Genomic DNA, 57,671 nt, shown 5'->3' on the forward strand with positions numbered 1-57,671 from the left:
TAAAGATATAGATCAGCATTAGCTGTCACGAAAAAAAGAATAGCTAAAATTAAAAATAGTATTCTTTCAATGCTAGCAATACTCATGGGATTAAAAATGCAAGATCATTATAAAGTGCTAGGCCTTACACCAGATGTCGAAGATGCAGTAATAAAAGCAGCATATAGAGCATTATGTAAAAAATATCATCCAGATAAATATTCTGGTGATAAAATGCATGCAACAGAGTTAATGAAGAAAATCAATGTTGCATATGAAACACTTTCACACCCAAAGAAGAGAGAAGAATATGATAACAGCTGGGGGAAAAGTAGTGATTATGAAACAAATACCTTTAAAGATGAATATAATGCAGATGAAGAGATAGAAAATGAATGGAATTTTGCAACAGAGTATTACCCAAAATTACTAGAATTACATAATCATCTATGTAAAATATCTTTGCCATTGGGGTATGCCTTTAAACTGTTAATAATTGATTCAAAAGAGTTTGGAAATCCAAATATTATAGCTGCAAAACTCGAACATCAGTTCCTAGAAAAGTACTTTGGTACAAAAAAGGTTATACAAAATACTGCTCTTAAATACATACTAAACGATAACAGAATAGCAGCAAGAGAGCTGAATAAGGCTGTTAAAGTTTTTGGTGAGAGTTTGGATGAACATGTGGTCTTAAATAAAATAAAGAAAAAGTTCCCATTCAAAAACAGAAATAACAAAGCCGATAATAAATATCAAGAAGCACAAAGTTCACCCAACGGAATGGATAAAGGGCTAAATGCATTTATTATTTCTCTGGGTATCCTTTTTTTCATTGTTGCTGTATTACCATTAGCTGTTAAATGAGCCAACAACTAAAACTTAGGCTTCAGGCTTCATCCTTTCACCCGATGCACCGCGGAGAAATCCATAGTAGGTGTTAGCTAGCAGTACAATAATTTAAGCTCTTCATTTTAAAATCATTAGATTATTTTGTGAGTACGAGCAGTCTGAAAAGCACTCAAGTTCACATCCCTTTCTCCTCTTTGCCAGTAACGTGCCACAAAAATGAAAACACAGAAAATCCAAAAGTATGACAGTATAAAGTATGATCTAACAATCCATTCGTATAATGCCCAAAGTATAAATGCTTCAAATGCAGCTCCTATTAGAATCCATGGCTTGTAAGCTGCCAGTTTTGCGTGATGTACTACGCCCAGTGTGCCCACAATGTATGAGTTAAATGCTAATAATGATATGAATGTGTCGTTTGATATCCACAGCAAGGTTAAACTTAGCAGAAAACTAATTAATACATACCTCTCCATAGCTCGATATACCGGATATCTTAATGTTTTCTGAGCTAGCCGATACCTTTCCCATCGGGAGGTACTTCCTATGAATTGGCTCAATACAACTTCATTATTAATTGATTTCAAGCATTTGCTCCGTTTACTTAAATGGACACAATTAATTTGATGTCGGCAATATTCACAAATGCTAAAAAAGTAATAGGTGATTTTAGTTAACAGCACCTACATTTTTAAACAAAAATGGCACCACCCTTTTTCCAGGTGGTGTTATTTTAATTCAGTCCAGTATATTTAACAGATTATCTGTGTGTTTATTTCTTAATCGAAGCATTTCCTTAAATTCATTTGGATCAAGAAATTGTCGAATCAGGCTGCCCTGGTGTTGTTGATCCATCGTTGATTCCGGATAAATAAACGTAACCAGCCGGGATATCCAGAACCTGAAGGCTGCCAGTTGCAATATTAATGGCCAGGCTTTTTTCTCATCCTCTGTAAAAGGACGAACCTGTGCATAGGCATCCATCAATACTTTGGTACGCTGATCATCCAGTTCAAGACTATCGGTAATACACCAGTCGTTTACTGTAACGGCCAGGTCATAGATCAGCCAGTCATTACAGGCCTGGTAGAAGTCGATCACGGCGGAGATTCTGCCCTGATCAAACAATACATTATTGTGAAACAGGTCTCCGTGGATTAGCCCTTTGGGTAATTCATCAAACACTTCCAGTGCATTGGACAGGATCTCCCATTGCTCAGCCATGAAGTTGGCATCATCCTGATCGAGTAATGGGATCAGTCTTTTTTGCTGTTCATCCAGCCAAGAAAGACCGCGCTGATTATCCTGATAAAGAGAAGACCCCTGTCCTGCCCTGTGGATTTTCGCTAGCATCGTACCAATTTGCTGGCATTGGTCCAGAGAGAGGTTTCCGGGATCAGGATGCTCCCCGGCAAAGCACTGCACGATCAGTGCAGGTTTTCCTTTTACCGACTGAAGAGCAACGCCATTCTTATCTCGAATAGGGTTGGGCACAGGCAAGCCGAAAGCTTTAAGCTCATCCGTATAATTGATGAAAAATGGCAATGTGTCCGCTGGCAGGTACTCAAAGAGCGTTAATACATAACGTCGCAGATCGCCGTTATCATCAACATCCAGAAAGTAGTTGGTGTTCTCAACGCCACTTTCAATGCCTTTGAAGGACGTCAAGACACCCAGGTCATAACGAGTCAGAAGCTGCTCAATATCCTGCTGTGTCAAATGGGTATAAACAGACATGAAGTCCCTGTTCTGGAATGGTTAGATCTATGGTTCTGTATTTGCTCAGTGCCACTCAAAAATGGTCCATGAAGGCACTAACAGGATACGTTTTGTTGGATCAATGGGGTTGCCTTCATTATCGGAGGCAATAAGGTAGTAAGGTTTACCCACCTTGGGAATGACCTGAATCGCATAAAGCTGGCCACCAACCCGGTACTCTTTATAGGTCCTGGAGTCACCGGCACGAATCACTACCGATGTGTCATCCCGGTCCTCCAGCGCTTCCGGGCGCAGGTGCCTGGGAATTTTTTTAATGGCTTCATCAGTAAACACAATCGCTCTGTGGCTATGGGATGAATCCGTACTGGCGGTTGTCTGCTCCGGCGTTGAACCTTCCGGACTGTGAGCAGCACAGCCAAAAAGAAACAAGGGTAAGAAAACCAGACCCAACTGCGCTCTTTTTATGGAAGGTTTCATCAGGAGCCTCATGATAATTGCGGTGGAAACCATTAAACTGCCAGGAAGCATTCTATACCCAGTTACCAATAATCGTAAGTGAGTCCGTAATCCATGTCAGAACAAGCCAGTACGCCGCCACTCATACTCGTCGATGGCTCATCTTACCTTTATCGTGCTTTTCATGCTTCTGAGCGAGCCAATCTGCGAACGGCTGATGGTCGCCCAACGGGTGCTATCCGGGTCATGACGAATATGCTGCGCAGCCTGATGCGCCAGTATCAGGATAGCCATGTAGCGGTCATTTTTGATGCCCGTGGAAAAAACTTCCGCCATGAAATGTACAGCGAGTACAAAGCAACGCGAAAGCCCATGCCGGATGACCTGCGTTCGCAAATAGACCCCATACATCAAATTGTCCGGGCACTTGGCCTGCCTCTGTTAATGGTTGAAGGCGTTGAGGCGGATGATGTGATTGGTACGCTGGCCAGAGAAGCAACCGAGAAAAAGATCAACACCATCATTTCGACGGGAGATAAAGATATCGCCCAGCTGGTTACCAAGCATGTGTCGCTGATTGATACCATGAATGATGCGTATACCGATCAACAGGGTGTTGAGAGTAAGTTTGGTATTCCTGCCAGCTTGATTATTGACTATCTGGCATTGATGGGTGACAGCAGTGATAACATCCCGGGTATGCCGGGTGTTGGCCAGAAAACCGCTCTGGCTTTGCTCAATGGCATCGGCAGCATCGATGAGATTGCCCGGCGGCTGGATGAAGTGGCTGCACTTGGGTTCCGGGGGAGCAAGAACTTTGCTGAAAAATTTGCCGAACATAAGGAGATTGTACTTTTATCCCGAGAACTGGCCACCATCAAAACCGATGTTGAGTTGCCGGTGTCTATTGATAACCTGGAAATGCAACCCATTGATAAAGAGCAACTGTTAACGCTGTTTACAGAGTACGAATTCAGGACCTTGATTGCGGAATTAGAGAAAGAGGGCTCTGTTACTGGTAGCAATGAATCCGGTGAAAAAGCATCAGGCGCTACCGGTGAGTACTCAGTGGTTACGGATAAAGAGGAATTCCTTGCCTGGATAAAACAGCTTGAAGCCGCAGAACTGTTTGCGTTCGATACAGAAACCACCAGCCTGGATTATATGGTGGCTGAACTGGTGGGTGTTTCGTTTGCCAGTGAGACCGGCAAGGCGGCTTATGTGCCCGTTGCCCATGATTATCTGGGGGCACCTGTCCAGCTGGAGAGAGACTGGGTACTGGAAACGCTTAAGCCTTTGCTGGAAGACCCGACGAAGCAGAAAGTCGGTCAGAACTTTAAGTACGACGAAAGCGTACTGGCTCGCTATGGCATTCAAATACAAGGGGCCGCTTTTGATACCATGCTTGAGTCCTACTGTTTGAACTCCATCGCCACACGTCACAATATGGATGCCCTTGCAGAGCATTACCTGAATCATAAAACCATCAAGTATGAAGATATCGCTGGCAAAGGTGCTAAACAACTGACGTTTAACCAGATTGAGCTTGAGAAAGCAGGTCCCTACGCGGCAGAAGATGCGGATATCACTTTACGGCTTCATCAGGCTATCTGGGAGCAGTTACAGTCTGAGTCTTCATTGACGGAGGTTTTCCGGGAAATAGAAATGCCACTGGTAGATATTCTTTCCCGTATTGAGCGTCATGGAGCCCTGGTTGATGGTCTGTTGCTCAAACAGCAGAGCCTGGAGATTGGCCAACGTCTCAAAGAGTTGGAGCAAGCGGCCCACGATGCGGCAGGGCAGACATTTAACTTATCATCGCCAAAACAGTTGCAGGAACTTCTGTTTGATAAGCTGCAACTGCCGGTTATCAAGAAAACGCCAAAGGGGCAGCCATCAACTGCCGAAGAGGTATTGCAGGAGCTGGCCCTGGATTATGAACTTCCCAGGCTGATTCTTGAGCATCGGGGCTTAAGCAAGCTCAAGTCTACTTATACCGAAAAACTTCCGCAGATGATTAATGCGGCAACAGGTCGTATCCATACTTCTTATCATCAGGCAGTAACGGCTACCGGACGACTGTCCTCCTCGGATCCAAACCTGCAGAACATCCCCGTTAGAACACCGGAAGGCCGTCGGGTACGACAGGCATTTATTGCTCCGGAAGGTTACCAGCTGGTGGCTGCCGATTACTCCCAGATTGAGCTGAGAATCATGGCGCACCTTTCTGGCGATAAAGGCTTGCTGGATGCTTTTGCCCATGGGCTTGATATCCATAAGGCAACGGCTGCTGAAGTATTTGGTGTGCCACTTGATGAGGTAACGGGCGACCAGCGACGAAGTGCCAAAGCCATTAACTTTGGCCTGATCTACGGCATGTCTTCGTTCGGACTCGCAAAACAGCTGGGAGTATCGAGGAAATCGGCCCAGGAATATATCGACCTGTACTTTGCACGATACCCGGGCGTTTTAAAGTACATGGAAACGACCAAAAACTTTGCTCGGGAAAAAGGCTATGTGGAGACAATATTTGGTCGTCGTCTGTATCTGCCGGAAATCAATGCCAGAAATGGTATGCGCCGACAGGGGGCTGAGCGGACAGCGATCAATGCGCCTATGCAAGGTACGGCCGCCGATATTATCAAGAAGGCGATGATCAGGGTTGATCAGTGGCTGAAAGCGTCGGGGCTTAATGCCCGTGTCATTATGCAGGTTCACGATGAGCTGGTGCTTGAAGTTGCCGATGAGTGTGTTGAGGCTGTCGTTGAAGGGATAAAAGTACAGATGGCCAATGCTGCCCAGCTCAGTGTTCCCCTGTTGGTCGAAGCGGGTATTGGGGATAACTGGGATGAAGCCCACTGACCACTTTATATGCATTAAGGAAGCTCAGCCTCCGGGTTTGTAAGTTTTTTGTAAGCAGCGGAACTTTATTACCATATTGCTTGTCTCATATAGTGAGACTCTTCTGAGTTGTTCCTTGTGTGTGTTAAGTGTTAGCTATGTTGAAACGGTATATGTTTCCCCACATTTATCGTTTAAAGCCAGTGTCCTTTATCAGGATGCTGGCTTTTCTTTATCCAACATACTTTATGTTCAAATTTTTCACTTTTTAGTGAACTTTTTGGAATTTTGCTTGTCTCACCGTGTGAGGGTGAGAAAGACTGTATTTCAGTACTGATTTTTTACCACTCACGGTGTATTTTGTGTTGACAGAAACTTAAGTTCGAGGCTGCTCTCCTGTAGCCAAAGCTATATAGTCAGTATTCTTCCCCCGGATACTGTCTTTTTTTTGCTGAATTTTTATGTAATAGGGTTAAAGAATAGGCTTTAGTGGCCGTTAAAGAGGGGTAGGGTAGTTGATTCCTTCCATAGGAAACCAGGCTACTGAGTCATCAGGATCACCAGCATACCCTTAGCTGTGTACTATGTAGATGTTGCTGAAAAAATAGAGACATTATGAAACGGTCATCCTCCCCTGATGACCGTTTTTTTTGAGGCGGTATTTTTACTGGCCATTCAGTTAATTTAAATATATAGGCATTTTTACTCGCAATAGAGGGTTCCGTCGCATCAATACCCGTAAAGAATAACCCTTAACATGCTGAGCTGATTACCTCTCTATTTCCTGCCGTATGGATGAAACCTCTATCAAAGTAACCAGTCTCTGACGTTACCTTATCTGTACCATACTCTTCAGGGAGGCTCTGAACCTTTGCGCCAACCAACCATTTCTGGATAGCCTCAATGCGGATGGCTTCTCTCTCACCATGTGAAACTTTACGACCATCGGCCTTACTCATGGTTACCTAAAAACTGAGGCCCCATATTAAGAAATTTGGTGATGTAAAGTATTGACTCTAAACAATAAGTATTATTTCGTACAGGCGTTAATGCAACAGAGCCATTATGCGGATGATACAAATGTTGGGGGAGTGGTACGTATTTAACAAAAAACAATACAGTTTACAGTCCGCATGCCAAGAAGCTCCATCCCTGAAGCTTCCAGAAGGATGCGAATTGACTATGCTAGCAAAAAAATCATTAAATCCATCAAAAAAACGTACGGCACTGGCCGCTTTTGTATTGGCTCCACTTTTTACGACGGGGTTGTTTTCTGTTCCCGGGTATGCCTCTGATGAAGACCGTAGTGTCAGAGTCTATTATGTGAACGAACTGTCAAAAGAGATTACTTACGAAAATAGTATAGGGCATCCGTCTCTATTTGTTGGTAATGATAGTGATAGAGATGGCATAGGTAATGGCGACGCAAGTGGTTATAGCGTTTATGTAGGAGTTGATACCACCCCTGAATTTAAGGTTACAAAGGCAATAACAGGCGCGTCTTCAGATACTTTGGATGTAATCAATAATAAGGTGGTTGTAAAAAACAGTATCTTTCTTTCCACGCTTCAAACATCCGTAGTCGGTGGTAATGCCTTCGGAACAAATAACTCAACAGATAATCTCGTAGAGATTTATGGCTCCATAATTAACAAAGATGTTATAGGTGGAGTGTCTCTAGATGGCCTGGCAAAAAACAATACGGTCTTAGTTGATAACACCAAGATTGAATCTCATGTTTTGGGTTCTAAGTCTGAACGTAATAGCGTGTCCAATAGCGCGGTTACTATTCAGAATGGATCTACTGTGATCGGAAATATTTATGGTGGTCAGTCGCTAACAAAGGGTTTTGCAAAAGACAACATAGTTACTGTTGATGGCAGTACTGTAAATGGCAAAATTGTAGGAGGGTTTGCAGCAGAGGGAAATGCTACTGGCAACATAGTTATTGTTGATGGCAGTACTGTCAATGGTGATATTGCAGGAGGATTTGCAGCAGGGGGAGATGCTACTGATAATACCGTCATCATCAAAAATACATCTACTGTGCGCGGAAGTATTTATGGTGGTTATAATTCTTCTACGGGCGACAGCAGCCAATCCACAGGCAACACTCTCCAGCTCCATCAAAAACTGTCAATGGGTGCAGGGCAAAAAATCACCGGTTTTAATCATTATGAATTCTACTTAAGCAATGATCTTAAAAATGGAGATACATTTCTAACAGTAGGTGAAAATAATCCTGTTGACGTATCTAATTCCACATTCTCCATAGAATCCATCGCGGCTGGTTCTACCTTGGGCAAAGGTGACTCTTTTGATTTAATTAGCAACTCAATCGGCGGGGAGCATCTGGATGGCAAAGAAGATGAAATAGAAGTAGAAGTTGGTATTACACAATCAGACAAGCTTGATATTACTTATTCTGTCTCTAATAAAGTCAGTGTTAATATAACTGATCGCATCAATATTGGTGAGCTTGATAAAGCTCACGCCGTCACCGCTGGCGCTGATGCCGCTTTCATGGGAAACATGGAGGCTACCTTCTTTGCTGCCACACAGGGTATGAACGCTTTCATCAACCAGGCTTCTCTCGGGGAGATCACTCCATTCATCGCCTCCGGTCATCGCTCTACCTCCTACGACGAGAACCGTCAGGATCTTGATATCGATGGGCAGAATTTCATGCTTGGCCTCGGGTTCTCAAAAGAAATCGGTAACGGCAACCTGCATCTTGCCCTTTTCGGCGAAACCGGTCAGCAGGATTACGACTCTTTCCAGAATGCCGTGAAAAGCCAGGGCGAGAACGACTACTCCGGCGGTGGTATCATCTCTCGTTATTCCTTTGAGAATGGACTCTTTGTTGAAGGCCTTGTTCGTATGGGTGAAATGGATACCTCTTACCAGTCTGATTTCGGCGGTACCGGGGCTATCGATTATGACTACTCCTCCGATTACCTTGGCGCCTACATCGGAGCCGGTAAGGAGTTTCCCGTTAACCGCACCCTCACAGCAACGGTTAAAGGGCGATATATCTATTCCTCCATCGATGGCGGGGAAACTGTCCTCAAGGGCGACGAAACCCGCTTTGATGATGCCGAGGCCCATACCGTTCGTATAGGTGGCTACCTGACCCATGACATGGGTAATGGTTTTAGTCCCTATGGTGGCCTGATGCTGGAGAGTACCTTCAACAGTGACCTGAATGCTGTTGCCAATGGCATGGAGTTGGAAACCATTGACCCTAATGGCTTTACCACTACCGCGCAGGCCGGTGTTCAATTTCAGAAACCCAACAGCCCATGGGCATTTGATGCCAATGTATCGGGCTATAATGGGGTGCGCGACGGTTATTCTGCCAACGTTGTTGTGAAACTTGTTTTCTAAAGGACAAAAGAGAAATATGATCCAGTTGCCAGGGCGAGCTCCCTGGTACTTTCGCCGATCCGAGCCGTGAGGCTGCATGAATAGGTTCTGTTGCATCTATTTTCAAAGCGCCTATGAGGCAATGAGAGAGAGCTCCTGTATTGCCACTGACAGCATGGCAAGGTTTTGCTCCCTGGCAGACTGTATTTCCCGGATCGTCGCTTTCCAGCGATCAATTAGCCCGGCATTTTTTTCCAGCCATCGTTTAAGGCGCTCTTCCGGCTTTCCCTGCGAATGGGTCAGCACATGAATACAGTTATCATTGAGGGTTCGATCCAACTGATCTTTCAGGGATGATTGTGCTTTGCGTTGCCAGAGGTCGTTGACCGGCAATTGACGAATACGTTCTCTTAACCAGGGCAGGCAAAGATAGTCTTCAAGGGCAAAAAAGATAGAAGCCACATCAGTAACGATAAATTGATATTCATTAGCCACACTGACCATAAACAGAACGTAATAAAGGTATCGAAGGCCCGCGCAGGTTTCTGCGAGTGCTTGCGGCAGCTGTGCTTCCTGCAGCCAGGTCACCCGGCCGCCCAGCCATGCACAATCTTCCTCTCCCAACAGCTCGGCCAGTTGCCCACTGACGGCACTGACGCCTGGTTTGTAGTTACTGATGAGAGACTCAATGTCCATAGAGCCACCATGATTCTTCAGCAGCCAGATACAGGCTTTTTCGATATGCTGCTGTACCCGGAACAGTTCTACTCGCTGAATGTCATCTTTTACATCAAACCCCAAACCTTCAAACTGATCCCAGATGGATGGGATGGAAAAGATCTCTTTTATTGCCATAAATGCCCGGACACAATTCAGCTCCGAATGTCTGGTTTCCTGATGAATATACTCAATAAAGGTTGCTCCCATTCTGTTGCCAACCTCGTTACTGAGATGGGTAGCCAGTATTTCCGTTTTTAACGGATGATTTCTGATCTGATCTGGGAACTGGTTACGAAGCTGTGATGGAAAATAGTCCGGCAGTTTTGCTGCCAGTACCGGATCATCACCAACATTGGCTGAGACAAGGGATTCAAACAGCTCCAGCTTGGTGTGGGACAAAAGAATGGCTATTTCCGGTCGGGTCAGGCCTTCACCGGCTTTCACTCTGGCTTTAAGTTCTGTATCGGATGGCAGGCCGTCCTGGGCCCGGTTAAGACGCCCTTTCTTTTCGAGCTTCCGGATCAGGAAGCGATGGTCATTGAATAACAGGACATTTTGTTGCAGGCTCAGGCTTAGCCTCTGGCTCTGTAAAAAGTTATGCCTGAGCACCAGTCTGGCAACCTCATCAGTCATACTGGCCAGTAAACTATTGCGCTGCTTCAGGGTTATATCACCATCATCAACCATCTGATTCAGCAGAATCTTTATGTTTACTTCATGGTCTGAGCTGTCGACCCCACCGGAGTTGTCTACAGCGTCGGTATTGATCAGCCCCCCTCTCCTTGAGAATTCAATTCTGGCCAGCTGAGTCAGGCCCAGATTTCCGCCCTCCCCAACCGCGCTGGTATTCAGTTCGCTGGCACTGATCCTGACATTATCATTGGACCGGTCCCCTGCATCGGTATTGCTTTCACTGCTGGCTCTTATGTAAGTACCAATGCCGCCATTCCACAACAGATCAGCCGGCGCTTTCAGAATCGTTTGAATAAGTTCAGCGGGCGACAGGGTGGTTTTATCCGTTGCCAGCACAGTTCTGGCCTGCTTACTCAAATGAATGCTTTTCAGCTGGCGGCTGAATACGCCGCCACCTTCCGATAGTTTGTTGCGGTCATAATCATCCCAGGATGACCGGAGTAGATTAAACAGGCGCTGTCGCTCACTGAAGCTGGCTGAAATGTCCGGGTCCGGATCGATAAAGATATGCTGGTGGTTAAAGGCAGCAATCAGGCGAATATGGTTGGACAGCAGCATGCCATTACCAAATACGTCACCGGACATGTCGCCAATGCCGATGACCGTAAAATCCTGAGTCTGGGTATCGATTTCACGCTCTTTAAAAATCCTTTTTACCGACTCCCAGGCACCCCGGGCAGTGATTCCCATTTTTTTATGGTCATAGCCCAGGCTGCCACCAGAGGCAAAAGCATCTCGCAGCCAGAACCCATAGGACTCTGATACATCGTTGGCAATATCGGAAAAGCGGGCAGTGCCTTTATCGGCTGCAACCACAAGGTAAGGGTCATCATCATCGTAGCGTATGACATTGTCAGGAGGGATTATGTTTCCGCCATGAAGGTTATCGGTAAGATCCAGAAGTCCGGAAATAAACGCCCGATAGCAGGCAACCCCTTCCGCCTGTATTTCTTCCCTTGAGCCATTTGCCGGGAGATGCTTGGTGACAAAGCCTCCTTTCGCCCCGTGAGGAACAATGATGGCATTTTTAATCATCTGGGCCTTGACCAGCCCCAGAATCTCAGTACGAAAATCCTCCATCCGGTCTGACCATCTCAGCCCTCCCCGGGCAATCTTCCCACAGCGCATATGAATGCCTTCAAAGCGTGGTGAGTAGACAAATATTTCAAACATCGGTCTTGGGTGGGGTGAGGTTGGAATCTTGTCCGGTTGCAGTTTGAATGACAGATAACCTTTTGGCTCCCCCTGTTTCTGATAGGCACTGGTTCTCAACATGGCCTCAATAACGCTCAGAAAGTGACGCAGGATCCGATCTTCATCGAGGTTTGTGACGCTATCCAGCAGCTGGTAAATCCTTTCAGAGCAGGCATTGGCCATTTCATGGCGATCACCCTGAAAATCCGGATCAAAACGAATGCTGAACAGGTCAACAATTTCACGAATCACCGCCGGGTTGCTGTTCAGTACTTTCTGCATATAGCTCTGGCTGAACGGTACTTGAAGTTGCATCAGGTATTTGGACAGGGCCCTGATAAGCACAATCTGCTCCCAGTTCAAACTCGCTGAAACCACCAGCCCGTTGAATCCGTCATTCTCCATTTCTCCTTTCCAGGTGCGAATGAATACTTCCCGGAACTGCTCCCGCAGACGGGTATCTTCAAGGTTGGCGTGATTTGACGTTGAGCTGTCAACGTCCGGTGAGTTTATATTGGCCGTCAAGGCGTTATCATGGCCAGCGGGCTCAATACTGAAATCAAGCACCCAGGCACTTTCCTGCTGACAGGGGCTGATGGCGTAAGGTCTTGCACTGTGTACCCGGACGCCCATTTTCTCAAGAATGGGAAGAACATCCGAGAGAGCCAGGAGAGGCCCTTTACCAAGTACACGAAAGTGCCACCGATAATGGTCGGTAACCGGACGGTACAGACTGGTTCTTATCTGATGACTGTCTTTTAATGACTCCAGACGTCGAATATCGGCTACCGCCTGGCGGGGAGTAGCATCCTCCCGGTAGGCGGCGGGAAATGCCTGCAGATAATACTGCGCCATCCGGTTGCCAGAGGCCTCTCCCAATGCCTCTTTTAACGCCTGCTGCAGGTGATCTGTCCAGCTCAGCATCGCTTCATGAATCATGGCTTCCAGCCGTTCAACATCAATATTCTGCTGGCTGGCATGACGACAATGCACCGTAAATTGCAATTGCGCCATTGGGTTTTCCGATAGCTGGACATTAACGTCGATACTGTTGCCACTCAACTCACTGAGCAGGATCTGTTGCATCTGCAAGCGAAGTTCAGTGTTAAAGTTATCTCTGGATACATAAACCAGCACAGTAATAAAGCGGTCATAGGTGTCGGGACGGAGGAATACTCTCAATTGTCGTAATTCATGGCAGTCAAGAATCCCGTTAATGACGGTCTTAAGTTGTTCAAAACTTGCCTGCAGCAGCTCGTCCCTTGGATAGTTATGAATGATGTGGCGCAGGGCGTTCCCTCGATGGCTGTTTATCGGGCAGCTGTTGTTTTTTAGCAGCTCTGCCACTTTTTTTCGTATCAGCGGAATGTCATCCAGCGGAACGTTGTAGGCTGTTGACGAAAACAGCCCGAAAAAACGCCATTCACCGATGACTGCACCGGAATCGTTAAATTGCTTGATCCCGATATAGTCCAGGTGAGCGGGTCGATGAACCGTTGAGCGGCTGATGGACTTGGTGATAACCAGCAACTCTGGCGCCTGGATTTGTGAGGCGATATAAGGCGATAGCTCCTGCTCTACCGGATGATGCTCGGGACCTTCCCGGAAAGTCCCCAGACCGGTTTTGCTGTTGGTGCGCAGGGTTAATTTATTCGGCTTCTGGATGATTTCGTAATAGCGAAAGCCGATGAACAGAAAATTTTCTTTTTTCAGCCAGTTCAGAAAAGCCAGTGCTTCTTTCAGTTCAACGTCCCGCAGTGGCACAGAATGGGTCTGGCACCATTGGATAGCATCATCCAGCCTGGTTTGCATTGCCTCCCAGTCAGACACGACTTTATGAACATCCTCAACGATACCCCGGATGCCGGAAGCTACTTTCTCCAGATCGAGGCGCTCTGGTTGCCGGTCTATTTCAACCCGAATGACGGCTTCGTTAATTTTTGCCTGTCGAGTGCTGATGGCGTTTAGCTGACCTGCACTGTCCCTTTCCGACCGAAGGGTAGGGTGATTCAGGCTGTAAACTTTTATTTTCTGACGATCAAGTTCCATCAACACAGAGGACACCAGAAATGGCATATCATCCGTGATGATTTCAATAATGCTGTGTGTGGAGTGCCAGTGGTGGGTTTCCGGTTCCGGGTTGTAGGCGCGGATTTTGATTTGCCCGGGCCGCCTTTTCTGTAGAAATTGCCACAGGCAGAGTAATGCGCCATAGCCATCATCGGTATTTATCCGGATCAGGTCTTTGCTGGCAACGCCACGGTAATAGGCATCAGCAAGCGCCTGTATTTGCTCGTACTCTTTGTTTGACATGCGCTTTGCCAAAAGCGATTGAACCTGATTAACGATGACGGCTCGAAAATCGGTAAAACGGTTCATGGTATTCCTCTGTCATTAGGGCCTGTTGACGTTTCGATGAGGAAGGCAAACTGTCCGCAGGGCAGGTTCCCCCACTTGAGTTGCCGGGTTATGCCACGACTGTCGATGCTCATGCGCCAGGTAAGTTGATAATCGTGTGACCGCAGGGATAACTTTTGGTGACACCGATTAAAAGCTCTGTATAAAATGACTGTCGCTCTTTTGCCAGGGAGCCGGTTAAACGGTGTCTGGTTGCATTATCAATGTCAGTCTGGCTTTGCTGGCAATTTTCTCGTTAAGCTTCTCGTCAAGATAGCCGAGAAATGATGCAAATGCCTTGGGACTGCTGATTTTGCGGGGGGCTAAGCATAATCCACAGCCCTCATGAAATTTGCAAGTGGCGTCCAATTCTGGTATAAAGCCCGATCTTTGTATGAGGGTAGCTGCTGACGAGTCTTGAAGGTCTCTTGACTCTGTAACCATGGGCAGATCTGCCCGAAGCAGACACTGGAATTCAGTTAAGTTTTCCGGCCTCATGGCTGGTGATTTTGGTTTAAGAGACGGTTTGAGAGGCCATCCACATGTCCAAGGTTTGTCAGGTTACCGGCAAGCGCCCGGTTACCGGGAACAATGTTTCCCACGCTCAGAACAAAACCCGTCGTCGCTTCGTGCCTAACCTGCACCACAAGCGCTTCTGGGTTGAAAGTGAAAAGCGCTTTGTGCGCCTGCGTGTTTCTGCAAAAGGCATGCGTATTATCGACAAGAAAGGCATTGATGCCGTTCTGGCTGATCTGCGCGCCAGCGGTCAATCTTTTTAAGTCGAGATAGCTAACTTAGCAGGAGCATAAATCATGGCTAAAGGTATTCGTGAGAAAATCAAGCTGGTTTCCAGCGCAGGCACTGGTCACTACTACACCACCACCAAGAACAAGCGTAATACGCCTGACAAGCTGGTGTTCAAGAAGTATGACCCGGTTGTTCGCCAGCACGTTGAGTACAAGGAATACAAGATCAAGTAAGTCTTGTTTGCTTTGCTCTGGTCCGTATCGGGCAAACTGATGCGGACTGCCACTCCCTTCTGTTGCACTTCTCTCTATTTAAACTGCTGTCCGGGTTCTAAACGAACCACCTCCTCATTTTCACTTAGGATCTGAGTGCTCTCACTACTGTCGCATTCCGGTTGCACTGTTATAATGCGCGCCATTCAAGAACATCAGCTGTAGGTCATGATGAAACCGGAACTCCTTTCGCCAGCGGGAACACTGAAGAATATGCACTTTGCCTTTGCCTATGGTGCAGACGCTGTTTATGCTGGCCAGCCCCGCTATAGCCTGAGAGTCCGCAATAACGACTTTAAACTGGACAACCTGCAAAAAGGCATTGATGAAGCTCACGCCCTGGGCAAAAAACTGTATCTGGCCAGCAACATTGCGCCTCATAACAGTAAGGTGAAAACCTATCTCCGGGATATGGAGCCGGTTATTGCCATGAGGCCTGATGCCCTGATCATGTCCGATCCGGGTTTGATTATGATGGTGCGTGAAACCTGGCCGGATATGCCAGTCCACCTCTCGGTTCAGGCCAACGCGGTGAACTTTGCCACGGTAAAATTCTGGGCCAGGCAGGGGGTTGAGCGGATTATTCTGTCCCGTGAGTTATCCCTGGAGGAGATTCAGGAGATTCGGGAAGAGTGCCCTGATACGGAGATTGAGGTGTTTGTTCATGGCTCCCTCTGTATCGCATACTCGGGCCGCTGCCTGCTCTCCGGTTACATCAACAAAAGAGACCCGAATCAGGGAACCTGCACCAATGCCTGTCGCTGGCAATATCAGGCCCATGAGGCAAAAGAGACTGAAAGCGGTGATGTGATTCCAGTCAGTGGCAATCCTGATACGGTGACTCCAACCCTGGGGACTGGCGAAACATCTGACTCGATTTTCCTGCTGCAGGAAAAAGGGCGTCCGGACCAGTATATGCCTGCGTTTGAAGATGAGCATGGCACTTATATCATGAACTCCAAAGATCTCAGGGCTGTCCAGCATGTTCGTCGCTTGACGGAGATGGGCATTCACTCCCTCAAGATCGAAGGGCGGACCAAGTCTTTTTATTATGTCGCCAGAACCGCCCAGGTATACCGTCAAGCCATTGATGATGCCGCAGCGGGTAATCCTTTTGATATGGGCATGATGGACGCTCTGGAGAATCTGGCCAACAGAGGTTATACCGAAGGCTTTTACCGTCGCCATGTGCACGATGAGTATCAGAATTATGAAACCGGTAACTCCCGGGAAAGCAAGCAGCAGTTTGTTGGTGAAATTGTTGAGTTTGACGATCAGCAGCTGACGGTGGATGTGAAAAACCGCTTTGAGCTGGGTGATACCATGGAGCTGATGACCCCTGCAGGCAACCATGTTTTCAATCTGGAGCATTTGGAAAACCGGCGTGGTGAACGTATTGATGTTGCACCGGGGTCTGGCCACTTTGTAAAAATTCCAAAACCTGAAGGTGTTTTGCCAAATAGCCACTTACTGCTGGTTCGTCATTTGCCTCAGGAGGCTTAGTCCGGGAATAGACTACCCGGCAGCAGATTGGTATAAAATCAGTTTTTAAGCCCGCTACGACGGGCATACAGCGAACAGGACCCTCCCGATGCATCAGTACCAGAAAGAATTCCTGGATTTTGCCATTGAGCAACAAGTGCTCCGCTTTGGTGAGTTCACCTTGAAGTCCGGAAGAAAATCCCCCTACTTCTTTAATGCCGGGTTATTCCATAGTGGTGAAGCCATCAGCAAACTCGGCCAGTTTTATGCATCAGCAATTGTTAATGCCGGGCTTGAATTTGACATACTGTTTGGACCCGCCTACAAAGGCATCCCCCTGGCCACGGCCACCGCTGTCGCACTGTTCGAAAAGCATAACCGAAATGTACCGTGGTGTTTCAATCGCAAGGAGGCCAAAGATCATGGTGAAGGAGGCTATATTGTCGGTGCGCCCCTGGCAGGACGAGTAGCGATTATTGACGATGTTATCACGGCAGGCACAGCGATTCGCGAAGTCATGACCATTATCGAGCAAACGGACGCTACGCCCGCAGCCGTTGTGGTCGCCATGGACCGTCAGGAAAAAGGACAGGGAGAGCCTTCAGCACCAGGAGAGTCTTCAACGCTAAAAGAGCTTTCTGCCATCCAGGAAGTGGAACGTGATTTCGATATTCCGGTTTTGAGCATTGTTTCCCTGACCGACTTACTGGAATATAGTGAGAATCATCCAGATATTCGTCAATACGCACCGGAAATCAAGGCCTACAGAGATACCTACGGAGTATAAAACTTAAACAGGCATTCCTGCTCTTGACAAGAATCTTGACAGGAATCTTGACAGGAATGCTGTCTGCGACCGTAGCCAGTCTGGCTGCGGCACAGGGTCTACACAAATATAAAAACATGATTAGAAATGGCTCAAAAAGTAGTTCAGTGAAATTTTTTTGAGCCAAACAAAAAAACAGACTCTGCCGGGGGAGGCGCACGTGATCAGCTTTAAGTTAAATGGACAAACCGTAAACGTAGACGCACCGGGAGATACCCCCTTGCTCTGGGTGGTCCGTGAACATTTAACCCTGAAGGGTACAAAATTCGGTTGCGGTATGGGCCTGTGCGGTGCCTGTAGCATGTTGATCGATGGTGTGAGCTCCCGAACCTGCATCATGCCCGTTCAAGCCGTGGCCAATCGAAATATCACCACCATTGAAGGCATTGGTAACCCACAAATGATGTCCACTTTGCAGAACGCCTGGGTTGAAACCGACGTTCCACAATGTGGCTATTGCCAAAGTGGCCAAATCATCAGTGCTACCGCATTACTGAGCCAGAACAACAACCCCAGTGACAACGATATCGACATCGCCATGAGCGGCAACTTATGCCGCTGCGGCACTTATCCTAATGTGAAAAAAGCCATCAAAAGGGCAGCGGCAGATTTAAGAAAAGGCAAAGGTCGTTTACAGGTCGTTCAGGTATTTGACCCAACGGCAAATGCATCACCGGAGACACAGGGGGTGCAATCATGAGTGTCACTGAACAAAAAGAGCTGCTAACGAAAAACAAACAAACACTGGAAAACAGCTCACGCCGTAACTTTCTCAAAAACCTGGGTATTGTCGGTGGCGGTTTAGTGGTTGGAATTCCACTGACGGGTTGTGCCAGTGTTCAACTCCCCAATACCATGGACAGTGATTTGCAACCCAATGCATTGCTGCAAATTACCGCCAATAACGATATTTATTTTTACCTTCCCCGTTCTGAGATGGGTCAGGGCGTGTACACAGGCCTGACCACCGTACTGGCGGAAGAACTCGACGTGCATCCGGGTAAAATCAAGGTTAAAAACGTTGGCGCTCACGACGAATATGCAAACCCGGAATATGGGCTGCAGCTGACCGGTGGCAGTAACAGCATTCGTACGCATTTCATTCCGTTGCGCCAAATGGCTGCCAATGTTCGTATGGTTATTCGACAGGCGGCCGCACAAGAACTGCAACTGCCACTGGACCAAATCCAAACGGATGACGGCATGATTGTCGCCAATGGTAAAAAGTGGCCTTACGGTGCATTCAGTGAAGTGGCTGCTCATTTGAGTCTTCCTGAAGAAACACCGATCAAGAAAAAATCTGACTTCAAATACATTGGCAAACACTCTAAACGTTTGGATAGCGTAGCAAAAAGCACAGGCTCCGCAGAATTTGGCTTGGATGTCGAGTTTGCAGGCCTGCACCGGGCCGCATTAAAACGCTGCCCCGTATTGGGTGGCACCGTGAAAAGCTTTGATGATAGCAAAGCGAAAAGCATGCCCGGAGTCAAAGCCGTTGTCAGTATCTTTAACGGTGTGGCCGTGGTGGCGGATCATTACTATCAGGCAAAAGCGGCCTTGCCTGTGCTGGACGTACAATGGGAATTACCGGAAACCCTCTCTGACTTTTCCAGTGACTCCACGGAAGCAGGTAACGGTAAACAACTATTCAAGGACGCGTTGGATAGCGATGAAGCAGATAATGCATACCAGGAAGGTAACGGTCGCGAGGCATTAACAACGTCCGACACGGTTGTATCCGCAGAATATTGGGCCCCCTACCTGGCCCACGCCACCATGGAACCGATGAATTGCACGGCAAAATTCACCGGTGACCAATTAGAAATCTGGACAGGCTGCCAAAACCCGGGTGTTGCCGCCAAGTTAGCGGCTTTTTATGGTGATGTAGCAAAAGAGGACGTCACCGTTCACAGTACGTTCCTGGGGGGCGGATTCGGACGTCGTATAGCAAACGACTATGTTGCAGAAGCCGTTTCCATAGCCAAAGCATCAGGTCTGGCGGTGCAATTGATCTGGAGCCGGGAAGACGATACAAAACACGATTATTATCGTCCTGCGACCATGGCTGAATTTCAGATTGGCCTGGATAAAAACGGTAATATTGACAGCTGGAACGTTAAGCGTTCCGGTCCAAACATCCTGCCCTATACCATGGATGAAGTAGCCGATGCCATGATGCCGGGGTTCCTGCCTGATGGCATGGTTGACTGGATCAGTAAAGCGGGTTTCAGCCTGTTTGACGGCTGGACGGTAGATCCTACTTCCGTAGAAGGCTTATTCGAAGATTACGATGCCAACCATAAATCCGCTGACCACGTAACGGTTGATCCGGGACTACCGGTAGGTTTCTGGCGCAGTGTTGGTCACTCATTCAGTGGCTTCTTTAAAGAAAGCATGATGGATGAAGTGGCCATTTTGCAACAACAGGATCCTGTCGCCTATCGCCTGAAACACTTAAAACATAATCCACGGCTGGCGAACACGCTAAAACTGGCAGCCGAAAAGGCGGGATGGGGAAAACCTTTACCAAAAGGTCACTATCACGGCGTAGCCGTTCATAGTTCATTCTTGTCTTACGTGACTGAAATCGCAGAAGTATCGGTGAACAACGGTCAAATCAACGTTCACAAGGTGACCTGTGTGGTGGATTGCGGTTTGGCGGTTAACCCTGAAATCGTTATCCAGCAAATGGAAAGTGGCATTCTGTTTGGCTTAACCGCTGCCCTTTACGGTGAGATCACCGTTAAAGACGGTGCAGTGGTGCAAAGTAACTTCCATGATTACCCGATGCTGCGAATGCATGAATCACCAGACATTGAGGTGGTCATTGTAGAGAGTGATGAAGCGCCAACGGGTGTCGGTGAACCCGGTTTACCGCCCATTGCTGGTGCCGTGGGCAATGCCATCTTTGCCGCAACGGGCAGGCGTTTAAGAAGCCTGCCTCTTAAACTGAGTTAATTTGAGAGCTTCGTCCTTTAACGCCGTAGGCTGGTGCTCAAAGGCTGTCTGTGGGACGAAGCCCGGCTTATGAGCAAAGGTTCAATTAAAGCACTATGCAAGGTTCACAATTAGAAGTATTAACCGGTTGCTTAACCTGCCTTGAACAAGGCGAGAAGATTACGCTCGTCAGTGTGGCTAAAACCTGGGGTACCTCCCCCCGCCCTGCAGGTTCCCTTTTTGCGGTGAGCTCTTCCGGGCGCTTTTTTGGCAGTGTCAGCGGTGGATGTGTTGAAGAAGATTTGATTGAACAGCTAGCCCAACACCCGGTCAGATCAGTACAAAGAATCATCTACGGGGAAACTGACGAAGAGCGTCACCGCTTTGCCTTACCTTGCGGGGGTGCCTTAGAACTGATGGCGGAACCGCTCAATGACATTGAAGACGTTAACTTTCTGATTGATCACATTAAAATCAGAAAAACCTGTTTAAGAAAAGTAAACCTTGAAACGGGTCAAATCAGTTATCTTCCCTGGCAGCAGCAAACACCCGGGCTGTCACCAACCCACTGGCAAAACGTATTTGGCCCGACCTGGCGATTAGTGGTGATTGGTGCCGGTGAAACTGGCCAGTATCTGGCGAAATTTGCCCAAGGCCTTGGGTTAGAAGTGTTGGTTAGCGATCCCAGGCCGGATTACCGGAGCAACTGGCCCTTAAAAGGCTTACCGCTATTAGCAGGTTTTCCTGACGATATCATTGACGATTTAAACGTGGATGTTCGTACAGCCATTGTCGCCGTGGCCCATGACCCGAAAGTAGATGACATGGCATTACTCACCGCATTAAAAAGCAATGCCTTCTATGTTGGTGCCCTCGGCTCAAAACTCAATAACCAGCAACGTCGCGCCCGCCTCAGGGAACATTTTGATTTCAGTGAAGCTGAAGTTAACCGACTCCACGGCCCGGTTGGATTAAATATCGGCAGTAAATCCCCAGCTGAAATTGCGCTGTCTATTCTTGCTGAAATCACTGCCATTAAAAATGGCATACTGCCCGGCAAGGCACTGGAAAAGAAAGAAGATCAAATCAGTCAGGCCGCTGCCAGTGACATCAGCTAGTGCAGAAAAGCGCTAATACCCATACAGCCACACTCCTCGTGCCCCAACCGCCATGCACCATGAAACCCAGAGATCATGGTGCATGGCGGTTGGTTCGGGTGTCGGCTTTTATGCCCTCTGAGTGTCTCAGGAGCCAACGCTGAGAGCCCCCTTTACGGGTTTGCGACAGCCTCTCTTCCCGGAAGCCTGGGAGTTGTCTGTGTATGTATAACAGAGCCTGGTTGCACCAGTGCCTGAGCGTTGTCAGACAGAAAAATCAGCCGTTACCGAAAAGCCGCTTCAGAAAGGATTAGCCACTGATCAGCCCAGTTTTCACTGGGCTTGCGCTTGAATTCACTACGAACATACTGGGCAATCCGACCCTCGGCAGAAGCCAGCATCAGATTTGCCGTTACGCTCACGGTCATGCGGGTTCTCACACCCTCCTTGATTTCCGCTTCACGCAATGTCTGCTTGAGTTGTGTCTCCATACGGTCAAACAGCTGAACCACACGCTGGCGAAGCCGCTCAGTCTCGCCAGCCAATGCATCGCCGGTCAGGATACGGGTCAACCCGGGGTTTTTCTCACAGAAGCCAATCAGCAACCGCAAGATCTTTTCACACCGTGCTGCCACATGAGGCTCTTCTGAAAGAATCAGCGAGATTCGGGAAAACAGCGCCTCCTCAATAAACTCGATCAGCCCTTCAAACATTTTTGCCTTGCTGGGGTAATGGCGGTACAGGGCTGCTTCTGAAACACCCACCTCTTTGGCCAGGGCCGATGTGGTAATCCGGGTACCCGGGGCCGTCTCCAGCATATGAGCCAGGGCTTCCAGAATCTGCTGTTTGCGGGAAATTTTCTGAGACATATCCATTATGAGTACTAAACACTAACTCCGGTTATCAGGGTGCCCACTCCCCGGTCAGTCAACAGTTCAAGCAGAACGGCATGGGGCACCCGGCCGTCAATGATGTGCGCTGTTTTTACACCGCACTTCACGGCATTAAGCGCGCATTGTATCTTGGGAAGCATGCCGCCATAAATAGTTCCGTCGGCAATTAATGCTTCGACCTGCCCTGAGTTCAACCCGGTTAGCAGGTTGCCGTTTTTATCCAGCAGGCCAGCCGTGTTGGTCAGCAGCAACAGCTTTTCCGCCACCAGCTCCTCAGCTAATCGTCCGGCGACAAGATCGGCATTGATATTATAGGAGGCACCGGCACCATCCACCCCAATAGGTGCAACCACCGGAATAAAGTCTGAGTCTTGCAACATGGTGATGATGTCGGTATCGATGGATTCCACTTCGCCCACCTGACCAATATCAATAATCTCCCTCGCCGTCATTTCCGGTGTCATCCCGGTCACCTTCAACCGTTTGGCACGGATAAACCGACCATCCTTACCGGTAATACCGATAGCCCGCCCGCCATTGTTATTGATCAGTGTGACTATTTCCTTATTCACCAGTCCGCCCAGTACCATCTGAACGACATCCATGGTATTTGAATCGGTGACTCTCATTCCCTGTACAAACCGGCTTTCGATGTTCAGCCGTTTGAGCATGTCACCAATCTGGGGGCCACCCCCATGGACCACCACAGGATTAATACCCACCGCCTTCAGCAAGACCACGCCCTGGGCAAAGCTGTTTTTCAGTTCGTCGTTTTCCATGGCATTGCCACCGTATTTAACGACGACGGTCTTACCGGCATAGCGTTGCAAATAGGGCAGTGCCTCGGTCAGGACCGTAGCGATTTCCTGAGAGGATAAAGCAGGCTTATCCATTACGTCTCCTGCAGTTTTCTTACTGATTGAGCATGGTGCTATTGTTTATGGATGGAGGCATGGCACAACCAGCCATGCCTTTGATAAAAAAGCAGTTATCAGTGGGTTCCGGAGTGCCCAAAGCCTCCGGCACCACGGTCACTCTCGTCAAAACTTGCCACAATCTCCAGTCGGGCCTGAACCACGGGAACCAGGATTAACTGGGCAATCCGCTCGCCTGGCTGAACCGTAAACGTGGTATTTCCCCGGTTCCAGCAGGAGACCATCAGCTGTCCCTGGTAGTCAGAATCAATCAGTCCAACAAGATTACCCAGAACAATGCCATGCTTATGACCCAGGCCGGAGCGGGGAAGGATCATCGCTGCCAGGGACGGGTCTTCGATATGTATCGCCATACCGGTAGGCAGCAACTGGGTTTGACCCGGCTCCAGGGTCATCGGTTGATCAAGGCAGGCTCGCAGATCAATACCCGCAGAACCTTCTGTGGCGTATTCCGGCAATGGAAACTCTGTGCCCAGCCGCGGGTCCAGAATACGGGTTTTCAGTGTTCTCATGTCGTTTAATTCCCTGTGTATTTACCGTGAAATGTCTTTCAAGGCTGTTCATTAGTCTCTGTTGCAGACTGCAGGTTTTTCCACTTCCTGAAACGGCGGGCAACAATTTGCAGCAGCTTGCGGGACACTACTTTTTTCGATGCTCTTGGTAATGGCTCTTCCAGCGATTCACCGATAACGGTGACTTCATTGCTGTCGCTGCTGAAGCCAATCTCCCGGTCACCCACATCATTGGCCACCACCAGGTTCATCTTCTTCCGCCGCATCTTATCCGCAGCGTAACCCAATACATTGTGAGTCTCTGCGGCAAAGCCAACGACAAAGGGTGGTGTGTCCAGAGCGGTGACCGAAGCAATAATGTCAGGATTGCGCACCAGTTTAATCTCAAGGATTTCACTGCCATTTTCAGGGTCTTTTTTGATCTTTTCCCTGGCAACCTCTGCAGGACGATAGTCACTGACAGCAGCACAACCGATAAAGATATCAATCCCTTCCATTTGATCATGAACCGCCTGGTGCATATCCCTGGCGCTGACCACATCAATCCGCCTGACCCGATCCGGTGTATCCAGATTAACGGGGCCACTGACCAGGGTTACCCTTGCCCCTGATGCTACCGCCGCTTCGGCAATGGCAAAGCCCATTTTTCCGGAACTGTGGTTGGAAATATACCGAACCGGATCAATATCCTCGCGGGTGCCACCAGCAGTGATCATGATATTCACCCCGGTGAGAATATCATGGCTGAACAGCCCCGATGTTTTTTCCACAATCAGCTCAGGATCCAGCATCCTGCCCGGACCGATATCGCCACAGGCCTGACTGCCATCACCCGGGCCAAACAAATGGATATTCCGCTCCAGCAACTCTTCGCAATTGCGCTGAGTCACACTGTCACGCCACATCCCCTGATTCATGGCAGGCGCCAGGCAAATAGTGGCGCTGGTGGCCAGGCACAGGGTGGTTAACAGATCATCGGCATGGCCACCGGCCAGCCGTGCAATAAAGTCTGCAGTGGCAGGGGCAACCAGAACCACATCCGCCCAGCGGGCCAGTTCGATATGTCCCATGGCCGCTTCCGCCCTGGTATCGAGCAAATCCAGATGAACCGGGTTGTGAGACAGTGCCTGCAGGGTTAACGGGGTAATAAACTCACAGGCGGCACTGGTCATGACCACACGGACATCCGCTCCCAGTTTGGTCAGCAGACGAATCAGCTCTGCACTTTTATAGGCAGCAATGCCACCGGTAACACCAAGAACAATGCGTTTGTTGCTTAGCTGTTGCATAGGTTGCAAATTTCCTCAGGGAATTAAACCGGCAATTTTTTGTCTGAGTAGTCAGGAACCGTATAAAACACAATGGGCTACTCACCATAAATCCGCTCCATCATAGCAGTGAATAGCTGACGGTATAACCACCATAAAAGCCCGGAGTCATCATTTGCTGCCAAGAGAAAAGATACTGGCCATGGGCCCTTCAGCACTCACTGAGGCGGAGCTGTTGGCGCTGCTGTTAAGAACGGGCTGCCAGGGTATGAACGTGATGGAACTGGCCAGCCACCTGCTGGAACAGTTTGGCGGCCTGGAAAAACTGCTGACCACCCGCCAGCAGCATCTTATGTCTGTTAAAGGCCTTGGGCCTGCCAAAGCCACTCAGCTCAGCGCCATCCTGGAGCTTTGTCGAAGGGTACTTCGCGCGAAGGTAGCGTCTTCAGATGTTATTACCAGCCCGGAGTCCACCCGGGAATATCTGCAGCTTCACTTCCAGGGGCTTCAGCGGGAGCAGTTTGGCTGTCTTTTTCTGGATACCCGGCACCGTGTTATTACGCTGGAAACACTCTTTCAGGGCACCCTGAACGCGGCCACCGTTCATCCCAGGGAGGTGGTGAAGCAGGCGCTGGCGTTGAATGCTGCATCACTGATTCTGTGTCATAACCACCCATCGGGTGATCCTGAGCCAAGCCAGGCTGACATTCGCATTACCCAACGGTTGAAAGAGGCACTGCAACTGGTGGATATCCAGGTTCTGGATCATATGATTGTGGGGCAGGGAGAGATACTGTCCATGGCGGAACGTGGATTGGTTTAATGACAGGTTAACATTCTGGGAAAAATTCAGCTGACCGTTAATTCCAAACACTCTAATTAAGACACAACAATTTGAATTTCATCTGACAGTTAAATCAGCAAATAAAAAAAATCAGTCTGCAATAGCATTGATAAATATTTTTCGGTTTTATTTGACTGTAGGTGTCTCTGTAACGTTTCCAACCAGGATTCGGTAAGCCACAAAGATTAAAAATCTCTATCACTAACAGCCCTTACTTACCAATTAGTGTTAATCATTCTGATTTAAATGTCAGTAATACTTGCTTTCTAGTCATTAATAAAACATCTCCCAACCATGACAATTCATTGAGTTTGATTCTAATCAGAATCAGTAAAAAAATTTTCAAAAAATTACAGGTTATCCTAAAGGAGAGATAACTATGGATGGTTGTACAAATTTTTATCAAACAATCCCGGTAACCAATTCGTATACAGCAATCACATCAGAAACAAAAACAAATCCTCATTCACCCGAAAGTACTTTCTTTCAATGTAAAGAACCGGGTTTCCAGTTCGGGCAAAAACCAATCAGTAAGATGGTCATACGTCAGTTACCTTATGACGTAACACCGATGATACCTTCTGATAACGACCCTGAATCTGTCGCACAAAAAAATAACAAACCGCTGGCATGGGTCAGGGGAATGCTTATTCACCGGGAAGGAGATATGGAAAGCTCAAACATGACGGCTTTTGGCTTACATAAAATAGTAAAGTCGGATAAGTCTTATATCTCAAGTTCAAAGTCAGGGCTTATCGAAACTCAAGAGACTGATGGTGTAATAGCTCTTGAAAATCAAGTGTTGATGAATCAACACAATCAAGCACCAAAACATATTCAACTAAAGGCTGAATGGCAAAAAGAGGCCTATGATGATGGTGGCCAGGAAAATTTACTTGGGGGTAATGTTTGCTTTAAAGTTGATGGAGATACTAAACAGGTTGGCATACCAATCATTGAAGCTGATAGCAAAAGTCTGCTTTACTACGGCGCATTACTGATTGATGATGGTCAGGCTGTTAGTTTCCCAAATAAAGAATACCCCATCTGGAAAATGCAGCTTGGTAGCAATTACGTCAATGGCTATCTGATGACCGAAAAGGGCAAAGGTTTTTATCTGGAATGGCATACCGACAGACCACATTGGCACCAGCCACTCACTGAAGATGCAGGCGGGTACTACATATTAGGTAAAAAGATTCAAACTGAAGATGGGTCTGAGGCCTATAATTTGACCGGCTTTAAAATCCCTCTTGGCAAAGCGGTCTATTCAATGCAAGGGGCAATCCACTGTGATGCAGCCCTTACCGGTAAAAACTGGCTTGTTGGCTTCGCGGACTCAGATAATTTTTCTACGGCCCTGGTAAGAAACACCAGAAATGAAATGGTTAAGCTATAACCACAACCCATTCAGTAAACTAATCCATCACCCCGCCCCAATCGGCGAGGTGATGGATTGATAAGCCGTTGCCCTCAGCAATTCTTACTCGTTTTCTTCAAACTCATTGTCAAAACAAGGCTCAGGCGCAAGAAACCACTCATCCAGTTTCATAGAGAGCTGATCAACACCGGTTTTCTTCAGCGAAGAGAATAACTGAACGCTCACCAGTGGGAACCGGGACAGATCCTTTCTGAGTGCATTCAAAACCTGTTTGGCAGCCCCCTGTTTCAGCTTGTCTGCCTTGGTAAGCAGAATATGAAGAGGTAGGTTTGCACTCACACTCCAGTTAAGCATCATCTGATCAAACTCTTTCATCGGATGACGAATATCCATCAACAGCACCAGGCCAACCAGCGCCTCACGACGCTCCAGATAATCGGTCATATGATGCTGCCACTCTTTCTTCATGGCTTCAGGCACTTTGGCATAACCATAGCCCGGAAGGTCCACCAGAAAGACACCTTCCTGCACTTCAAAGAAGTTGATGAGCTGGGTTCTGCCGGGCGTCTTACTGGTACGCGCCAGCTTGTTGGAACCGGTAAGCGCATTCAGCGCGCTGGACTTGCCGGCATTAGAGCGGCCCGCAAAGGCCACTTCACGACCTTCATTCTCCGGACACTGGCTCAGCTTGGCCGCACTCTTGTAAAAAGAGGCCTGGCGGTAATTTAATGAAGATCTGGTATCACTCATGGGGTTTCATCTATTCCAGTAATCTTTGCTGATTTCCAATGAGCCGGTAATAAATAAGCACTGGACTCAATAAATCACGTAAAAGAGGTCAGAAAGAAGGATGATGGGAGCCTGTCAGACTTGGTCGCGGTAATGAGGAAAGCCTGGATTTGGAGTAATCTTTATGCTGATTTGAGATGAATAGTGATTCTATCCAACGAAACACAGCATAAAAAATGGTCAAATCCGTCTTTTCCGCATCAGGGTTATGTCAAGTCCAACAGGCTCCCAGGTATCACTTCCAGCGGACCAATACAGAATCTGCCTGTACCGGTCGCCGGTTGAGTAGTTTATACTATCGTCGTTCTAGGCACATGCCGTCATGTCACCTGAGGCTGAAGCAGCCGGAAAGCAGACGCGAATCTCCGCACAGGGCTGTTTCGCTAAACAATAAAAGCTGTCAGGTCTGACGAATAATAACAGCCATTTGAGGCAAACGCCGTAACTGGGTCAGGTAATGAAAAAAGTCATTCTCACTCTGATAATTTCTTTGGGGGTAACGGGCGTAGCCTTTGCCAAAGGGGATGCCGCCGCAGGCAAGAGCAAAGCGACAACCTGCGCTGCCTGCCATGGCGCTAGAGGGATCAGCCTTGCTCCGAACTGGCCAAACCTTGCGGGTCAGGGTGAGCGTTACCTGATCAAACAGATCACTGAAATCAAGGACGGTGAGCGCGCTGTTCCAGAGATGATGCCCTTTGTCAGTGCCCTGACCCAACAGGACATTGCTGACCTGGCCGCTTTCTATGCCAGCCAGCCAGCGCCACAGGGAGCAACAGATGCAAAGTACGTCTCAGTGGGTGAAGCGCTCTATCGTGGTGGAGACGCCAAAAAAGGCATTCCAGCCTGTTCCAGCTGCCACTCTCCCACAGGCAAGGGTAACTTTCTTGCAGGGTTCCCCCAGCTTGCGGGCCAGAAAGCAGAGTACACCGCTAAACAGCTTCATGACCTTCGTGAAGGTCACCGAACCAATGACGGTGACACCAAAATCATGAGAACGATTGCTGAGAAGATGAGCAATAAAGAAATCGAAGCCGTTTCCCACTACATCAGCGGTCTTCGTTGACCGTTTCTCATCCCTGATGACTCCTAGGAGCCTGTCCGAGAAGTCTGGTTTAAACAGGCTTCTGTCGTATTTATCTATCAAAAACAGGCTGACCAGCCTGCTTGATCAGACTTCCTTTTCGTCAGATGCTGACGTAATGTGTCGTAAATAAAACGCCATACCCCTGAATAACAATGAAAAACAGAGGACTCCCGAATGACAAAAAACAAGAAGGGTATATTGGGTATTGCTGTATTCCTGGGATTGGCCCTGGTCGCAGCGAGCTATCTGTTCAATGGCGCCCAACCGGATAAGGAAGCGACAGTTACCCGCAATACGTCCGTTGATCAGCCCCGCTCCACCGGAGGCTCAGCAAGCAGCGATACCGTATCAACATCATCTCCAGTGGTTACTCAATCCGGCCCCCCCCAATTATTTCAGCCTGGTCAGCACTATCGGGTATTATCCAGCCCAGTAAAAACAGATGCCAAACCGGAGAAGGTCGAGGTGGTCTCCATTTTCTGGTATGGATGCCCCCACTGTTACGCACTTGAACCGAAGATCGAACAGTGGCAACAAACCTTGTCTTCAGATGTTGAGTTCATTCGAACCCCGGGTTTCTTCGGCCCAAACCTTTGGCAGACTCATGCCAGGCTTTACTATACTGTCCGCAATATGGGGCTGGAAGAAAAGGTTCATGCTGGCATTTTCAGTGAAATACAGAACCGCCGAAACCAGCTCAGGGACAGTGAACAGATGGCCGAGTTCCTGAATCGTGAGTATGGTATTGAGCCAGCGACGTTTAATAAAGCGTTCAAGGCGTTCGGTGTGAACCATCAGCTGCAAAAAGCTTTCTCGAAACTGAAAGGTTATGAGCTGTCTGGCGTACCCGCCATTGTTATCGATGGGCGATATGTGGTTGAACCCGGACTGGCAGGATCACTGGGTAATATGCCGGTTATTGCCGATTACCTGATCCGGAAAGTTAAACAGGATCGAAAAGGATAGAGTCAGGCTCAATTGCAGAAGCGGTAAAAGGTCGAACGTCCGGACTTTCAACCGCTTTATTTGGTAAATCATCGATAATTCTTTGCAGGAAATTGAACAAAAGGCCTGTAATATCTGTCAATCCTTCCCGTATCCATTTCTGACGGTAAAATACTATGTCCATTCGAACGCTTACAGGTGCCATTCGACGACGCTTGCACCGGCAGCGCTGTCAGTACCGTTCCGGGCATATTCATCACTCGGCACCGGGAGGAACCCCCTGTCAGCTGAACAAGAATACCCTCAAACTGCTCAGTTTTAATATTCAGGTGGGCATTAATACCCAGCAATACCGGCACTACCTGACCCGCAGCTGGCAACATATTCTTCCCCACGCCAACCGCCTGGCCACCCTGGACCGGATTGCCGGTGTCCTTCCTGACTTCGATGTGGTTGCCTTGCAGGAAGCGGACGGTGGAAGTATTCGAAGTAACTTTATCAACCAGACAGAATATCTGGCCCTCAAAGGACACTTCCCTTACTGGTATCACCAGATCAACCGAAACCTTGGCAAGCTGGCACAACACAGTAATGGCTTGCTCAGCCGGTTTGAACCCGTATCGCTGGAAGACCATAAGCTGCCCGGACTGATTCCCGGCCGGGGTGCGATTGTCGCCCGCTTTGGCAACCCCGCAGAGCCACTTACGGTGGTGATGATGCATCTGGCACTGAGCAAGAGGGCAAGAAATATCCAGCTTTCCTATATCCGGGATGTTGTACAGCACAATCAGCATGTGGTGCTGATGGGTGATATGAACACCCATGCGGATCAATTACTCAATGACTCACCGCTGAAAGAGACATCACTTCACGCCGCACACTGGGGGCAAAATACCTTTCCCAGCTGGCAGCCAAAACGTTCTCTGGATCATATTCTGATAAGCCCTTCCCTGATTGTTCATCGTTTTGGCGTTATCAATACCCCTATCACGGACCATTTGCCGGTATCTGTGGAAATCCAGATTCCTGATTCTGTATTGATCAAGGCATGATTTTGCTAAACGAAACAGACACTGACTGAAGAGTCTTGTCAGGCTCTGCTGTCAGACTATATACGAGGGGTTAAAACAAGGCAGGAAAAAATAAAAAAGGCCCGATATCAAGGGGGAAGTAAGAAGGGAGATATCGGGCCTTGAAAAAACCATCACTGTTTCAGTGACAGGACGTCATTCCTGGTGACCAATATTACCTGACACACATTATTTGCCTATCAGTAAAAAACCCGTGCCGGATACGTAATGAATCCTTGCCTGCTGCGGAATTAACCAACTTCCCGATTACCTTCGGCAGACCTTATAAAATCGATATAATGTGGCAACGCTGTTGTCTGGCTGTTTTTATTGACCTTATCTGCAGACCATTAATTGTATAAGTTATCAACGGAGACTCAAAGATGAGCCATATCAAGCTGGGTGTTTTCGGCTCAGCATTTGATCCCCCCACACTTGGACATCTGGATGTCTTACAACAGGCAGCGACCTGCCATGACTGCATCCTGCTTGCTCCCAGCGCATTTCATGCTTTCGACAAGAATCCTCTGCCATTCGGCCTTCGTCTGCAAATGCTGCAGTGCTTCATTGATGAAGCCAATGCTGGCTGCCCTCTGGAGGTTTGTGATCTGGAAGCAGAACTGCTGGAACTGAACCCCGGCAGACCCGTATACACTTTCGACCTGATGGAAGCCTTAACCAGTAAATACCAGGATAAAGCCATGCTTTCATTTATCAGGGGGCCGGATAATGCCAGGCCTGAAACCTGGAGCCGATTTTATAAATCGACAGAAATTGAGGAAAAGTGGCCTATCTTTACCGCTACGGAACGGATTGCCATCCGAAGCAGCGATGTCCGCAGCATTCTTGAATCCGCAAAAATAGCCGATGACCTTCAGCAGGGGCTGAATATGCTGCTACCTTCTGTTCAGGCTTTTATTATCAATAACAACTTATACCAGACAGGGAACCCATGAAGCTTTCAGGTCTTGATGCCAGTGATGTACAGGTTCATGAACAGGCAAACGTTTATTCCGGCTTTCTGAAACTCTTTAAATACACGATCACTCATGGACTCTTTAAGGGGGGAGTCAGTCATCCCCTGATCCGTGAAGCCACCGTTAGGCCTCCCTCTGTTGGTGTCATTTTATTTGACCCGGTTCATGACCAGGTGGTTATGGTGGAGCAATTCCGCATGGGGCCTTTTTTAAGTAACGAAGACCCCTGGTTGCTGGAAGTGGTTGCCGGCATCAGCGAGCCCGGTGAAACGCTGGAAGAAGTTGCCCGTCGTGAAGTGGAGGAAGAAACCGGTTATCAGATTACCTCATTAATACCGCTGTCTGATGTCTATCTCAGCCCCGGTGCAAGTAACGAAAAACTCAAGCTTTTCTGTGGCCTGGTAGACGCCACGGATGCTGGCGGTATTTTTGGCGTTGCGGATGAAGGTGAGGACATCAGGGTTCATGTTCTTTCCTTCCTGGAAGCTTATGATATGGTGAAAGATGGAAGGATTGCCAACGCTCCGGCGGTCATTGCACTGCAGTGGCTCAAGCTGCATCACCATGAGTTATGCCAACATGAAAAATTATGCCAGTATGAAAAATAAAGCCTTCCCAAACCGGTTCCGGCAACGGTATGCCTTCATCTTCCTCCTGAGCGTGCTTTGCGTGACACTGACAGGATGCCAGATTTTTGCCAGTAAAATCGCCAGGCAGTATCACGACGGCATCCCCGGCAATACTCATCTGGCAATGCTGCCTTTTATCAACCATATCGAAGTTCCCGAAGAAGAAGTCGTTCAACTCAAACGCATTCTGAAAGTTCAGCTGGCTGCAGCAGGAGTAACCAATACCACGGCTTTTCAAAAGCCAAAAACCACGCTGACACCCAGCTATCTTTCCGATATTTATGAGCTGGAGCAGGCTCAACTCTGGGCAAAACATAGAAAAATTACCATGTCGATAATGGGTGAGGTGCTTGAGTGGCAATATGATGAACAGAACCGCTTTTCAACGGCATTGCAGCTGAAAGTCTTCCACATCGACTCTGGTGAGGTAATATGGAGTATCAATGGTTTTGGTGAAGGGCGCCCGGATGAAGCCGCTTATGACGTCAACCGAAAGCTAATTACTGATCTTGTTGCTGCAATGCCGGTTCAAAAGCCAAAGTAACGGATATAATGATTCATTAAACTCGAGAGAAAAGGATATGCTCTACGTACTTAGGGATGATAACCATCAGGTGTGTGCCGTTTCCGATAAACCCCTGTCAAATGAGTGGGAACAGGCGGCGATGGATGACGAAAGCCTGAAGCTCTTTCTGCAAAATAATCCACAAATCAGCACAGGTATCATGGAGTCCTCCGATGCCGACTTTATTCGTGTACTTGAGGATGTGATTGATCTGTTAATTGATAAGCAGATCATTCAGTTCACTGAGTTTCCTGATGTCGTTCAGGCAAAGCTGCTCAATCGCCGCAGATATCGTGAAAGCCTCAGGAGTAATACAGATACTACGCGGCTTCTGGAAGACGGTGATGACGGCATCTTTTAATAAGGATCTGTCGTAATCAGAGCCAGAAGCATTGGCTTTCCGGTTTATGCTCAATGCCTGGCTCGGATGTTCGCAGACTATTTTTCAGCCGAAACCATTCCCGGAGCTGTCATTCGGGCGTTGACTGTTGGCCAGTTCTCAGGCCAGCGGCTCTGTGTTCTGTGTTTCCATGGATACACTGGGAACCATCAGCTTTGTTTCATCAATCCTTTCTGGAAACAATCTCCCATCCAGATGATCAATTTCATGCAGCATAAAGCAAGCTATGATTTCATAGCGCCTGATACTTATAATTGCTTCTCAATTTACACTGTTTAAGCATCATGACCAGAACTTATCGTTTACTTATTTCCTGCCCGGATGCCACAGGCATCGTAGCAACCGTCAGTGACTTTATCGCCAGACACGGTGGCTGGATCGTTGAAGCCAATCATCACTCTGATCCAGTGACCGGGCGCTTTTACATGCGCAATGAAATTAAAGCAGAAAGTCTGCCTTTTTCTGTGGATGAATTTAAGGAGCACTTCACACCTGTCGCTGAAAAACTGAGCCTGGACTGGCGCATTAATGACTCGGGGACGCCCCAGCGGCTGGCCCTGCTGGCCAGTAAAGAGGCTCACTGCCTGTCTGACCTCCTCTATCGCTGGCGCAGTGGCGACCTGAAAATGGAAATTCCCTGTGTCATCTCCAATCATGAAGCTTTGCGAAGCTATGTGGAGTGGCATGGTATTCCCTATCACCATATACCTGTGGATAAAGATGATAAGGCACCTGCCTTTGAGAAAATGACATCAGTTCTGGAACAGTACAGTGTTGATACGGTTGTACTTGCACGTTATATGCAAATTCTGCCTCCACAACTGTGTGAGCAGTATGCCAACCGTGTCATTAATATCCACCACAGCTTTCTGCCTTCCTTTGTGGGTGCCAAACCTTACCATCAGGCTTATGAGCGAGGCGTTAAGCTGGTAGGTGCCACTTGCCACTATGTGACAGAAATCCTCGATGCTGGCCCGATCATCGAACAGGATGTGATCAGGGTTGGGCATCACCATCTGCCAGAAGATATGGTTCGTTTAGGAAAGGATGTTGAGAAAAGTGTACTGGCCCGTGGATTAAGATATCACATCGAAGACCGGGTTATTGTTGATGGCAGGAAGACCATTATTTTAGGATAGTTCTTGTAAGACAGCTCTTGTAAAAAGTTCTTATGGAAAAGAGTACACGATGGCCATCACTCTGTGGATAAACTGTTAAAGTCTGTGAATAAGCTATGAATACGCAGGGTATAACCAATCCATACTATCGATATCGCTCAGGGAAGAGTCATGACATTAAAGCCCTGCCCCTGTTGTCGGGGTCAAGCCATATTTGCCGACCTCCTCATCGGCAAAGGCAGTCAAAGCGTTAAAATGTGGCAGGTCAGCTGCACGGGTTGTGGTTTATCCACAGAGATGGATGAGGATAAAAGATATACAGCAACACGCTGGAATCTTCGTCAGGAGTACGCCAGTCTGAAAATGTGGATAACATTGCTGGCAGCGCTGCTGCCAGTGTCGGTCATTATCAGCCTGTTGCTTGGGAACCTGATGGGTATCAGCCTGATCAGCTGAGCTTATCATTTTTCTTCACAGCACCCTGAATACAGCTGGTGATGTTATCCACAAGCTGATTGATAAACTGCGCATAGCTTTCAGGCCCTGATTGAATATTTTCTGCTAATGGGTCAAGCACACCAACTTTGACTGAAAGTCCTTCTGTCAGCCGCTTTATGTAAGCAGGCTGGAACTGTGGCTCCCGAAAAATGCATGTGACACCCGCTTTGCCCAACTGCCCTTTCAGGCCCACCAGGTGCCGAGCCCCGGGCTGCTGCTCGGGGTTCAGTGTGAAATAGCCGGCCACTTCCAACCCATACTGCTCTTGTAAATAGCCATAGGCGTTATGAAAAACGAAAAATGGCTGCTTCCCTGACTGCTCTACTTTTTGACCGTTTCGCGAATCCGTCTGGTCCATGCTTTTCAGGAAACGATCAAGATTGCTCTGATAACGGGACTGGTTAACCTTGTCCACAGAAACCAGCACACGGGCCATCTCTCTGGCAATAACCCTGGCGTTATCGGTACTCAACCAGATATGAGGGTCATAGTCACCATGATCATGATGCTCCCCGTGCTCATGGATATGATGCTCATCCTCTTCACTGCTGAGCAGGCGGATCCCATGAATGTCCATCATGGATACGGCTTTTACCCCCTTTGTCGAAGCCAGCATTTTTGGCAGGAAAGTCTCCATTGCAGGACCTACCCAGAAAATAACATCAGCACTGCGCAACTTACGGGCATCAGAAGGCTTAAGGCTATGGCTATGGGGTGAGCTTCCCGGAGGCAGCAATACCTCAGTATGAGTCACCCCTTCCGTCACCGCCTGGGCAATCAGCTGCAATGGCTTGATGCTGGCCAGAACTTTTGGTGATTCTGCACTCGCACAAAAGCTGGCAGTCATTAGCATCACTGTTATCAGCAACTGTTTAATGGGGACAAACTGCATACGAAAAATGCTCTTTTGGAAAGCGTTATAATATAACACTTAAATCTAAATAGGTATCAGGATGAATGGTCTACACTGAAGGCGATTAATTTTGCCCCAAAGGCTAATGGCATGAGCAAGCTTCAAACTTAAAGGGTTCTGTTGTCATACAATCAGCCTCTCTGGATTATCCCTTGGGTTATCTCAATATTATCGGGGAATATTCATGCCATACTGGACAAAACTTCCATGTAAGTATTCGAGCCTGATTCCGTTTTGTAATGGCCCCACTCTGGCTACCAGAAGTGGTGATATCGGATTCTATGTAACGGTCTCTGGTGATGACAGCTTCGTATTTGAGCACACTGTGATTGTTGGTCGCAGTAACAATTTGCTGGTTCACTCGAACAAGGTGCTGGGAGTGTACACAAGTAATCTGAACAAACACAGGCAAGCCGTGTTTTTTCGTTTCAAGGGAGACCCTCTCACTGCTTTAGGGGCCTGCGATATCGCTCACCTTTGGTCTCGTGGGCATCGCCACTCGGGTGTTCAGGATTTTGAAGGAACAACACAGCAACGAGTTGGATTCTCCAGTGCTCACTGGAAAGGATATCGTTCAGCTATCGCAGGGCTTGGCTCGTGTGCTTTTGGAGACGCAGCCAGAAGGCGATTGGAGAAGTACCAAAACAGATCACAACTCACGCCCAAAAATGTGATCTGTTCAGAAATGGCTATTCTGCTCTATCAACTATTCGTTATTGAAGAAGACGAGAGTAAAGGTTTCATCAAACTTGATGCCAAGCATGCCCTTCCCGGAACCCTGGCTTTATATCTTTTTGAGAGTCCTTTTTGGAATCTCGCTGGCCGGGGAAAATAATAGATGCATTAACAAAGGGGAAACAAACCTCTACCCGGGAGTAAGCAAAGGCTCGTAGTTATTTGAAGTGGTTAGATGCCTTCCCAGTAATCTTCACCAAAAATGGCACTGAGTCGCTTATCTTCTTCCCGATCCTCAAGTGCCCTGCGGATTTGCAGGGAACGCCTGGAACCTTTCTGCTCAAGTTCAGGACGGATCAGGTGCTCATCCAGGATGAACTCTTTTTCGGCTTTCTTTCCTTTTGCCATAACCGCATCCTCTTGTATTTGTTATTGAATGATGCCTGATTACGGTTACCAAAATACTAAATTACTGGTCATATGACAACAACACATGTCGTATAAAAATGTAAGATAAATCTTACAAATAACCCATAACACAGGCACTCATGCCGCAGTTTCGTTAAACTCTCACTGTTCTGGTAAATACTCTCCCCATCACAAGGGGCATCAAATTCTGACTGAAAGATTTTTATGGACGTAACCTCAATACTTGATTCACTGAATGATGCACAGCGCAGTGCTGTCGCAGCGCCCGTCAGTTCTATGCTGGTACTGGCCGGTGCCGGCAGTGGCAAAACCCGCGTTCTTGTTCACCGGATAGCCTGGCTGGTTCAGGCTGAAGCCATGTCACCCTATTCAGTGATGGCCGTCACCTTCACCAACAAGGCAGCGGCAGAGATGCGCTCACGTATTGAGGAGCTGCTGGGCATCGCCCCCAGAGGCATGTGGGTGGGTACTTTTCACGGCCTTTCCCATCGTCTGCTCAGGGCACACTGGAAAGAAACAGGACTACCCGAAAACTTTCAGATTCTGGACAGTGATGATCAGCTGCGTGTGCTCAAGCGGATCATGAAAGCCATGCAACTGGATGAACAAAAGTGGCCTCCACGTCAGGCCCAGTGGTATATCAACAGCAAAAAAGATGAAGGACTTCGTCCCGATTACATCGACCCCGGTTATGACCCATTCGAACGAACCATGGTTGATGTTTATCGACGTTACCATGAGTATTGCGAACAAGCGGGAGTCGTCGACTTCGGTGAGCTACTGCTGCGGACCCATGAGCTGCTACTGAAGCGAGCCGATATTCTCCAGCATTACCGCGAACGTTTCCGATATATTCTGGTGGATGAGTTTCAGGATACCAACGCCGTACAGTATGCCTGGCTGCGATTGCTGGCGGGAGACCAGGACAAACTGATGGTGGTGGGTGATGATGACCAGTCCATTTACGGTTGGCGCGGTGCCCGGATTGAGAATATACGTCAGTTCACACACGATTTCCCCAATGCCCAGACCATCAAACTGGAACAGAATTACCGTTCTACCGGCAATATTCTTCAGGCCGCCAATGCCGTTATTGCCAATAACCCGGACCGTTTGGGAAAAGAGCTTCGTACCGATGGCGAACAAGGTGAGCCAGTGCATCTGTATGCCGGGTTTAACGAAATGGACGAAGCCCGGTTTATTACCGACCGAATTAAAGAAGGGATCAACAACGGCATGGCCCGCAGCGATATTGCCGTCCTTTATCGATCCAATGCGCAGTCCCGTATTCTTGAAGAAGCCATGCTCAGGGCGGCCATCCCTTATCGGATCTACGGTGGCCAGCGCTTCTTTGAACGGGCAGAAATCAAAAACGCCCTGGCCTATCTCCGCCTTGTCAGTTCGCCAAATGATGACACCTCCCTGGAGCGGGTAATCAATATTCCCACCCGGGGCATTGGTGAGAAAACCGTAGAAAAGCTCAGGGAGGCTGCCCGGAGTCAGGGGATTTCACTCTGGCAGGCCCTGAAAAACCTGGTGGCATCATCGGCAGTTGGCGGCAAGGCGGGTAAATCCATGGCCGCTTTTGTGGAACTGATCGAGTCCATGGGTCATGGGGCTGAAACAATGGACCTGGGTGAACTGTCCGATCATGTGGTCACCATGAGCGGGCTGATTGACCACCACAGCAAAGAGAAAGGTGAGAAAGGTCAGGCCCGGGTGGAAAACCTGGAGGAACTGGTGAATGCCTGTCGTCAGTTTGATATGGATGAGCTATTCCCTGATGAAGAGCAGGAAAGCACCGAAGCCATGACGCCACTGGATGCCTTCCTGGCTCACGCCGCACTGGAAGCGGGCACCAGTCAGGCCGATCAGTTCCAGGACAGTGTGCAGATGATGACGCTGCACTCTGCCAAGGGTCTGGAGTTCCCACTGGTCTTTCTGGCCGGTATGGAAGAGGGGTTATTCCCCCATAAAATGTCCCTGGAGGAAGGCAACCTGGAGGAAGAGCGTCGGCTTTGTTATGTCGGCATAACCCGTGCCATGAAAATCCTGTATCTGACCTATGCCGAAAGCCGACGCCTGTATGGCAGTGAAACCATGAACCGTCCCTCCCGCTTTATTCGGGAGATTCCCGGTGAACTGCTTCAGGAAGTGCGCCTTGGTGGCACCATTACCCGGCCAGTGACCCGCATGGCACCGGCTTCACCCGATCATGGCCTGTCACTGGGCCAGCGCGTCCATCACAACGTGTTTGGTGAGGGTGTGGTGATCAATTACGAAGGTGATGGCAACCAGGCCCGGGTGCAGGTCAATTTTGATTCTGAAGGCGCTAAATGGTTGATGATGGCCTATGCCAACCTTTCCCCCATCTGAGGCGGTGTCATCACAACGTTTGAGCCAACCGGCAAACTTCTCACGGCAACAAACCCCATTTTCTCCAGAGCTGGAATCAGGGCACTGACCTGATCATCCAGCCCGGTGTGCATAAACAGGTTATTCGATATTGTTTCTGCACTGAGCCCGACCGGTTCCAACAAGCTCACCACCCTGCGGGCAATGGCAGAACCTGAGTCGATCCAGTGAATGTCTGCCGATACCTGTTGCAACGCCGTTCTCAGTAAAGGGAAGTGGGTACAGCCAAGTACCACCACATCCGGCACCGGTTCTCCGGTGAAAAAAGGGGCAAGAATCCGGTGCAGATCGTGCTCTGAGACCGGCTCACCCCGAAGGTACTGCTCAGCCATCTGCACCAATTCGCTGGAACCGACTCGAATCACCTGACAGTCCCCGGCAAAATCATTAATCAGCTGATCTGTATAGCTGCGGGCAATGGTGCCGGGTGTCGCCAGAAGACCGATGCACCGTTTTTTCGAGTACTCGCTGGCCGTCTTGATGGCTGGCACCACACCAACAACGGGAAAATCCAGCTCTTCACGGACCCTGGGCAGCGAGATGGTACTGGCGGTATTGCAGGCAATAACGGCAAGAGAGGGATCAAACTGTTCAGCTAAGGCATTAAGGCAGAGGCTGGTACGCTCAATCACTTCCTGCTCAGGCTTTGGACCGTAGGGGAATCCCTGGATATCAGAACAGTAAACCACCGGAGCATAAGGTAACGCCTGCCTGATTTCCTGATAGATACTGAGACCGCCAACACCGGAATCAAAAATAACGATGGGGTTTTCCCTTTTATTCACGGCTGATTTCACAAAGAAGCTTCCACAAAAACTGGCGACATAGTGTTTTCAATCTCCATTAAAGACGCAATAAGCGTTATTCCCCATTGATGAAGATACAGCAGATCCACGGGATTGAAAAAAGAGCGATGGAAATTTCCCTGTTTCCATAGTACATAAAGAGCCTGTAAACCGCTTTGAATCCTGTCACTGGAGTAACGCTATGAATCACAGGGCTTTTCAGGATCAACTGGCGCAGTTCCCGGTTAATGCTGCGGATATCCTGCACCAGTTGATTCATCAGCGGGGCCGCCTTGAGCCAGAACAGGTGAATGAACTTAAGGGCTTAATGGAGTTGTCATCGGAACAGCTTCTGAAAGCGCTGCTGCCACTGGCTGCATCCATGAGCACCTGCCCGATTTCCAGTTTTTCCGTAGGCGCCATTGTTGAAGGCTTTCGCCCGGAAGGACAAGGCCCTGTCTATCTGGGCGCAAACCTGGAAATAGCAGGGCAGCCGCTGAAAATGGCCATTCACGCCGAACAGGCCGCTATCAGCAATGCATGGCACCAGGGAGAAACCCGGCTGCGCCGCCTGATGGTCAATGAAGCCCCCTGTGGTCACTGCCGACAGTTTATGAACGAACTCAATGAGATCGACCAGATGGATATTACGGTCAGTCAGCTCGATAGTGATCAACAGCGGCAATATAGCCTCTCAAACCTGCTGCCAGACGCCTTTGGCCCCGGAGACCTGAAACAGGGCACCCGACTGATGGGAGCATCGCTGCTCTCCCTCGAAAGCCCGGATCCTGCAGACAAGCTGGTCAATGCGGCAACTGAAGCTGCCTGCAGGAGTTATGCACCTTATTCCGGCTGTCACTCAGGCGTAGCTCTTCTTATAGAAAATGGCGATATTATTTCTGGTAGATATGCCGAAAACGTAGCCTTCAATCCGGGAATGACGGCCGTGGAAGCGGCGCTGGCTAATCTCCGCCTGTCCAGCCTTGCCGAGGCTCCAGGCAAGATTATTGACGCTGTTATGGTTGAAAAACAGGCCTCTGTCTCTCATCAGGCCATGACGGCCTCAATCATTAGTCATATGGGGGCAGAGTTACGCTATTTCGTTGTATAAACTTAAGGGAACTCATGAAACAAGATTGCGCAAGGAGGCCAGATTGTGAGTCCAGGTTACCGAATTAATTCATCATCCTCTCCCCATCTTGACTATGGTCAGGGCAATAATGACAGCCCAGGTGAAAATGAAGGCAGTGCCAACACTTCCTCTGCTGGCCACAAGTCTTACATTGACCGCTCAGGCTCAAGAAAGGGCGAGGACAAATCGCTGGAAATGCGTAAAGCCCGCAAAAAAAATAAACGTAGAAAGAAAAAAATTGCTGAGCGAAATACCAGGGAGTTTACTGACGATCAAACCGATGACTGAAGGCAATCATCCGATTGCCTTTAACCGCCACTCAATATACCTCCAATTCCAACAGCTTCAACAGCATCCCCCAAGGCTATTTATCGATTCATTTGACTAATTCCATTCCCGATGGAAAGATCCCGATCAGGATATATCGGATCGACGATGTGCACTGTTGCACTTATTATAAAGCTTACTTATGAAAACAGCAGACGCTTTTGGGCACAGTGACGACCAGCAACACTACGATGTACTGGTTGTCGGTGGTGGTATGGTGGGAGCAACTATTGCCTGTGGCCTCGGCCAACAGGGAATAAGGGTTGCCGTATTCGACCACGCTGAGCCATCCCCATTACCAGCCGATGCCCTGCCCGAATTGCGAGTATCTGCCCTTAGCACGGCATCTGAAGCGATTCTTCGCCAACTGGGAGCATGGCCACATATGCAGTCCATGCGTATGACGCCGTATCGTCGTATGGCGGTCTGGGAAAAACTGCATTCCCCCTTTGGCAAAACGATAGACTCAAGAGCCAATCGCGTTTTGTTCGACGCCAGACAGATTAGTCATTCACAACTGGGTTTTATCGTTGAAAACCGGGTGACTCAGTCAGGTCTTCTGGAAGCGATCAAATCCTGCCCCTCCGTCTCTTTTTTCTGCCCTGTCAACATCCAGAAAATTCACACGCCTTCGGCATCCCCCATGATTGAGTTATCCGACGGCCGCCGTTTTTCCGGTGATCTTTTAGTGGGGGCAGACGGCGCTGACTCACGGGTTCGCCAGTCTGCCGGGCTGGCCATGGAGCAACGGGACTATGAGCAGCAATGCCTGGTGGCAACGGTTGAAATTGCCGGCGGTTGTCAGGATATTACCTGGCAGGCCTTTACCCCGACAGGCCCGGAGGCCTTTTTGCCACTACCGGATATTAACGGTAAAAGTTACGGATCGATTGTCTGGTACCACCACCCGGAGAGAATTCGGCAACTACTGGCACTCTCCAGTGAGGCTTTCATTGAAGCACTGGAAACCACATTCCCTTCTGAGCTGCCTGAAATTATTCAGCTCCACCAGCGCGGAGCATTCCCCATTGCCAGGCGACACGTTACAGAGTATTTCCGCCAGGGGGTCGTTCTGGCCGGCGATGCAGCCCACACGATAAACCCTCTGGCAGGGCAGGGTGTAAACCTGGGTTTGCAGGACGCCGCCTGGCTGATTGAAATTCTGGTTGATGCCTTAAGGGCGGGTGAAACCCCGGGAAGCACCGAGGTTCTTGCCCGGTATGAAAAAGCAAGGCGAAGCGAAAATGCCTTGATGATGAACACTATGGATGCGTTTTACCACACCTTCAGTAATCAGAGTAAACCACTGCAGTTTCTGCGAAATCTCGGCCTGACTGTCGCTGGCAAGCTGTCACCAGCGGTTAACCAGGTAATGAAATATGCCATGGGGCTGTCTGGTAAACAGCCCAGACTGGCCACTGGCAAAAAATATAAATTCAAAATCGCTGCAGGCGACTGAAAAATATCTGAAAAGAGATATACACGGATTGCACTGCGTAAAACCCTGATGCCCCTCTGTGTACTGGAAGCATAAGATGGTTTCTGCTCTATCGATGACAAAAGCACCATCAATGACAAACACGCTTGGGGAAGCACACAATGAGAACAATGATCTCAACCGGTTTCAGACTCACGGCCATAGCCTCTTTGGGATTCTGGTGGGTCTGGTTGATGGCTGGAGCTGCCTGGTATTATACGATTGAACAGGTTTCCCTGTGGTCCTCATTCACGTCAGGTGCGGGCATTGCTCTTGTGGTCATGGTTTACGGTGTCTTCAGTGCCATGATCTCTGACTCTCTGCACTGATGACTCATTCACACATCCCGGTCAGTAAATAGCCCTGCCAATTATTGCCGGGCTTTTGCCGATTGCCAGCGTCGCTAATAGACAACCATCACACACGAAAAGAAACTGCTCAAAAGCAGGGCTTTACTGAGTTGTCTGAAATACAGACCCTAAAGACAGTAAATCAGGATTATTTATAAAGACGACAATGGGATAAAATATTGCCAGCAGGCCTGTTTTCCGCTTGAAAGAAAAAATATACGACTAAAACAGTTTGATATAATTTAACAACTGACAATGTAAATGTTTTTGCTGCTTATCAATTCACTCCCGGCTCACTTTCAGCCATAGTTCTGCGAACCTGCATAGCTCTATTTCACTACTTTTTCTGGCACCTCCTGGCAAACTGTCATGTTTATCTTTCCTTTACGTAACTGGATGGCTGGTCTGTCCATCGCCCTTTTCTCATCTTCTCTTTATGCCACACCACCTGCGAGCTTCTCCAGCGCCAAGCGTGAGGCTGCAAAAATATACGACAAAAATCTTATTAGTTTTTACTGTGGCTGCCCGATCAAAAAAGAGGGAAAAAAACTGGTTCCGGACCTTCAGGCCTGCGGTTATTCAATTCGCAAACAGGAAACCCGGGCAAACCGGATAGAATGGGAGCATGTCGTTCCCGCCTGGGCATTTGGCCATCAACTGCAATGCTGGCAGCAGGGCGGCAGGAAGAACTGCAGCCGCAACAGCCCGGAGTTCCGGGCAATGGAAGCCGATCTGCACAACCTGGTTCCTGCGGTTGGCGAAGTGAATGGGGACCGCTCCAACTATCGTTTTGGCATGTTAAGCAATCCACCGAGCTATTATGGCCGCTGTGACTTTCATGTTGATTTCAAAGCCCGTGTTGCCCAGCCTCCCGAAAGCAAGCGCGGCAGTATTGCCCGAATCTATCTCTACATGTCCGACAAATATAAGTTCAAACTCAGTGATAAAGAAAAAAAGCTCTTTGAAGCATGGCACAGAATGTACCCGGTAACCCCATGGGAATCAGAACGCAACCAGCAAATCAGTGATATCCAGGGCTGGGGAAATCCCTATATTGGCCGCCGATCAGAGGGTTAACCAATAAATATGCATTTGAGTAGCTGGCCATAGGAAATCATACGGTTAGCAACTGATCAGTCCATATTACCAACAATCCTTACCATGATTCTGTACCATCACTTTTAGAACAAGAAGGATACTTGCTATGATGACGGATTGATTGTCAGAGTCCTGAAACAGGTTTAAGCATGGCGGAGCAGATCATTATTGGCGACGATGGAGTTGAGCGTCAGTCCCTGAGAGCGTATACCGAGAACGCGTACCTGAATTACTCCATGTACGTGATTCTGGATCGTGCGCTGCCTCACATCGGGGATGGCCTCAAACCGGTCCAACGACGCATTATCTATGCAATGAGCGAGCTTGGCTTGAAAAATACCGCCAAGTTCAAAAAGTCCGCCCGTACCGTGGGTGATGTGCTCGGTAAATTTCATCCCCATGGTGACAGCGCCTGTTACGAAGCCATGGTGTTGATGGCACAACCTTTTTCCTATCGCTACCCGCTGGTCGACGGGCAGGGAAACTGGGGCTCACCGGACGACCCCAAATCGTTTGCCGCCATGCGTTATACCGAGTCCCGCCTCACTAAATACGCTGACTCATTACTGGGAGAGCTCGGCCAGGGAACGGTGGACTGGGTGCCAAACTTTGACGGAACACTGGAAGAGCCATCCATACTTCCGGCCCGCTTGCCCAACCTTCTGCTCAATGGAACCACGGGTATTGCCGTCGGTATGGCAACCGACATTCCACCTCATAACCTTCGTGAAGTGGCCAACGCCTGTATTCACCTGTTGGAGAACCCAAAAGCAGGCGTTGCAGAGCTTTGCGAACATATTCAGGGGCCTGACTTTCCAACGGAAGCCGAGCTGATTACCCCTCGGCCAGACCTGATCAAAATGTATGAGCAGGGCAGGGGATCCCTGAGAATGCGGGCTGTCTACCAGCAGGAGGGTGGTGATGTTGTCGTGACGGCACTGCCACATCAGGCATCGGGTGCAAAGGTTCTTGAGCAGATTGCAGCGCAGATGCAGGCCAAGAAGCTGCCAATGGTCGCAGACCTGCGCGATGAATCCGACCATGAGAATCCGACTCGCCTGGTTATTGTTCCCAAGTCCAACCGGGTAAATATTGACAGCCTGATGAACCACCTGTTTGCCACGACGGATCTGGAAAAAACCTACAGGGTCAATATGAACATGATCGGTGTTGATGGACGCCCACAGGTTAAAGCACTCGACAAAATGCTGGGTGAGTGGCTTGCCTGGCGGAGTGAAACGGTACGTCGTCGTTTACAACACCGGCTGGATAAAGTGCTCAGCAGACTTCATATTCTTGCAGGTTTGATGATCGCCTTTTTGAATATTGATGAAATCATCGACGTTATCCGCACAGAAGATAAGCCAAAAACTATTCTTATGGAGCGCTTTGGCCTTTCTGACATTCAGGCCGAAGCCATCCTCGACCTCAAATTGCGGCATCTGGCCAAACTCGAAGAAGTAAAGATTCGCGCAGAACAGGACGGTCTGGAGCGGGAGCGCAATTCACTTGAGCTGACCCTAGGGTCAGAAAAACGCCTTAAGACGCTTATTAAGAAAGAGATCAAGGCGGATGCAGAAAGTTTTGGCGATGACCGTCGTTCTCCTATCGTCGTAAGATCTGAAGCCCAGGCATTATCTCAAACCGATCTTATGATCTCTGAGTCTGTTACTGTAGTACTTTCAAACAAAGGCTGGGTACGTTGTGCCAAAGGTCATGATGTTGACCCATTGACGCTTAACTATAAATCTGGCGACGGTTACCGTTTATCTGCAAAAGGGCGAAGCAATCAGACTTCAGTTTTTCTCGATTCTACCGGGCGAACCTACTCCGTTCTGACCCATACGCTTCCTTCTGCACGAGGTCAGGGAGAGCCATTGACGGGACGAGTCAGCCCTCCCTCGGGCGCAACCTTTGAAGGCTTGTGTGTTGGTGATGCCAGCGACTGCTATCTGCTGGCCAGTGATGCCGGTTATGGCTTTATTGCTCAATTTTCCGATATGGTCAGCAAAAATAAGGCCGGAAAAACCCTGCTGACACTGCCTAAAAATGCCCATGTACTGACACCAATACCGGTAATCGGCAACAACCCAATGCTGGCAGCCATCACCAATGAAGGAAGAATGTTAGTATTCCCATTGCAGGATCTGCCAAAGCTTGGCCGGGGGAAAGGCAATAAAATTATTAATATTGCCTCAGCACGTGCAGCCGAGAGAAGCGAGCTCATGACTCAGCTTGCCATCATCAATGATGGTGATACGCTGACACTCTTTGCAGGCAAACGACATGTCACTCTAAAAGCCACAGACCTTGAGCATTACCGTGGTGAGAGAGGGAGGCGTGGCAACAAGCTTCCCAGGGGCTTTCAGAAAGTGGATAGGATTGAAGTGGTTTCTGCAGGGTAACCTGCAGAATTTTCAAACGTCTTTTCGGATAAGCCTTTCAAGGCTTGATGACCTTCCCCCGTGGAAGAATGTGATCGTCAACAGAAAATTATGAAAAATTGTTTTAGTTATTGATTCCACAGCCACCCAGTATCATCTGGCAGACACTTTCTGTATAAGCTTCTACGTCCTCGGCATCAAGATCCTCTTTGCCCAGGACAGAAGCAACCTGGGGTCCATAGTCGACGTAGTACTGAGTCGTTGCCCAGATGGAAAATAAAAGATGAACAGGATCAACCGGCCTCATCTTACCCTGTGCAATCCAACCGTTAATAACCTCGGATTTTTCCTGAATCCAGTCATTAAACGGTTGTAAATGGTCTTTAATATGCTGCCCACCATGCAATATTTCACTACTGAAAATGCGGGATGCGTTTGAGTGAGCCAGTACATATTTCATTTTGGCCCTGATGAATTGCCTTAATGCCGTCGCAGGATCATCATCGGGGTTAAGACCACTGAAGACAGACTGCCATAGCTCCATAATGTGATTGAGCACAGCACCGTATAGCTCAACCTTACTATTGAAATAGTAATGCACATTCGCTTTTGGCAAACCGGCTCGATGGGCAATATCACGAATGGACGCTCCCTTAAACCCGCTGGCTACGAACTCATCTTCTGCAGCTTGAAGAATAATTTGAATGTTTTTCTGCCGGACCCGACTATTTTTTAATCCTGCCTGATCTGTTTTTGAGGGTAATGGTTGCATACTGAATACCGTACCTTGCATTGATTATACTCGATTTGAATATAGACAAGGGACGGGCTTTTTCCACGGCTTGATAAAAAACGACAGTAATCAAATAAAAAATACTGTCGTTTTTATTAAGCCACGTGAATTATCCACTTTCGATGTAATCAAGCGTTATCAGGATCTTGGTGCATATTCAAAGACATCTGAGTGAATATTCTCGGCCTTGAAATTTTCTGCCCGCAGAGCATCAAACGTTGCATAAACCATCTGTGGAGATCCACTGATAAAGATTTCACTGTCAGGGAAAAGATTTTTGTCGTCTATAACGGCTTCAAACAAAAGCCCCTGCCGACCTTTCCAGCTATCTTCTCCGGGAACATCACTGACCACAGGGTGGTAGTGAAATTGGGAAGAAGCCCAGTGGATGGGAAGATTGGGCATATAAAACCCTTCTGGCGAACGGGCTCCCCAGTACAGGTAGATTTCTTTATGCCCTGGCTTGTTCAGTGAGAACTCAATCATACTTTTCATCTGGGCAAATCCAGTACCTGCGGCGATAAACACCAGAGGTCTATCGGGAATGCTTTCAAGAAAGCATTGGCCTTTTGGCATTCTGATTGACACGCTGCCCTGTTCAAGCTCATTGAATAACTTAATGGAATTGGCACTGGAAGGTAACTTTTGAATATGTAACTCCAGCTCCACTTGCATGGGAACCGGGGGACAGGCTATCGAAAACGCGCTGGCTTCGCCACCAGCCAGGAGAATCTCAAGATACTGCCCTGCCCGATAGTCAGGGATATAGCCCTGATGAGGCTTGAGGATGACGCGGTAAACGCCTTCTGATAACAACTGAAGATCTGAAACCTGGCAGGACTGAGTGGAAACTTGGTTGATCTGCACGAATACCGCTACCTCTATAGCTCAAAACTTCAGGAATCCCCTGAAGCTACGTTACTCATCAATGCCAAGCTGATCCCAAATATCATCAACCCGGTGTTTAATGGCATCTGTCATCGAAATGGCTGTTCCCCATTCCCGGCTGGTTTCACCTTCCCACTTGCTGGTGGCATCAAAGCCAACCTTTGATCCCAGACCGGCAACGGGAGAAGCAAAATCCAGGTAATCAATGGGCGTGTTGTCAATGAAGACGGAGTCTCTTTTCGGGTCCATACGGGTAGTCATCGCCCATATCACATCATTCCAGTCCCTGGCATTGACATCATCATCGGTGACAATCACAAACTTGGTGTACATAAACTGTCGAAGGAATGACCAGACACTGAGCATAACCCGCTTGGCATGCCCCGGATACTCTTTACGCATGGTAACGACTGCCAGCCGATAAGAGCAACCCTCTGGCGGCAAATAAAAATCAACAATTTCAGGAAACTGCTTCTTGAGAATGGGGACAAATATTTCGTTAAAAGCCAATCCCAGTATTGCCGGTTCATCCGGTGGGCGCCCGGTATGGGTGCTGTGGTAGATGGGGTTACGTCGGTGGGTCACGCATTCAACGGTAAATACCGGGAATGACTCAACCTCGTTGTAATAGCCGGTATGGTCACCGTACGGACCCTCATCCGCCATCTCCCCGGGGTAGATAAAACCTTCAAGAACAATCTCGGCACTGGCAGGCACCTGCAGATCATTCGTGCGACTTTTGGTTAACTCGGTTTTACTGCCCCTTAACAAACCGGCAAAAGCATACTCTGATAATGAGTCCGGGACCGGTGTCACAGCACCGAGGATGGTCGCAGGGTCAGCGCCTAAAGCCACGGATACCGGAAAAGGGGTATCCGGGTATTTTTTCTGCCAGTCCCTGAAGTCAAGAGCTCCCCCTCGATGAGACAGCCAGCGCATGATGACTTTATTCTTGCCAAGCAGCTGCTGACGATAAATGCCCAGGTTCTGACGCTCTTTTTCCGGACCACGGGTAATCACCAGGGGCCAGGTGATCAAGGGTGCCGCATCACCGGGCCAGCAGGTCTGAATGGGCAGCCGGGTCAAATCAATGTCATCACCTTCCAGTATGACTTCCTGGCAAGGTGCTGATTTAACCATCTTTGGTGCCATGTTCAGCACCTGTCTGAACAGAGGAAGCTTTTCGATGGCATCTCTCAAGCCTTTCGGGGGATCCGGCTCTTTAAGGTATGCCAACAGCTCGCCAACGTCTCTCAATGCGCTGATATCCGTCTGCCCCATCCCCAGGGCAACCCGCTTCTGCGTGCCAAACAGGTTCCCCAGCACTGGCATATCGAAGCCTTTGGGATTTTCAAACAATAGGGCAGGGCCCCCTTTTTTCAGGGTTCGATCACAGATTTCAGTCATTTCCAGGACCGGGTCAACTTCATACTTGATGCGCTTGAGCTCACCCTGTTTTTCCAGCTGGTCAATAAAGTCCCGGAGATCCTTGTATTTCATGAATACTTCTTCTGTTGAAACAGATGATAAAGAGATTTTTGCGGTCTGGTTATGAGGGTCGAATTGGTAGAAACAGGCTTGCAGGAAGCTTTTGGTCTAACTCCCGGGCAAAGACTGTGATGGTGATAACTCTGCATCCTTCTCACAGTCTTTCCTGAAGGAATAAAAATTACTTCCGCTTCATGGATTGGAAGAACTCTTCATTCGTCTTGGTGTGCTTCATCCGATCCAGCAGGAACTCAATCGCCTGAATTTCATCCATTGGGTGCAGGATTTTACGAAGAATCCACATCCGCTGAAGCTCTTCTTCGGTGGTCAGCAGGTCTTCACGACGAGTACCTGATTTGTTGATACCAATCGCCGGGAATACCCGCTTTTCTGCCGCCCGACGGTCAAGATGAAGTTCCATATTACCGGTACCCTTGAATTCCTCAAAGATGACCTCATCCATTTTGGAGCCAGTATCGACCAGTGCGGTAGCCAGAATGGTCAGACTCCCCCCCTCTTCAATGTTACGGGCAGCACCAAAGAAACGCTTCGGACGCTCAAGAGCGTGAGCATCAACACCACCCGTAAGCACCTTACCGGAAGAGGGAATCACGGTGTTGTAAGCACGGGCCAGACGGGTAATGGAGTCCAGCAGAATAACAACATCTTTCTTGTGCTCAACCAGACGCTTGGCTTTTTCCAGTACCATCTCGGCAACCTGCACGTGACGGGAAGGAGGCTCATCAAAGGTAGAGGCCACAACTTCGCCGCGCACAGACCGGGACATTTCCGTTACTTCTTCCGGACGCTCATCAATCAGCAGAACAATCAGGTAGCACTCCGGATTGTTACGGGTAATGTTTGCCGCAATATTCTGCAGCATCAGTGTCTTACCCGCTTTAGGAGGAGACACGATCAGGCCGCGCTGACCTTTGCCGATAGGGGCGACCAGGTCGATAATTCGAGCGGTTAAATCCTCCGTTGCACCATTTCCCATCTCCATAGTGAGACGATCTTGAGGAAATAATGGCGTCAGGTTTTCAAAAAGGATTTTATTGCGGGCATTTTCGGGTTGGTCAAAATTGATTTCATTCACCTTGAGGAGGGCAAAATATCTTTCTCCCTCCTTAGGTGGACGAATTTTCCCGGAAATCGTATCACCCGTTCTCAGATTGAATCGGCGAATCTGACTTGGGGACACATAAATATCGTCAGGTCCCGCCAGATAGGAACTATCAGCGGAACGGAGAAAACCAAAACCATCCTGGAGAATTTCCAGAACACCATCACCATAAATGTCCTCACCACTGCGTGCATGGCGTTTAAGTATGGTGAAAATTACATCCTGCTTCCTGGAACGGGCAAGGTTTTCAAGACCCATTTCATTCGCTATCGCCAGAAGTTCAGGAACAGACTTTTTCTTCAGTTCGGTAAGATGCATAACCAGTAGTTTGCGAATGTTAAATTGAAAGGTAAGTGGCCGTTGTCTTTGCAGGAAGATCAGAAAGTGTTTGGCTTATTATGATAAAGGACAGCTAAGTATTGATTGATGCCTGCGAGTGTTTATAACGGCTGCCCTGTCTGGGCCATATCCCTGAGGTCAGAAGACTCCTGACAGCCCTGTGTAATTACAGTCTATATCCTTTTCTGGAAAATAATCAAGAATTAAGGCTTCGTCAACTGAATTGATTTAAAAATTAAATGGAAGGGCATGGGAATTGGAACCAGACGGATGGCTGCAACTGTCCGTTACAGCCACCCATCATCAGTAATCACCTCAGAACAGCAATTACAGATTACTGTCCAAAAATGCTGTCAGCTGAGATTTAGACAGGGCACCCACTTTCGTAGCTTCCACGTTGCCACCCTTGAACAGCATCAGCGTAGGAATACCACGCACACCGTATTTTGGTGGAGTGGCTTCATTCTCATCAATATTCAGTTTGCAGACGGTCAGTTTTCCATCGTAATCCTGGGCAATTTCATCAAGAACGGGCGCAATCATTTTGCAAGGACCACACCATTCCGCCCAATAGTCAACCAGCACCGGACCTTCCGCCTTCAGCACCACGTCTTCGAAGGAGTCATCTGTCACTTTGACAATTTCGCTCATGGAGTGGATCTCCTAACCATTGTACTTAAAAGTGTTTAAAGTAAACTCAGGAGCCTTGACCGAGGGCATGCCAAATTGACTGCCAAAAGGTATCACTGGCCCGGAACTAACTTATTATGCCTGATTCATGGAATTTTGTGGCTTTTTTTTCTATGAAAATGTCATAAATGGAGGAGGCTTATAAGATTGCCCCATGAGACAGGCTTTTTTTACCTGTTACGCAGCTTTGCCCCAAAGCCTGTTGACGTTTCGTTGACTGCTCAGCAGGTAACGCAGACAATCGTCATGCGCGAAAGAACTGTAGTTCAAAGCCTTCATCTCAACCAGGCCTTTTACCTTGCCTCGGGACGACTGTCAGCCTGATTTTAAAAAAACACCCCACCTGTCTGGTTCCATCCTGATCAGCAGGTGTGAAATTACGGAAACTGTCAGGTGTAACTTCGTCAGAACTACAGGCTTTTTTAGAAGAGACCGGATTTATGCGGATAAACATACGGGAGGCGACCCGTTATCATTTGTCCGATATAATTCAGAAGTTTCTGTGTTCAACCGTACCATAAGAACGTTAATCATGCCTTATAATGGGGATGAGGGCTCTTACCAACTCTGTCGTACAGTTGATGCAGGGTTAATCCCGGTTGAGTAACCGTATCCTTGAAAAGCTTAGACTTTAGCCGTCGTTCATCCTGGCTCTTACTGGCCAAGCAGCGTATCTGCTTCCCGGGCTGAGATTTGCTCATATGGTTTTGCAGGTCTTCAGTTTCTGTTTTTCCGGTTACTGTCTTGCCGAGGTAACAAGCTTGATGCCAGGGCGCGTAAACGGCCTGGTAAGGTGTATTCGATGAGAGTTATCAGTTTAAATTGCGAAGGCATTAAAAACGCACGAGAAAAAGGCCTGTTTGACTGGCTCTTGGAGCAGGATGCTGACCTTATCTGTCTGCAGGATACTCGTGAAGACGAGCAGGTGATTGAGGATCAGTATTTTCTTGATGGCTATTTTGGTTATGCTTTCAGTGGTTACAACAGGACTGGGCGTGGTGGTGTAGCCATCTATACCCGTCATGCTCCGAAGGCAATAATCAGTGGTCTCGGGATTCCTGAAGTTGATGAAACCGGCCGCTACCTCCAGGCAGACTTTGACAAGATCAGCATTGTCAGCCTGTACGTACCGGAAGGTGATAATGAAGAAAGTCTTAACTTCAAGTACCGTTTCCTGGATGGCTATTCGCATCACTTGAGCAAGCAACGTCGTAAGCGCCGTGAGTTTCTTATGTGCGGTACCTGGAACATTGCGCACCGCAAGATTGATGTGGCTAACTGGCGTGATGCCCAGGAGGTCTCTGGCTTCAATCAGGCCGAGCGTGGCTGGATGGAAGGTTTGCTGGGCGATATGGGCTTCTTTGATGCTTACCGTGAGGTTGACCGGGAAGCTGGCAAATACAGCTGGTGGAAAGATGAGTACCTGCGCCATGATAATGTTGGCATGCGCATCGACTACCAGATCATCACTCCGGGCATGCGTCACCGTGTGCTGAATGGCGGTATCTACAAGGGCCAGGTATTTTCATCCCATGCACCGGTCATCATTGATTATGACTGGGAACTGGGTTTCTGACACTATTTACGGTCCCTGATTGATCGTTTTGTTCCCGGATATATGGGAGCTTTTTTTTTAGAAAGGCTGAAAAAAGGCTGAAAAAAGGAGAGCGTCAACCAATCTGGCGATCTCCTTTTTTCATGCTTGAAGAAAACTTCGGACTTGAGTCGTTGGAAGTTCTATATTTATTCACTTCTGCTATTAAACCGGTTATCCCGATGCAATCACTCTGCCATGAGTTAACCGGTAACTCATTCTACTGAACTTCCTGATAGACGCATGGTCAATGACACAGTACAAAAAACTGCTGACCGGCTAAATCAGGAGTGCCAATTTCCATGAATACTCTACCCATTCAGTCATTCTTCCCTGGCGCCCAGACTCGGGATGTAGCCATACAAACAGAAACAAGCGCCACAAACGACCTCGGAAGGGAGATTAAACTAAATGCTCCCTATTACTTATATAGCAACCGTTCGCCTGACCAAAGGACCGAAGTCTGTGAGAAGGAGCTGTCCCGGAAAATCGAAATTATCCGAACCAATGCGTCATTGATTAATTTTCCATTGATTGAGAATACTTTACTGGGCAAATACGATTTATTCGGATGCATTGCCAATGAGCAAGGCAAAAGATTTATTGCAGAGTGTGCCATCGCCAGAACCATTAATGTGCAAATGCCTACCGGTAAAACGGAGGGCAGACTTGAAGGAGGATATCTTCAATATCTGGGTGATTGTATTAACAGTCTGGAAACCCTGATGTCAGAGGGATGGGACAAAGACGCAGCCGAATGCCTGAAGAAAAACCTGTTTTATGAAATAACGCGAATCACCATCCCGGGCCAAAGCCTGAGCGCTGACCGGGAAGCTGCACTCAAGAAATATATTCTGGAGGAAAACCAGGCACTGTTTGTTAACGATGCAGCAGCTGAACAAACTGTTCAAGGGCTCAACCTTTACCGGGATCAGTTAGCCTATCAGAATGCGCTGGGAATATACCCCAGGACACCCCAACTATTCGACCTGACTTCCCCACAAACCATTATCGACATTGAGGCTAACAGAATATTTCCGGGTGATGAGCCCCGCGTGAAAGAACAACGAGATGACCTGCAGGAAAAAATGACCCTGGTACTGGCTCAAATGACCACACCTGACTCAGCGCTGATCAATATGATTCTGGATGATAAACGTGCCGCTGGCATGCTGGCAGATGACGCCAAAAAAATACTCAGAACAGCACTGACTGATCACCACGGCAATATGCCCATACCCAGTCCCGCAGCATGCCTGTTTTATTACCTGCTAAGGTGTGAATTCCCTAATAGCCTCATATCTTTAGGCCTGGATCCCAAAGCAATGGTTTCCATGATCTATGGCTGCCTGAATATGCATAATCTCGTTAAACCGAATCAGAAAATCCAACAGGTGAAGATCTCCTGGGAACTTTTATGCCATGCCTGGTGGCAAAGTGGCAAAGCCACATCAGAGTTGCCGTCCACGCTCACTCATGGAGGGGAAAAACCTGAATGGATCAAAGAATTTGATAAACAACTGACGTATGTACCGAATACAAACTTTTTCAGGGTACTTAACACCCCATCGTACAGTCAGAAACTGGGGATTACCCCCCGGTACGCTCCGGAATATCGTCGGAATAATGAACTCAGTGGTGCTTCAGGTTCTGACGCTATCGAAGACGTCGGCAACGTTGTTCGAAAACGGCCAGCGACTACCGACGATACTGCCCTGCACCCCAGTAAAATGACGCGTCCGACAGAGTAGCCAGAAACGATTAATATACCGGTTACCATGAATATTCTACCCAAACCCGTTCAGCCAATCTGCCTCCAGACTCAGGATGTAGCCACGCAAACAGAAACGGGTTCCATCAACCACCTTGGAAGGGAGGTGAAACTTGCCGCTCCCCAGCATTTGTATAACGGCCATTGGCCTCACCATAGGACCAAAGTATGCAGAGAAGAGCTGTCCCGAAAAATCACAATTATCCACACCAATGCGTCATTAATTAATTTTCCTTTGATTGAGAATACGTTACTGGATAAATATGGCTTATCCGAATGCGTTTCCAGCGGACAGGGCAAAAGATTGATTGCAGAATGCGCCCTCGCCACAGCCATCAATGTGCAAATGCCCACCAGTAAAATGACGGGCAGACTTGAAGGAGGCGAACTTCAATATTTGGGTGATTGTATTAACAGTCTGCAAACCCTGATGGCGGAGGGATGGAATAAAGAGGCATCCACATGCCTGAAGAAAAATCTGCTTTATGAAACAAAGCGAATCACCATTCCGGGGGAAAACCTGGTCACTGACCGAAAAGAGGCGATCAATACATATATCCTGGAAAACCAGTCACTGTTTGTTGACGATGCAGCCGTTGAAAAGACAACCCAGGCACTCAGTCTGTTCAGACATCAGTTAGCCTATCAGAATACACTGGGTCTATACCCCCGGACACCCCGGTTATTTGACCTGAGTTCACCACAAACCATCATTGGCATTGAAGCTAACAGAACGATTCCGGGTGATGAACCCAGGGTGCAGGAAAGACGAGCTAAACTGCAGGCAAAAATGGCCCTGGCGCTGGCACAAATGACCGACCCTGACTCAAGGCTGGTCAACATGATTCTGAATGATCAACGTGCCGCTGGCATATTGGCAGATGGTGACAAACAAATCCTCAGAACAGCGTTGACCCGGCATCACGCCAATATCCCCATACCCGCCCCTATTGCATGCCTGTTTTATTTGCAGCTCACGTATGAATTCTGGAATAGCCTGGCAGATTTTGGTCTTGATCCCGAAGCCATGCTGTTCATGATCGACAGTTGTCAGAGCGCACACAGTTTTGTCGGGCCGAATCAGAAAAGCCAACAGGTGATGATATCCTGGGAAAGTTTACGCAATGCCCGGTTGCAAAGCGCCAAAGCCCGATCAGAGTTGCCGGGAAGGCACACTCCGGTAGAGGAGGATGAATGGATCAAAGAATGTGTTAGACAATTGACGTATGTACCGAATACAAACTTTTTCAGGATGCTTAACACCCCATCGTACCGTCAAAAATTGGGGATTACTCCCCGATACGCTCCGGAATATTATCGGAAAAACGACCTCAGTGGTGCCTCTGAATCTAACGTTAACTCCAGCGACGTTGCTCGAAAACGACTGGCAACGACCAACAATACGGTTCCGCAATCCGGTAAAGTGGCGCGCCCGGCAGAGTAAACAGGAAACTGGGTTCTTTCCCGTAATAATAAGCGTTCGTGAAGTTGATTCAGGGTCTGTAAGACATCAA

50 protein-coding genes are annotated in these 57,671 nt (G+C 48.4%); 32 read left to right on the forward strand and 18 right to left on the reverse strand.

The window, feature by feature from the left end:
• Positions 1–69 precede the first annotated feature (69 nt).
• On the forward strand, positions 70–846 hold the full coding sequence (locus tag KDK13_RS17585; protein WP_257286298.1) for a J domain-containing protein: 777 nt from the start codon (positions 70–72) through the stop codon (positions 844–846).
• A 723-nt stretch (positions 847–1,569) separates the two neighbouring features.
• Here KDK13_RS17585 and KDK13_RS17590 read toward each other — a convergent pair.
• Together KDK13_RS17590 and KDK13_RS17595 are read right to left on the reverse strand one after the other, a co-directional pair.
• Entirely contained in the window at positions 1,570–2,568 is a 999-nt protein-coding gene (locus KDK13_RS17590; protein ID WP_257286300.1) for a homoserine kinase, read from the reverse strand.
• Between the two features lie 45 nt (positions 2,569–2,613).
• Positions 2,614–3,027 (reverse strand): DUF2782 domain-containing protein, encoded by a 414-nt coding sequence (locus KDK13_RS17595; RefSeq protein WP_257286301.1) that lies wholly within the window; start codon positions 3,025–3,027, stop codon positions 2,614–2,616.
• A gap of 93 nt (positions 3,028–3,120) precedes the next feature.
• Between KDK13_RS17595 and polA the strand changes: the two genes are divergently transcribed.
• Positions 3,121–5,868, forward strand: a complete 2,748-nt coding sequence (gene polA, locus KDK13_RS17600) for a DNA polymerase I (protein ID WP_257286302.1) — start codon at positions 3,121–3,123, stop codon at positions 5,866–5,868.
• A gap of 731 nt (positions 5,869–6,599) precedes the next feature.
• Here the strand turns inward: polA and KDK13_RS17605 are convergent.
• A complete protein-coding gene (locus KDK13_RS17605) occupies positions 6,600–6,806 on the reverse strand; it encodes a hypothetical protein (protein ID WP_257286303.1) in 207 nt (68 codons plus the stop codon).
• 223 nt (positions 6,807–7,029) lie between these two features.
• Between KDK13_RS17605 and KDK13_RS17610 the strand changes: the two genes are divergently transcribed.
• Positions 7,030–9,234 (forward strand): autotransporter outer membrane beta-barrel domain-containing protein, encoded by a 2,205-nt coding sequence (locus KDK13_RS17610; RefSeq protein ID WP_257286304.1) that lies wholly within the window; start codon positions 7,030–7,032, stop codon positions 9,232–9,234.
• A gap of 111 nt (positions 9,235–9,345) precedes the next feature.
• On the opposite strand, the gene KDK13_RS17615 is transcribed toward KDK13_RS17610, so the two are convergent.
• Positions 9,346–14,199, reverse strand: coding sequence for an NAD-glutamate dehydrogenase (locus KDK13_RS17615; RefSeq protein WP_257286305.1), 4,854 nt, complete (start codon positions 14,197–14,199; stop codon positions 9,346–9,348).
• A gap of 560 nt (positions 14,200–14,759) precedes the next feature.
• Here KDK13_RS17615 and rpmB point away from each other — a divergent pair.
• From rpmB to KDK13_RS17650, 7 genes are all read left to right on the forward strand, one after another.
• Positions 14,760–14,996, forward strand: coding sequence for a 50S ribosomal protein L28 (rpmB, locus tag KDK13_RS17620; protein WP_101745336.1), 237 nt, complete (start codon positions 14,760–14,762; stop codon positions 14,994–14,996).
• 33 nt (positions 14,997–15,029) lie between these two features.
• Positions 15,030–15,197 carry a 50S ribosomal protein L33 gene (rpmG, locus tag KDK13_RS17625; protein WP_252177637.1) on the forward strand — a complete coding sequence of 56 codons (168 nt, stop codon included), beginning with the start codon at positions 15,030–15,032 and terminating at the stop codon, positions 15,195–15,197.
• Between the two features lie 207 nt (positions 15,198–15,404).
• A complete protein-coding gene (gene yegQ, locus KDK13_RS17630; RefSeq protein ID WP_257286306.1) occupies positions 15,405–16,739 on the forward strand; it encodes a tRNA 5-hydroxyuridine modification protein YegQ in 1,335 nt (444 codons plus the stop codon).
• A gap of 88 nt (positions 16,740–16,827) precedes the next feature.
• Entirely contained in the window at positions 16,828–17,505 is a 678-nt protein-coding gene (pyrE, locus tag KDK13_RS17635) for an orotate phosphoribosyltransferase (RefSeq protein WP_257286307.1), read from the forward strand.
• Positions 17,506–17,704: 199 nt separating this feature from the next.
• Positions 17,705–18,244 (forward strand): (2Fe-2S)-binding protein, encoded by a 540-nt coding sequence (locus tag KDK13_RS17640; protein ID WP_257286308.1) that lies wholly within the window; start codon positions 17,705–17,707, stop codon positions 18,242–18,244.
• The gene (locus KDK13_RS17645; RefSeq protein WP_257286309.1) at positions 18,241–20,502 is read left to right on the forward strand and encodes a xanthine dehydrogenase family protein molybdopterin-binding subunit; all 2,262 of its coding nucleotides are present in this window, start codon (positions 18,241–18,243) and stop codon (positions 20,500–20,502) included. The genes KDK13_RS17640 and KDK13_RS17645 overlap by 4 nt, the downstream gene beginning before the upstream one ends.
• 95 nt (positions 20,503–20,597) lie before the next feature.
• Entirely contained in the window at positions 20,598–21,599 is a 1,002-nt protein-coding gene (locus tag KDK13_RS17650; RefSeq protein WP_257286310.1) for an XdhC family protein, read from the forward strand.
• 263 nt (positions 21,600–21,862) lie between these two features.
• On the opposite strand, the gene slmA is transcribed toward KDK13_RS17650, so the two are convergent.
• From slmA to coaBC, 4 genes are all read right to left on the reverse strand, one after another.
• Positions 21,863–22,453 carry a nucleoid occlusion factor SlmA gene (slmA, locus tag KDK13_RS17655; protein ID WP_257286311.1) on the reverse strand — a complete coding sequence of 197 codons (591 nt, stop codon included), beginning with the start codon at positions 22,451–22,453 and terminating at the stop codon, positions 21,863–21,865.
• 8 nt (positions 22,454–22,461) lie between these two features.
• Positions 22,462–23,364: an acetylglutamate kinase gene (gene argB, locus KDK13_RS17660; RefSeq protein WP_257286312.1), complete on the reverse strand. Its 903-nt coding sequence runs from the start codon at positions 23,362–23,364 to the stop codon at positions 22,462–22,464.
• A 98-nt stretch (positions 23,365–23,462) separates the two neighbouring features.
• Positions 23,463–23,918, reverse strand: a complete 456-nt coding sequence (gene dut, locus KDK13_RS17665; protein ID WP_257286313.1) for a dUTP diphosphatase — start codon at positions 23,916–23,918, stop codon at positions 23,463–23,465.
• Between the two features lie 38 nt (positions 23,919–23,956).
• Entirely contained in the window at positions 23,957–25,207 is a 1,251-nt protein-coding gene (coaBC, locus tag KDK13_RS17670) for a bifunctional phosphopantothenoylcysteine decarboxylase/phosphopantothenate--cysteine ligase CoaBC (RefSeq protein WP_257286314.1), read from the reverse strand.
• A gap of 154 nt (positions 25,208–25,361) precedes the next feature.
• Between coaBC and radC the strand changes: the two genes are divergently transcribed.
• Together radC and KDK13_RS17680 are read left to right on the forward strand one after the other, a co-directional pair.
• Positions 25,362–26,009 (forward strand): DNA repair protein RadC, encoded by a 648-nt coding sequence (gene radC, locus KDK13_RS17675; protein WP_257286315.1) that lies wholly within the window; start codon positions 25,362–25,364, stop codon positions 26,007–26,009.
• A gap of 400 nt (positions 26,010–26,409) precedes the next feature.
• On the forward strand, positions 26,410–27,429 hold the full coding sequence (locus KDK13_RS17680; RefSeq protein WP_257286316.1) for a hypothetical protein: 1,020 nt from the start codon (positions 26,410–26,412) through the stop codon (positions 27,427–27,429).
• A gap of 84 nt (positions 27,430–27,513) precedes the next feature.
• Here the strand turns inward: KDK13_RS17680 and yihA are convergent, their stop codons facing one another.
• A complete protein-coding gene (yihA, locus tag KDK13_RS17685; protein ID WP_257286317.1) occupies positions 27,514–28,161 on the reverse strand; it encodes a ribosome biogenesis GTP-binding protein YihA/YsxC in 648 nt (215 codons plus the stop codon).
• A gap of 496 nt (positions 28,162–28,657) precedes the next feature.
• On the opposite strand from yihA, the gene KDK13_RS17690 reads away from it, so the two are divergent.
• The 7 genes from KDK13_RS17690 (at position 28,658) to KDK13_RS17720 (ending at position 33,831) form a co-directional block, all read left to right on the forward strand.
• Positions 28,658–29,263, forward strand: coding sequence for a cytochrome c (locus tag KDK13_RS17690; protein WP_257286318.1), 606 nt, complete (start codon positions 28,658–28,660; stop codon positions 29,261–29,263).
• A gap of 195 nt (positions 29,264–29,458) precedes the next feature.
• A complete protein-coding gene (locus KDK13_RS17695) occupies positions 29,459–30,250 on the forward strand; it encodes a thiol:disulfide interchange protein DsbA/DsbL (RefSeq protein WP_257286319.1) in 792 nt (263 codons plus the stop codon).
• Positions 30,251–30,405: 155 nt separating this feature from the next.
• Positions 30,406–31,281, forward strand: coding sequence for an endonuclease/exonuclease/phosphatase family protein (locus KDK13_RS17700; protein WP_257286320.1), 876 nt, complete (start codon positions 30,406–30,408; stop codon positions 31,279–31,281).
• A gap of 401 nt (positions 31,282–31,682) precedes the next feature.
• A complete protein-coding gene (locus KDK13_RS17705; protein WP_257286321.1) occupies positions 31,683–32,255 on the forward strand; it encodes a hypothetical protein in 573 nt (190 codons plus the stop codon).
• A complete protein-coding gene (locus KDK13_RS17710; RefSeq protein ID WP_257286322.1) occupies positions 32,252–32,884 on the forward strand; it encodes an NUDIX domain-containing protein in 633 nt (210 codons plus the stop codon). Before KDK13_RS17705 ends, KDK13_RS17710 begins: the two co-directional genes overlap by 4 nt.
• Positions 32,841–33,449 (forward strand): hypothetical protein, encoded by a 609-nt coding sequence (locus KDK13_RS17715; protein WP_257286323.1) that lies wholly within the window; start codon positions 32,841–32,843, stop codon positions 33,447–33,449. Before KDK13_RS17710 ends, KDK13_RS17715 begins: the two co-directional genes overlap by 44 nt.
• Before the next feature lie 37 nt (positions 33,450–33,486).
• Entirely contained in the window at positions 33,487–33,831 is a 345-nt protein-coding gene (locus KDK13_RS17720) for a hypothetical protein (protein ID WP_257286324.1), read from the forward strand.
• A gap of 138 nt (positions 33,832–33,969) precedes the next feature.
• Here the strand turns inward: KDK13_RS17720 and KDK13_RS19255 are convergent, their stop codons facing one another.
• Positions 33,970–34,125, reverse strand: a complete 156-nt coding sequence (locus tag KDK13_RS19255) for a peptide deformylase (RefSeq protein WP_373692254.1) — start codon at positions 34,123–34,125, stop codon at positions 33,970–33,972.
• Positions 34,126–34,154: 29 nt separating this feature from the next.
• Between KDK13_RS19255 and purU the strand changes: the two genes are divergently transcribed.
• Together purU and KDK13_RS17730 are read left to right on the forward strand one after the other, a co-directional pair.
• A complete protein-coding gene (purU, locus tag KDK13_RS17725; protein WP_257286325.1) occupies positions 34,155–35,009 on the forward strand; it encodes a formyltetrahydrofolate deformylase in 855 nt (284 codons plus the stop codon).
• A gap of 150 nt (positions 35,010–35,159) precedes the next feature.
• Complete coding sequence (locus tag KDK13_RS17730; RefSeq protein ID WP_257286326.1) at positions 35,160–35,444, forward strand: Lar family restriction alleviation protein; 285 nt, start codon at positions 35,160–35,162, stop codon at positions 35,442–35,444.
• On the opposite strand, the gene znuA is transcribed toward KDK13_RS17730, so the two are convergent.
• Positions 35,437–36,378 (reverse strand): zinc ABC transporter substrate-binding protein ZnuA, encoded by a 942-nt coding sequence (gene znuA / locus KDK13_RS17735; RefSeq protein WP_257286327.1) that lies wholly within the window; start codon positions 36,376–36,378, stop codon positions 35,437–35,439. The genes KDK13_RS17730 and znuA overlap by 8 nt on opposite strands.
• A gap of 205 nt (positions 36,379–36,583) precedes the next feature.
• On the opposite strand from znuA, the gene KDK13_RS17740 reads away from it, so the two are divergent.
• Positions 36,584–37,234, forward strand: a complete 651-nt coding sequence (locus tag KDK13_RS17740; protein ID WP_257286328.1) for a hypothetical protein — start codon at positions 36,584–36,586, stop codon at positions 37,232–37,234.
• A 71-nt stretch (positions 37,235–37,305) separates the two neighbouring features.
• On the opposite strand, the gene KDK13_RS17745 is transcribed toward KDK13_RS17740, so the two are convergent.
• Positions 37,306–37,482 (reverse strand): hypothetical protein, encoded by a 177-nt coding sequence (locus KDK13_RS17745; protein WP_257286329.1) that lies wholly within the window; start codon positions 37,480–37,482, stop codon positions 37,306–37,308.
• Between the two features lie 225 nt (positions 37,483–37,707).
• On the opposite strand from KDK13_RS17745, the gene uvrD reads away from it, so the two are divergent.
• Positions 37,708–39,879, forward strand: coding sequence for a DNA helicase II (gene uvrD, locus KDK13_RS17750; RefSeq protein ID WP_257286330.1), 2,172 nt, complete (start codon positions 37,708–37,710; stop codon positions 39,877–39,879).
• On the opposite strand, the gene murI is transcribed toward uvrD, so the two are convergent.
• Complete coding sequence (gene murI, locus KDK13_RS17755; RefSeq protein WP_257286331.1) at positions 39,855–40,715, reverse strand: glutamate racemase; 861 nt, start codon at positions 40,713–40,715, stop codon at positions 39,855–39,857. The two genes, uvrD and murI, sit on opposite strands and share 25 nt — an antisense overlap.
• Positions 40,716–40,905: 190 nt before the next feature.
• On the opposite strand from murI, the gene cdd reads away from it, so the two are divergent.
• The 6 genes from cdd to parC all read left to right on the forward strand — a co-directional run bounded on the left by cdd (position 40,906) and on the right by parC (position 47,492).
• On the forward strand, positions 40,906–41,814 hold the full coding sequence (cdd, locus tag KDK13_RS17760) for a cytidine deaminase (RefSeq protein WP_257286332.1): 909 nt from the start codon (positions 40,906–40,908) through the stop codon (positions 41,812–41,814).
• A gap of 45 nt (positions 41,815–41,859) precedes the next feature.
• Positions 41,860–42,123, forward strand: a complete 264-nt coding sequence (locus tag KDK13_RS17765) for a hypothetical protein (protein ID WP_257286333.1) — start codon at positions 41,860–41,862, stop codon at positions 42,121–42,123.
• 181 nt (positions 42,124–42,304) lie between these two features.
• A complete protein-coding gene (locus KDK13_RS17770) occupies positions 42,305–43,621 on the forward strand; it encodes an FAD-dependent monooxygenase (RefSeq protein WP_257286334.1) in 1,317 nt (438 codons plus the stop codon).
• Positions 43,622–43,761: 140 nt separating this feature from the next.
• Complete coding sequence (locus KDK13_RS17775) at positions 43,762–43,968, forward strand: hypothetical protein (protein ID WP_257286335.1); 207 nt, start codon at positions 43,762–43,764, stop codon at positions 43,966–43,968.
• 390 nt (positions 43,969–44,358) lie between these two features.
• On the forward strand, positions 44,359–45,066 hold the full coding sequence (locus KDK13_RS17780; protein WP_306671178.1) for an endonuclease: 708 nt from the start codon (positions 44,359–44,361) through the stop codon (positions 45,064–45,066).
• Between the two features lie 170 nt (positions 45,067–45,236).
• Entirely contained in the window at positions 45,237–47,492 is a 2,256-nt protein-coding gene (parC, locus tag KDK13_RS17785; protein WP_257286336.1) for a DNA topoisomerase IV subunit A, read from the forward strand.
• A gap of 103 nt (positions 47,493–47,595) precedes the next feature.
• On the opposite strand, the gene KDK13_RS17790 is transcribed toward parC, so the two are convergent.
• The 5 genes from KDK13_RS17790 to trxA form a co-directional block, all read right to left on the reverse strand.
• Positions 47,596–48,243 (reverse strand): TetR/AcrR family transcriptional regulator, encoded by a 648-nt coding sequence (locus KDK13_RS17790; protein WP_257286337.1) that lies wholly within the window; start codon positions 48,241–48,243, stop codon positions 47,596–47,598.
• A 159-nt stretch (positions 48,244–48,402) separates the two neighbouring features.
• Positions 48,403–49,131: a hypothetical protein gene (locus tag KDK13_RS17795; protein ID WP_257286338.1), complete on the reverse strand. Its 729-nt coding sequence runs from the start codon at positions 49,129–49,131 to the stop codon at positions 48,403–48,405.
• Positions 49,132–49,182: 51 nt separating this feature from the next.
• On the reverse strand, positions 49,183–50,652 hold the full coding sequence (ubiD, locus tag KDK13_RS17800) for a 4-hydroxy-3-polyprenylbenzoate decarboxylase (RefSeq protein WP_257286339.1): 1,470 nt from the start codon (positions 50,650–50,652) through the stop codon (positions 49,183–49,185).
• A gap of 169 nt (positions 50,653–50,821) precedes the next feature.
• The gene (gene rho, locus KDK13_RS17805) at positions 50,822–52,081 is read right to left on the reverse strand and encodes a transcription termination factor Rho (RefSeq protein ID WP_101745328.1); all 1,260 of its coding nucleotides are present in this window, start codon (positions 52,079–52,081) and stop codon (positions 50,822–50,824) included.
• A 348-nt stretch (positions 52,082–52,429) separates the two neighbouring features.
• A complete protein-coding gene (gene trxA, locus KDK13_RS17810) occupies positions 52,430–52,753 on the reverse strand; it encodes a thioredoxin TrxA (protein WP_257286340.1) in 324 nt (107 codons plus the stop codon).
• An 841-nt stretch (positions 52,754–53,594) separates the two neighbouring features.
• On the opposite strand from trxA, the gene KDK13_RS17815 reads away from it, so the two are divergent.
• The 3 genes from KDK13_RS17815 (at position 53,595) to KDK13_RS17825 (ending at position 57,601) form a co-directional block, all read left to right on the forward strand.
• Positions 53,595–54,368, forward strand: coding sequence for an exodeoxyribonuclease III (locus KDK13_RS17815; protein WP_257286341.1), 774 nt, complete (start codon positions 53,595–53,597; stop codon positions 54,366–54,368).
• Between the two features lie 320 nt (positions 54,369–54,688).
• Positions 54,689–56,137 (forward strand): hypothetical protein, encoded by a 1,449-nt coding sequence (locus KDK13_RS17820; RefSeq protein WP_257286342.1) that lies wholly within the window; start codon positions 54,689–54,691, stop codon positions 56,135–56,137.
• 27 nt (positions 56,138–56,164) lie between these two features.
• Positions 56,165–57,601, forward strand: a complete 1,437-nt coding sequence (locus KDK13_RS17825; protein WP_257286343.1) for a hypothetical protein — start codon at positions 56,165–56,167, stop codon at positions 57,599–57,601.
• Positions 57,602–57,671 lie beyond the last annotated feature (70 nt).

This window comes from Endozoicomonas sp. SESOKO1, from assembly GCF_024606265.1.
In the GTDB taxonomy this organism is placed as follows: Bacteria; Pseudomonadota; Gammaproteobacteria; order Pseudomonadales; family Endozoicomonadaceae; genus Endozoicomonas.

Bases quoted from the DNA above. Each gene is read 5' to 3' on its own strand.
- KDK13_RS17585 (WP_257286298.1), top strand. From the start codon at position 70: ATGCTAGCAATACTCATGGGATTAAAAATGCAAGATCATTATAAAGTG.
- KDK13_RS17590 (WP_257286300.1), bottom strand. From the start codon at position 2,568: ATGTCTGTTTATACCCATTTGACACAGCAGGATATTGAGCAGCTTCTG.
- KDK13_RS17595 (WP_257286301.1), bottom strand. From the start codon at position 3,027: ATGAAACCTTCCATAAAAAGAGCGCAGTTGGGTCTGGTTTTCTTACCC.
- polA (WP_257286302.1), top strand. From the start codon at position 3,121: ATGTCAGAACAAGCCAGTACGCCGCCACTCATACTCGTCGATGGCTCA.
- KDK13_RS17605 (WP_257286303.1), bottom strand. From the start codon at position 6,806: ATGAGTAAGGCCGATGGTCGTAAAGTTTCACATGGTGAGAGAGAAGCC.
- KDK13_RS17610 (WP_257286304.1), top strand. From the start codon at position 7,030: ATGCTAGCAAAAAAATCATTAAATCCATCAAAAAAACGTACGGCACTG.
- KDK13_RS17615 (WP_257286305.1), bottom strand. From the start codon at position 14,199: ATGAACCGTTTTACCGATTTTCGAGCCGTCATCGTTAATCAGGTTCAA.
- rpmB (WP_101745336.1), top strand. From the start codon at position 14,760: ATGTCCAAGGTTTGTCAGGTTACCGGCAAGCGCCCGGTTACCGGGAAC.
- rpmG (WP_252177637.1), top strand. From the start codon at position 15,030: ATGGCTAAAGGTATTCGTGAGAAAATCAAGCTGGTTTCCAGCGCAGGC.
- yegQ (WP_257286306.1), top strand. From the start codon at position 15,405: ATGATGAAACCGGAACTCCTTTCGCCAGCGGGAACACTGAAGAATATG.
- pyrE (WP_257286307.1), top strand. From the start codon at position 16,828: ATGCATCAGTACCAGAAAGAATTCCTGGATTTTGCCATTGAGCAACAA.
- KDK13_RS17645 (WP_257286309.1), top strand. From the start codon at position 18,241: ATGAGTGTCACTGAACAAAAAGAGCTGCTAACGAAAAACAAACAAACA.
- KDK13_RS17650 (WP_257286310.1), top strand. From the start codon at position 20,598: ATGCAAGGTTCACAATTAGAAGTATTAACCGGTTGCTTAACCTGCCTT.
- slmA (WP_257286311.1), bottom strand. From the start codon at position 22,453: ATGGATATGTCTCAGAAAATTTCCCGCAAACAGCAGATTCTGGAAGCC.
- argB (WP_257286312.1), bottom strand. From the start codon at position 23,364: ATGGATAAGCCTGCTTTATCCTCTCAGGAAATCGCTACGGTCCTGACC.
- dut (WP_257286313.1), bottom strand. From the start codon at position 23,918: ATGAGAACACTGAAAACCCGTATTCTGGACCCGCGGCTGGGCACAGAG.
- coaBC (WP_257286314.1), bottom strand. From the start codon at position 25,207: ATGCAACAGCTAAGCAACAAACGCATTGTTCTTGGTGTTACCGGTGGC.
- KDK13_RS17680 (WP_257286316.1), top strand. From the start codon at position 26,410: ATGGATGGTTGTACAAATTTTTATCAAACAATCCCGGTAACCAATTCG.
- yihA (WP_257286317.1), bottom strand. From the start codon at position 28,161: ATGAGTGATACCAGATCTTCATTAAATTACCGCCAGGCCTCTTTTTAC.
- KDK13_RS17690 (WP_257286318.1), top strand. From the start codon at position 28,658: ATGAAAAAAGTCATTCTCACTCTGATAATTTCTTTGGGGGTAACGGGC.
- KDK13_RS17695 (WP_257286319.1), top strand. From the start codon at position 29,459: ATGACAAAAAACAAGAAGGGTATATTGGGTATTGCTGTATTCCTGGGA.
- KDK13_RS17700 (WP_257286320.1), top strand. From the start codon at position 30,406: ATGTCCATTCGAACGCTTACAGGTGCCATTCGACGACGCTTGCACCGG.
- KDK13_RS17705 (WP_257286321.1), top strand. From the start codon at position 31,683: ATGAGCCATATCAAGCTGGGTGTTTTCGGCTCAGCATTTGATCCCCCC.
- KDK13_RS17710 (WP_257286322.1), top strand. From the start codon at position 32,252: ATGAAGCTTTCAGGTCTTGATGCCAGTGATGTACAGGTTCATGAACAG.
- KDK13_RS17715 (WP_257286323.1), top strand. From the start codon at position 32,841: ATGAGTTATGCCAACATGAAAAATTATGCCAGTATGAAAAATAAAGCC.
- KDK13_RS17720 (WP_257286324.1), top strand. From the start codon at position 33,487: ATGCTCTACGTACTTAGGGATGATAACCATCAGGTGTGTGCCGTTTCC.
- purU (WP_257286325.1), top strand. From the start codon at position 34,155: ATGACCAGAACTTATCGTTTACTTATTTCCTGCCCGGATGCCACAGGC.
- KDK13_RS17730 (WP_257286326.1), top strand. From the start codon at position 35,160: ATGACATTAAAGCCCTGCCCCTGTTGTCGGGGTCAAGCCATATTTGCC.
- znuA (WP_257286327.1), bottom strand. From the start codon at position 36,378: ATGCAGTTTGTCCCCATTAAACAGTTGCTGATAACAGTGATGCTAATG.
- KDK13_RS17740 (WP_257286328.1), top strand. From the start codon at position 36,584: ATGCCATACTGGACAAAACTTCCATGTAAGTATTCGAGCCTGATTCCG.
- KDK13_RS17745 (WP_257286329.1), bottom strand. From the start codon at position 37,482: ATGGCAAAAGGAAAGAAAGCCGAAAAAGAGTTCATCCTGGATGAGCAC.
- uvrD (WP_257286330.1), top strand. From the start codon at position 37,708: ATGGACGTAACCTCAATACTTGATTCACTGAATGATGCACAGCGCAGT.
- cdd (WP_257286332.1), top strand. From the start codon at position 40,906: ATGAATCACAGGGCTTTTCAGGATCAACTGGCGCAGTTCCCGGTTAAT.
- KDK13_RS17770 (WP_257286334.1), top strand. From the start codon at position 42,305: ATGAAAACAGCAGACGCTTTTGGGCACAGTGACGACCAGCAACACTAC.
- KDK13_RS17775 (WP_257286335.1), top strand. From the start codon at position 43,762: ATGAGAACAATGATCTCAACCGGTTTCAGACTCACGGCCATAGCCTCT.
- KDK13_RS17780 (WP_306671178.1), top strand. From the start codon at position 44,359: ATGTTTATCTTTCCTTTACGTAACTGGATGGCTGGTCTGTCCATCGCC.
- parC (WP_257286336.1), top strand. From the start codon at position 45,237: ATGGCGGAGCAGATCATTATTGGCGACGATGGAGTTGAGCGTCAGTCC.
- KDK13_RS17790 (WP_257286337.1), bottom strand. From the start codon at position 48,243: ATGCAACCATTACCCTCAAAAACAGATCAGGCAGGATTAAAAAATAGT.
- ubiD (WP_257286339.1), bottom strand. From the start codon at position 50,652: ATGAAATACAAGGATCTCCGGGACTTTATTGACCAGCTGGAAAAACAG.
- rho (WP_101745328.1), bottom strand. From the start codon at position 52,081: ATGCATCTTACCGAACTGAAGAAAAAGTCTGTTCCTGAACTTCTGGCG.
- trxA (WP_257286340.1), bottom strand. From the start codon at position 52,753: ATGAGCGAAATTGTCAAAGTGACAGATGACTCCTTCGAAGACGTGGTG.
- KDK13_RS17815 (WP_257286341.1), top strand. From the start codon at position 53,595: ATGAGAGTTATCAGTTTAAATTGCGAAGGCATTAAAAACGCACGAGAA.
- KDK13_RS17820 (WP_257286342.1), top strand. From the start codon at position 54,689: ATGAATACTCTACCCATTCAGTCATTCTTCCCTGGCGCCCAGACTCGG.
- KDK13_RS17825 (WP_257286343.1), top strand. From the start codon at position 56,165: ATGAATATTCTACCCAAACCCGTTCAGCCAATCTGCCTCCAGACTCAG.